The 57,671-nt window shown below is 55.4% G+C and carries 55 protein-coding genes and 1 riboswitch (2 of these 56 running past the window's edge); of the genes, 10 read left to right on the forward strand and 45 right to left on the reverse strand.

Going from position 1 to position 57,671, the window contains the following annotated elements:
• Window positions 1-158, forward strand: partial view of a rubredoxin gene (rd, locus tag MOST_RS18340; RefSeq protein WP_054936811.1) — the final stretch only. The gene continues 532 nt to the left of window position 1, outside the view; the window shows 158 of its 690 coding nt (coding positions 533-690); its start codon lies beyond the left edge, outside the window; it ends in the stop codon at window positions 156-158.
• Between the two features lie 133 nt (window positions 159-291).
• Here the strand turns inward: rd and MOST_RS07765 are convergent, their stop codons facing one another.
• The 7 genes from MOST_RS07765 to MOST_RS07795 all read right to left on the reverse strand — a co-directional run bounded on the left by MOST_RS07765 (window position 292) and on the right by MOST_RS07795 (window position 7,427).
• Entirely contained in the window at window positions 292-1,029 is a 738-nt protein-coding gene (locus tag MOST_RS07765) for a GltB/FmdC/FwdC-like GXGXG domain-containing protein (RefSeq protein WP_054936812.1), read from the reverse strand.
• A 15-nt stretch (window positions 1,030-1,044) separates the two neighbouring features.
• The gene (locus MOST_RS07770; protein WP_054936813.1) at window positions 1,045-2,277 is read right to left on the reverse strand and encodes an NAD(P)/FAD-dependent oxidoreductase; all 1,233 of its coding nucleotides are present in this window, start codon (window positions 2,275-2,277) and stop codon (window positions 1,045-1,047) included.
• Window positions 2,274-2,729 carry a 4Fe-4S dicluster domain-containing protein gene (locus tag MOST_RS07775; RefSeq protein ID WP_054936814.1) on the reverse strand — a complete coding sequence of 152 codons (456 nt, stop codon included), beginning with the start codon at window positions 2,727-2,729 and terminating at the stop codon, window positions 2,274-2,276. Before MOST_RS07775 ends, MOST_RS07770 begins: the two co-directional genes overlap by 4 nt.
• A gap of 17 nt (window positions 2,730-2,746) precedes the next feature.
• Window positions 2,747-4,255, reverse strand: coding sequence for a glutamate synthase-related protein (locus tag MOST_RS07780; RefSeq protein WP_054936815.1), 1,509 nt, complete (start codon window positions 4,253-4,255; stop codon window positions 2,747-2,749).
• A complete protein-coding gene (locus MOST_RS07785) occupies window positions 4,237-5,343 on the reverse strand; it encodes a class II glutamine amidotransferase (protein WP_054936816.1) in 1,107 nt (368 codons plus the stop codon). Before MOST_RS07785 ends, MOST_RS07780 begins: the two co-directional genes overlap by 19 nt.
• A 22-nt stretch (window positions 5,344-5,365) precedes the next feature.
• Complete coding sequence (glnA, locus tag MOST_RS07790) at window positions 5,366-6,700, reverse strand: type I glutamate--ammonia ligase (protein ID WP_054936817.1); 1,335 nt, start codon at window positions 6,698-6,700, stop codon at window positions 5,366-5,368.
• 118 nt (window positions 6,701-6,818) lie between these two features.
• A complete protein-coding gene (locus MOST_RS07795) occupies window positions 6,819-7,427 on the reverse strand; it encodes an ANTAR domain-containing response regulator (protein WP_054936818.1) in 609 nt (202 codons plus the stop codon).
• 256 nt (window positions 7,428-7,683) lie between these two features.
• Between MOST_RS07795 and MOST_RS07800 the strand changes: the two genes are divergently transcribed.
• From MOST_RS07800 to MOST_RS07830, 6 genes are all read left to right on the forward strand, one after another.
• Window positions 7,684-8,826 (forward strand): PRK06851 family protein, encoded by a 1,143-nt coding sequence (locus tag MOST_RS07800; RefSeq protein ID WP_054936819.1) that lies wholly within the window; start codon window positions 7,684-7,686, stop codon window positions 8,824-8,826.
• Between the two features lie 152 nt (window positions 8,827-8,978).
• Complete coding sequence (locus tag MOST_RS07810; RefSeq protein ID WP_485889821.1) at window positions 8,979-10,049, forward strand: glycosyltransferase family 4 protein; 1,071 nt, start codon at window positions 8,979-8,981, stop codon at window positions 10,047-10,049.
• Window positions 10,050-10,070: 21 nt separating this feature from the next.
• On the forward strand, window positions 10,071-10,772 hold the full coding sequence (locus MOST_RS07815) for a glycosyltransferase (protein ID WP_054936822.1): 702 nt from the start codon (window positions 10,071-10,073) through the stop codon (window positions 10,770-10,772).
• A 120-nt stretch (window positions 10,773-10,892) separates the two neighbouring features.
• Window positions 10,893-11,354, forward strand: a complete 462-nt coding sequence (locus MOST_RS07820; RefSeq protein ID WP_054936823.1) for a hypothetical protein — start codon at window positions 10,893-10,895, stop codon at window positions 11,352-11,354.
• A 65-nt stretch (window positions 11,355-11,419) separates the two neighbouring features.
• On the forward strand, window positions 11,420-12,538 hold the full coding sequence (locus tag MOST_RS07825) for a glycosyltransferase family 4 protein (RefSeq protein WP_054936824.1): 1,119 nt from the start codon (window positions 11,420-11,422) through the stop codon (window positions 12,536-12,538).
• Between the two features lie 37 nt (window positions 12,539-12,575).
• Window positions 12,576-13,226, forward strand: coding sequence for a hypothetical protein (locus tag MOST_RS07830; RefSeq protein ID WP_054936825.1), 651 nt, complete (start codon window positions 12,576-12,578; stop codon window positions 13,224-13,226).
• Window positions 13,227-13,276: 50 nt separating this feature from the next.
• Here MOST_RS07830 and glnA (MOST_RS07835) read toward each other — a convergent pair whose 3' ends face one another.
• On the reverse strand, window positions 13,277-14,611 hold the full coding sequence (gene glnA / locus MOST_RS07835) for a type I glutamate--ammonia ligase (RefSeq protein ID WP_054936826.1): 1,335 nt from the start codon (window positions 14,609-14,611) through the stop codon (window positions 13,277-13,279).
• A gap of 261 nt (window positions 14,612-14,872) precedes the next feature.
• Between glnA (MOST_RS07835) and MOST_RS07840 the strand changes: the two genes are divergently transcribed.
• On the forward strand, window positions 14,873-15,517 hold the full coding sequence (locus MOST_RS07840) for a DUF1614 domain-containing protein (RefSeq protein ID WP_054936854.1): 645 nt from the start codon (window positions 14,873-14,875) through the stop codon (window positions 15,515-15,517).
• Between the two features lie 77 nt (window positions 15,518-15,594).
• Here MOST_RS07840 and glnA (MOST_RS07845) read toward each other — a convergent pair whose 3' ends face one another.
• From glnA (MOST_RS07845) to MOST_RS08015, 35 genes are all read right to left on the reverse strand, one after another.
• The gene (gene glnA, locus MOST_RS07845; RefSeq protein ID WP_054936827.1) at window positions 15,595-17,016 is read right to left on the reverse strand and encodes a type I glutamate--ammonia ligase; all 1,422 of its coding nucleotides are present in this window, start codon (window positions 17,014-17,016) and stop codon (window positions 15,595-15,597) included.
• 253 nt (window positions 17,017-17,269) lie between these two features.
• Entirely contained in the window at window positions 17,270-17,608 is a 339-nt protein-coding gene (locus MOST_RS07850; RefSeq protein WP_054936828.1) for a LysM peptidoglycan-binding domain-containing protein, read from the reverse strand.
• Window positions 17,609-17,676: 68 nt separating this feature from the next.
• On the reverse strand, window positions 17,677-18,894 hold the full coding sequence (locus tag MOST_RS07855; protein ID WP_054936829.1) for an aspartate kinase: 1,218 nt from the start codon (window positions 18,892-18,894) through the stop codon (window positions 17,677-17,679).
• A gap of 54 nt (window positions 18,895-18,948) precedes the next feature.
• On the reverse strand, window positions 18,949-19,869 hold the full coding sequence (gene thrB, locus MOST_RS07860) for a homoserine kinase (RefSeq protein ID WP_054936830.1): 921 nt from the start codon (window positions 19,867-19,869) through the stop codon (window positions 18,949-18,951).
• Window positions 19,870-19,944: 75 nt separating this feature from the next.
• Window positions 19,945-20,991, reverse strand: a complete 1,047-nt coding sequence (gene thrC / locus MOST_RS07865) for a threonine synthase (protein WP_054936831.1) — start codon at window positions 20,989-20,991, stop codon at window positions 19,945-19,947.
• Window positions 20,988-22,286: a homoserine dehydrogenase gene (locus MOST_RS07870; RefSeq protein ID WP_054936832.1), complete on the reverse strand. Its 1,299-nt coding sequence runs from the start codon at window positions 22,284-22,286 to the stop codon at window positions 20,988-20,990. The genes thrC and MOST_RS07870 overlap by 4 nt, the downstream gene beginning before the upstream one ends.
• 61 nt (window positions 22,287-22,347) lie before the next feature.
• Window positions 22,348-23,472 carry a homoserine O-acetyltransferase MetX gene (gene metX / locus MOST_RS07875; protein ID WP_054936833.1) on the reverse strand — a complete coding sequence of 375 codons (1,125 nt, stop codon included), beginning with the start codon at window positions 23,470-23,472 and terminating at the stop codon, window positions 22,348-22,350.
• Between the two features lies 1 nt (window position 23,473).
• Window positions 23,474-24,760 carry a homocysteine synthase gene (locus MOST_RS07880; protein ID WP_054936834.1) on the reverse strand — a complete coding sequence of 429 codons (1,287 nt, stop codon included), beginning with the start codon at window positions 24,758-24,760 and terminating at the stop codon, window positions 23,474-23,476.
• 87 nt (window positions 24,761-24,847) lie between these two features.
• A riboswitch (SAM riboswitch) is annotated at window positions 24,848-24,964 on the reverse strand.
• 81 nt (window positions 24,965-25,045) lie between these two features.
• The gene (locus MOST_RS07885; RefSeq protein ID WP_054936835.1) at window positions 25,046-25,789 is read right to left on the reverse strand and encodes a FadR/GntR family transcriptional regulator; all 744 of its coding nucleotides are present in this window, start codon (window positions 25,787-25,789) and stop codon (window positions 25,046-25,048) included.
• A gap of 136 nt (window positions 25,790-25,925) precedes the next feature.
• Window positions 25,926-27,404, reverse strand: coding sequence for a stage IV sporulation protein A (gene spoIVA / locus MOST_RS07890; protein WP_054936836.1), 1,479 nt, complete (start codon window positions 27,402-27,404; stop codon window positions 25,926-25,928).
• Between the two features lie 207 nt (window positions 27,405-27,611).
• Window positions 27,612-28,619, reverse strand: a complete 1,008-nt coding sequence (locus MOST_RS07895) for an NAD(P)H-dependent glycerol-3-phosphate dehydrogenase (protein ID WP_054936837.1) — start codon at window positions 28,617-28,619, stop codon at window positions 27,612-27,614.
• Window positions 28,620-29,204, reverse strand: a complete 585-nt coding sequence (gene plsY / locus MOST_RS07900; RefSeq protein ID WP_054936838.1) for a glycerol-3-phosphate 1-O-acyltransferase PlsY — start codon at window positions 29,202-29,204, stop codon at window positions 28,620-28,622. It abuts the gene before it with no gap.
• 22 nt (window positions 29,205-29,226) lie between these two features.
• The gene (der, locus tag MOST_RS07905; RefSeq protein ID WP_054936839.1) at window positions 29,227-30,543 is read right to left on the reverse strand and encodes a ribosome biogenesis GTPase Der; all 1,317 of its coding nucleotides are present in this window, start codon (window positions 30,541-30,543) and stop codon (window positions 29,227-29,229) included.
• Window positions 30,536-31,888 (reverse strand): DUF512 domain-containing protein, encoded by a 1,353-nt coding sequence (locus MOST_RS07910; protein WP_054936840.1) that lies wholly within the window; start codon window positions 31,886-31,888, stop codon window positions 30,536-30,538. The genes der and MOST_RS07910 overlap by 8 nt, the downstream gene beginning before the upstream one ends.
• A gap of 123 nt (window positions 31,889-32,011) precedes the next feature.
• Complete coding sequence (locus MOST_RS07915; RefSeq protein WP_054936841.1) at window positions 32,012-32,491, reverse strand: DUF3189 family protein; 480 nt, start codon at window positions 32,489-32,491, stop codon at window positions 32,012-32,014.
• A 1-nt stretch (window position 32,492) separates the two neighbouring features.
• Entirely contained in the window at window positions 32,493-32,954 is a 462-nt protein-coding gene (locus MOST_RS07920; protein WP_106007084.1) for a DUF3189 family protein, read from the reverse strand.
• A 1-nt stretch (window position 32,955) separates the two neighbouring features.
• Window positions 32,956-34,236, reverse strand: a complete 1,281-nt coding sequence (spoIIP, locus tag MOST_RS07925) for a stage II sporulation protein P (RefSeq protein ID WP_054936843.1) — start codon at window positions 34,234-34,236, stop codon at window positions 32,956-32,958.
• Entirely contained in the window at window positions 34,229-34,975 is a 747-nt protein-coding gene (locus tag MOST_RS07930; RefSeq protein ID WP_054936844.1) for a DUF1614 domain-containing protein, read from the reverse strand. Before MOST_RS07930 ends, spoIIP begins: the two co-directional genes overlap by 8 nt.
• 173 nt (window positions 34,976-35,148) lie before the next feature.
• Window positions 35,149-36,186, reverse strand: coding sequence for a type 2 isopentenyl-diphosphate Delta-isomerase (gene fni, locus MOST_RS07935; protein ID WP_054936845.1), 1,038 nt, complete (start codon window positions 36,184-36,186; stop codon window positions 35,149-35,151).
• A gap of 18 nt (window positions 36,187-36,204) precedes the next feature.
• Window positions 36,205-38,406, reverse strand: a complete 2,202-nt coding sequence (locus tag MOST_RS07940) for a bifunctional 4-hydroxy-3-methylbut-2-enyl diphosphate reductase/30S ribosomal protein S1 (protein ID WP_054936846.1) — start codon at window positions 38,404-38,406, stop codon at window positions 36,205-36,207.
• A 114-nt stretch (window positions 38,407-38,520) separates the two neighbouring features.
• Window positions 38,521-39,099: a lysophospholipid acyltransferase family protein gene (locus MOST_RS07945; protein WP_054936847.1), complete on the reverse strand. Its 579-nt coding sequence runs from the start codon at window positions 39,097-39,099 to the stop codon at window positions 38,521-38,523.
• Between the two features lie 105 nt (window positions 39,100-39,204).
• The gene (cmk, locus tag MOST_RS07950) at window positions 39,205-39,900 is read right to left on the reverse strand and encodes a (d)CMP kinase (RefSeq protein WP_245909664.1); all 696 of its coding nucleotides are present in this window, start codon (window positions 39,898-39,900) and stop codon (window positions 39,205-39,207) included.
• A gap of 8 nt (window positions 39,901-39,908) precedes the next feature.
• Window positions 39,909-41,219, reverse strand: coding sequence for a 3-phosphoshikimate 1-carboxyvinyltransferase (aroA, locus tag MOST_RS07955; protein ID WP_054938454.1), 1,311 nt, complete (start codon window positions 41,217-41,219; stop codon window positions 39,909-39,911).
• A 59-nt stretch (window positions 41,220-41,278) separates the two neighbouring features.
• The gene (locus MOST_RS07960; protein ID WP_208974897.1) at window positions 41,279-42,454 is read right to left on the reverse strand and encodes a prephenate dehydrogenase; all 1,176 of its coding nucleotides are present in this window, start codon (window positions 42,452-42,454) and stop codon (window positions 41,279-41,281) included.
• The gene (gene pheA, locus MOST_RS07965; RefSeq protein ID WP_054938453.1) at window positions 42,445-43,305 is read right to left on the reverse strand and encodes a prephenate dehydratase; all 861 of its coding nucleotides are present in this window, start codon (window positions 43,303-43,305) and stop codon (window positions 42,445-42,447) included. Before pheA ends, MOST_RS07960 begins: the two co-directional genes overlap by 10 nt.
• Window positions 43,302-44,330, reverse strand: coding sequence for a 3-deoxy-7-phosphoheptulonate synthase (gene aroF / locus MOST_RS07970; RefSeq protein ID WP_054938452.1), 1,029 nt, complete (start codon window positions 44,328-44,330; stop codon window positions 43,302-43,304). The genes pheA and aroF overlap by 4 nt, the downstream gene beginning before the upstream one ends.
• A 182-nt stretch (window positions 44,331-44,512) precedes the next feature.
• Entirely contained in the window at window positions 44,513-45,295 is a 783-nt protein-coding gene (gene trpA / locus MOST_RS07975; RefSeq protein ID WP_054938451.1) for a tryptophan synthase subunit alpha, read from the reverse strand.
• Window positions 45,285-46,490, reverse strand: a complete 1,206-nt coding sequence (gene trpB, locus MOST_RS07980; RefSeq protein WP_054938450.1) for a tryptophan synthase subunit beta — start codon at window positions 46,488-46,490, stop codon at window positions 45,285-45,287. The genes trpA and trpB overlap by 11 nt, the downstream gene beginning before the upstream one ends.
• A 27-nt stretch (window positions 46,491-46,517) precedes the next feature.
• Window positions 46,518-47,177 carry a phosphoribosylanthranilate isomerase gene (locus tag MOST_RS07985; protein WP_054938449.1) on the reverse strand — a complete coding sequence of 220 codons (660 nt, stop codon included), beginning with the start codon at window positions 47,175-47,177 and terminating at the stop codon, window positions 46,518-46,520.
• A gap of 94 nt (window positions 47,178-47,271) precedes the next feature.
• A complete protein-coding gene (gene trpC, locus MOST_RS07990; protein WP_054938448.1) occupies window positions 47,272-48,087 on the reverse strand; it encodes an indole-3-glycerol phosphate synthase TrpC in 816 nt (271 codons plus the stop codon).
• Window positions 48,087-49,106 (reverse strand): anthranilate phosphoribosyltransferase, encoded by a 1,020-nt coding sequence (gene trpD / locus MOST_RS07995; RefSeq protein WP_054938447.1) that lies wholly within the window; start codon window positions 49,104-49,106, stop codon window positions 48,087-48,089. The genes trpC and trpD overlap by 1 nt, the downstream gene beginning before the upstream one ends.
• 29 nt (window positions 49,107-49,135) lie before the next feature.
• Window positions 49,136-49,777, reverse strand: a complete 642-nt coding sequence (pabA, locus tag MOST_RS08000; protein ID WP_244267305.1) for an aminodeoxychorismate/anthranilate synthase component II — start codon at window positions 49,775-49,777, stop codon at window positions 49,136-49,138.
• Entirely contained in the window at window positions 49,758-51,242 is a 1,485-nt protein-coding gene (gene trpE / locus MOST_RS08005) for an anthranilate synthase component I (RefSeq protein WP_054938446.1), read from the reverse strand. The genes pabA and trpE overlap by 20 nt, the downstream gene beginning before the upstream one ends.
• A gap of 185 nt (window positions 51,243-51,427) precedes the next feature.
• Window positions 51,428-51,835 (reverse strand): chorismate mutase, encoded by a 408-nt coding sequence (gene aroH, locus MOST_RS08010; RefSeq protein ID WP_054938445.1) that lies wholly within the window; start codon window positions 51,833-51,835, stop codon window positions 51,428-51,430.
• 55 nt (window positions 51,836-51,890) lie between these two features.
• Complete coding sequence (locus MOST_RS08015) at window positions 51,891-52,301, reverse strand: HutP family protein (RefSeq protein WP_054938456.1); 411 nt, start codon at window positions 52,299-52,301, stop codon at window positions 51,891-51,893.
• 222 nt (window positions 52,302-52,523) lie between these two features.
• On the opposite strand from MOST_RS08015, the gene trkA reads away from it, so the two are divergent.
• Both trkA and MOST_RS08025 read left to right on the forward strand, forming a co-directional pair.
• On the forward strand, window positions 52,524-53,867 hold the full coding sequence (gene trkA, locus MOST_RS08020; protein ID WP_054938444.1) for a Trk system potassium transporter TrkA: 1,344 nt from the start codon (window positions 52,524-52,526) through the stop codon (window positions 53,865-53,867).
• An 8-nt stretch (window positions 53,868-53,875) separates the two neighbouring features.
• Window positions 53,876-55,324, forward strand: coding sequence for a TrkH family potassium uptake protein (locus tag MOST_RS08025; RefSeq protein WP_054938443.1), 1,449 nt, complete (start codon window positions 53,876-53,878; stop codon window positions 55,322-55,324).
• A 118-nt stretch (window positions 55,325-55,442) separates the two neighbouring features.
• Here the strand turns inward: MOST_RS08025 and MOST_RS08030 are convergent, their stop codons facing one another.
• Together MOST_RS08030 and ilvC are read right to left on the reverse strand one after the other, a co-directional pair.
• Window positions 55,443-57,461 (reverse strand): sodium-translocating pyrophosphatase, encoded by a 2,019-nt coding sequence (locus tag MOST_RS08030; protein ID WP_054938442.1) that lies wholly within the window; start codon window positions 57,459-57,461, stop codon window positions 55,443-55,445.
• A 151-nt stretch (window positions 57,462-57,612) separates the two neighbouring features.
• Window positions 57,613-57,671: the end of a ketol-acid reductoisomerase gene (gene ilvC / locus MOST_RS08035; RefSeq protein WP_054938441.1), read on the reverse strand. Its footprint extends 934 nt past the window's final position; 59 of the gene's 993 nt are visible here — the last part of the coding sequence; the start codon falls outside the window, past its right edge; it ends in the stop codon at window positions 57,613-57,615.

Below are 57,671 nucleotides of genomic sequence, written 5' to 3' on the forward strand. Positions count from 1 at the left end.
CTCCCAGGTACCGGTGCACTATCTGCAATTATATATATGACCCGGCCCAAGGCGACCCGGAACACGGCATTGCCCCTGGTACACCCTTTGAAGACCTGCCGGGTGACTGGGCCTGCCCCATCTGCGGCGCCGGCAAAGAAGCCTTCGAGAGAATTTGATAGCTGCACCCTCTGGATCAACAAAAGCCATCTGTCACGCAGATGGCTTTTTGTTAATTTCCCAATTAGTCATCCTCATAGGCCGCCAAAAAATCCTCTCTGGAAATACCAGCTAGGGTGCCAATAGTTCAACTCAATAAGCATACAACGTACCATATGGCCGTTTATTGTAAGGTATCAACTTGGTAAAGGGACGGGCCAGGATCTTTTCGGCCTCCAGGTCAAAGTAACGGGCAAAATCGCCCACAATTTCCCGCAGGCGCTTCTGGTCGGCGGCTGTAGGTGGTACTGCTTTAACTTCTTTACCCAGGTAGAAGGAATCTACCTGGCCGCGGATAAAGATCTCGCCGCCGTGCATCCCGGTGCCTACAAAATTACCCACCATGGCTTCCCCGGGTTGCAAATCCAGGCCCAGCAGGACCAGGGTGCCGCCGGCCATGTACTCGCCGAAAAAGTCCCCGGCCTTGCCGCCGATGACAATCAGGGGGTTTTTATCCCGGAAGGCCTTCATGTGGATACCCACCCGGTAGCCGACACTGCCGCGGATAAAGATGCGGCCGCCGCGCATGGAGTAACCGGTAATATCTGTGGCGTTACCGTGGATAATTACCGTGCCGTCGTTCATGGTGTTGCCCACGCCGTCCTGGGCATTACCAAAAACCTCTATTTCCAGCCCGTCCATCAGGGCCGCCAGGTTGTTGCCCGGCACGCCATAAATCTCCAGCCGGGCCCGGCCCTGGACGCCGGCACCAATGTAACGCTGACCATTTACATTTTTTAAAACCAGTTCCCGGCAGCCGTTATCCAGGATGGTCCTGATAGACTCATTCAGGGCTTGATAAGACAGGCCCCAGGCATTTAAAGTTTCCATAAAATCCCCTTCACCTCACACTGCCAGCTGTTGCTGCCAGATGGTTTCTGGTAAACTCAAGAGACCAAAATCTGGCCGCAGCAATTCATCTTTAAAGGACGTGACCTCAATGCCTTCCTCGAGCAACTGGCGGTAGATGCCGGCCCGGTCGAATTTATTAATCAGCAGCCCGCCTACTAGGCGGTTATCCTTTAAAACCAGCTTGCGGTAGATCAGGGTGGCAGGGTCTACTTCCGTCAGGAGTTCATATTCCTCACCGGTGGCCGCACTGTTACCCATGCTGATAATGTGCAGGCCCAGGAAACCAAGGGCGTTATAGGGCGGTAAGGGTTGATAGATCTCCCCTGCTCCGGCCATATTGCGCCCGGCTATTTTCCCCTGGATGGCCGCATGGGGCAGCAGGGGCGGGTTGCCATCCACCACATCCCCGGCAGCGTAAACGCCGGGTAGGCCGGTGCTCAAGTCCGATCCCACAACGACGCCGCGGTTAATGGTCACCCCGGGTAAACCCTCGAGAAGCTCGACATTGGGCCGCACGCCAATAGCAATCACCAGGATGTCAGCCTTGAGTTCCCGGCCGGATTTAAGCTCCATGAGGAGGCGTCCATCATCCTCCTGGCGGATACTGGTCAGGGTATCGTTTAAATAAAGGTTGACACCCTTATCCTGCAGGAAGCCGGCTATTAAAGCTCCAGCTTCCGGGTCCAGGGCCGGAGCCCAGATGCGGTCGGCCAGTTCAACCAGCGTTACTTTGACGCCCCGCTGCACCAGGCTCTCCATTGCCTTCAGACCCGTCGGCCCAGCCCCCAGGATAACAGCTTCCCGCCCGGGGATGGCAAAAGCCTCCAGGCGGCGAACGTCGTCATAGTTTATAAAGGTAAAATAGTTGGCCGGTGTTAACCCCGCGATGGGCGGCACAAAGGGCCGGCCCCCGGTGGCGAGGAGCAAACGGTCGTAGGGGAGCTTCTCACCGTTATCCAGGTAGACCTGGCAGGCTTCCGGGTCCAGTTTTACGGCCCGGCGTCCCAGGAGGACGTGGACGTTATTTTGAGCATAAAACTCTTGCGGCCGGTAGGGCATATCCTGTTCCTGGACCCGCTTTTCCAGCCAGTAGGAAATAAGGGGCCGGCCATAGGCATAATAGTTTTCCGCCGAGACGATGGTAATGGAGCCTTCCCGGTCATACTCCCGGATTCCTACCACGGCGTTGACGGCAGCTACGGAATTGCCGATAAGGACGTAGTTCATGCCCCTGCCCTCCTTTCCTCAAAAACAAGTGCCCGGTTGGGACAACCGGCCACGCAGGCCGGCTCATCAGCCTCCCGGCAGAGGTCGCATTTCAAAGGCACCGGGCGGCCATTTTTCTCCCCGGGCCGGATGGCGCCATAGGGACAGCTGGCCACACAGGTCCAGCAACCCACGCATTTATCTTCCTGGCAATAGACAATCCCAGTCTCCGGATCTTTGACCATGGCCCCGGAGATGCAGCCGGCCACACAGCGGGGGTCATCGCAGTGACGACACTGGACGGCTACCGAGAGGGGCAAACGCTCTTCGACAAAAACCCGCGCCGCACCCCTTAAATTCTCGCGCTTGTAAGCGCGGAAAAGGTCGCGGCTGCGGGAATGGGCCACAATGCAGTTCACTTCGCAGAGGTGACAGTTCATACAGTAGGCCGGCCGGGCGTATACTTTTTTCACTGGTGTTCCCTCCCCTGCTACATTGCTTCGCCGGCGTGCTTGACACCCAGGAGCTTCAGTTCCACTTCGTTTAAGCCTACGCCCCGCAGGTGCAGGCGGTTGCCGCGCAGGCTTTCAATGGAGTTGATGCCCATGCCGCCCAGCATTTCTTTTATCTCGTGGGACCATCCCCGCAGCAGGTTGTAGAGGCGTTCGGCGCCGATTTCCGGGTTCAGGCGCCGGCTGCGGTAGGGATCCTGGGTGGCGATGCCCCAGCTGCACTTGCCGGTATAGCATTTCTGGCAGAGGTGGCAGCCCAGGGCAATCAAGGCGGCGGTGGCGATGTAGACCGCATCGGCACCCAGGGCTATGGCTTTCACCACATCGGCGCTGCTGCGGAAGCCCCCGGCAGCCACCAGGGATACCCGGTTGCGGATGCCTTCCTCGCGCAAGCGCTGGTCCACGGCGGCAATGGCCAGCTCGATGGGAATACCCACATGGTCGCGGATCATGGTAGGAGCTGCGCCAGTGCCGCCGCGAAAACCGTCAATGGCGATGATATCGGCCCCAGCCCGGGCAATGCCGCTGGCAATGGCCGCCACGTTATGGACGGCCGAAATTTTGACGGAGACCGGTTTCTGGTAACGGGTTGCTTCTTTTAAAGTAAAGATTAATTGCTTCAAGTCTTCAATGGAGTAGATATCATGATGGGGAGCCGGTGACAGGGCGTCGGTACCCTCAGGTATCATCCGCGTCTCTGCCACAGGCGCGGTAATCTTTTCCCCCGGCAGGTGGCCGCCGATGCCCGGCTTGGCACCCTGGCCGATTTTAATTTCGATCACGCGCCCGGCATTCAGGTAACCGGCGTGGACGCCGAAGCGTCCTGAGGCGACCTGGACTACGGCGTGATCGGCATACTCGTAGAGATCCTCGGGCAGGCCGCCTTCGCCGGTATTGAACAGGGTGCCGAATGCTTTTGCCGCCCGGGCCAGGGATTCAAAGGCCTCATGGCTGATGGACCCGTAGGACATGGCGGAAAACATGATGGGGGTCTCTATGGGCACCAGGGGGGTCCTGGTTTTATCCTTGCTTTCCTCCCTGCTTACCGGCTCGGCACGGCTGCCCAGGTAAGTCCGCAGTTCCATGGGTTCCCTTAAGGGATCAATGGAAGGATTGGTCACCTGGCTGGCGTTAAGGAGCAGCCGGTCGAAATAAGGGGGGAAGGGCTGGTCGTTCCCCATGCCGGTGAGGAGCACCCCGCCAGTTTCCGCCTGCTTGACAATGTTGCGCAGGTGGCCCTCCCTCCAGTGGGCATTGGGCCGCATGGGCGGCGGGTTTTTATAAATAGTCAGCGCCCCGGCCGGGCAGATGCTGACGCAACGCTGGCAATTGACGCAGTTGGCATCAATGGCATAGAGACGGTCGTCTTCCGCATCATACTGCTGGGCGTCAAAGCCGCACTGGCGCACGCAGGCCAGGCATTTAATGCATTTGTTATCATCGCGGACGACACTAAATTCAGGTGGCATCAGGCTGAAAGTCGGCATTGGGCTTCCTCCTCCAGGCGGCCGATGACCGGCTCGCCGCCCTGCGGGTACCAGACCCTTTCCACGTCAGGGCAAATTTCCCGGATGGCTGCTTCTTCACTGGCTACATACAGGGTAGCACCTTTAGAACCGGCCACCAGAGGACGCAGCTTGATGCGGTCATTCAGGGCCATGATGCCGCCGCTGAAGCCGACAATGATGGAAAAGGGTCCGTTCATCAGGAGGCTCCCGTAAACTACCCGCAGGCGGGTATAAAGGTCGCGTTCCGCTGCCGGCAGGCGGTCAATTTCCTGCCAGAAGGGGGCCGCCAGGACCCTGGCCGCCAGTTCCAGGGGCAGTTTATGGCGCCGGACCAGTAAATCTATGGCATAGGCCACTACTTCGGTATCTGTCTGCAGGGTCATTTTATAACCGTACATTTCTAAAAAGCGCCGGTTGGCCCCGTAGGAAGATATCTCGCCATTATGAACTACCGACCAGTCCAGCAGGGTAAAGGGATGGGCGCCTCCCCACCAGCCGGGTGTGTTGGTGGGAAAGCGGCCGTGGGCAATCCAGCTGTAGGCCTGGTACTCGTCCAGGCGGAAAAACTCGCCAATATCTTCCGGGTAACCCACTCCTTTAAATGCTCCCATATTTTTACCGCTGGAAACGACATAGGCGCCGTTGACACTATCATTGATGCGCATGACCAGCCTGGTCATGAAGTCGGCCTCTGTCTCCTGGGATTCTTCAATTTTCGACAGCCTCGGGGTTACAAAATAGCGCCATAGTAAGGGCGCTTTGCCAATGGACCGGACATGACGGGTGGGGATACGGTCTTCGGCTTCAATATAAAAATTATCCTTAATCAACTCTTCCACCTGGTTGCGGCTCAGCTTATCCTCAAAGAGCAGGTGCAGGGCATAATAATCTTGATATTCCGGGTAGATGCCATAGGCGGCGAAGCCGCCGCCCAGGCCGTTGGACCGCTCCTGCATCAGGGCGATAGACTGGATGATGGCGCTGCCGTCAACCCGGCGGCCGTCTTTATTGATAAAGCCGCTGATGGCGCATCCCGAAGGTATCCGGTATTCTCCCTCCCTGAGCATCGTTGCTCACTCCCTCCCTCTATTAAAACTTGGTCAAATACTGGTCGATTTCCCACTGGTGCACCCTGGTACGGTACTGTTCACATTCGAGTTTCTGGGCCAGGGTCAGGCGCTCATAGATGTGGGGACCCAGGGCTTCCTTGATAACCTCATCTGCGGCCAGGGCTTCCAGGGCTTCATCCAGGCTCCCCGGCAGGACGCCGATGCCTTCCGCCTGGAGTTCGGCCGGGGTCATGGCAAAGATATTTTTATCCGTCGGCGGCGGCGGGGTCATGCCTTTTTTAATTCCATCCAGCCCGGCCTTCAGCAGTACAGCCAGGGCCAGGTATGGGTTGCAGGAAGGATCCGGGTGCCGCACTTCAATGCGGGTGGAAGAGCCCCGTTTGGCCGGTACCCGGATTAAGGGACTGCGGTTACGTGGCGACCAGGCGATATAGACTGGCGCTTCGTAACCTGGTACCAGGCGTTTATAAGAATTGACCGTCGGGTTGGTTACAGCTGCCAGGGCCCGGGCATGAGTCATGACGCCAGCGATAAACTGGTAGGCAGTCTGGCTTAGACCCAGCTTGTCGCTGGGGTCGTAAAAGGCGTTCTGTCCGTCTTTAGACAAGGAAATATTAACGTGCATACCCGAACCGTTAATGCCGTAAATGGGCTTGGGCATAAAGGTGGCATGGAGGCCGTGACGCTGGGCAATGGTCCGCACTACAAATTTAAACGTGGCAATGCGGTCAGCCGTGGTCAGGGCCTCGGCATATTTAAAGTCAATCTCATGCTGGCCGGGAGCCACCTCGTGATGGGAGGCTTCGATTTCAAAGCCCATTTGCTCCAGGGTCAGGACCATGTCCCGGCGGGCGTCCTCCCCCAGGTCCACCGGGGTAAGATCAAAGTAACCGGCCCGGTCGTGGGTTTCCAGGGTCGGCCGGCCGGAAGCGTCGGTATGGAAAAGGAAGAATTCGGCTTCCGGCCCGGCGTTCATGGTAAAGCCCATGGCGGCTGCTTCGGCCATAACCTTCTTCAGGGTACAGCGAGGACAACCGGCAAAGGGCGTGCCATCGGGGTTATATACGTCGCAAATGAGGCGGGCTACCGTCCCCTCATGGGGCCGCCAGGGAAAAACTACAAAGGTGTCTGGGTCGGGGCGCAGGTACATATCCGACTCCTCAATGCGCACAAAGCCTTCAATGGAAGAGCCGTCAAACATGAGTTCATTATTGAGGGCCTTGGGTAACTGGTCCACCGGAATGGCTACATTTTTCAATACCCCAAAAATATCGGTAAACTGGAGGCGAACAAATTTTACCCCCCATTCCTCGGCCCGGTTTAGGACAGCCGCCCGTTTTTCCTTTTCATCCATCAGCATAAACCTCCTGCTAAATTTATAGAAACTGTCTACGCCAGTTTCTTTATAAAAAGCGTCCTGTAAGAAAAGGGCATAAAAACCCTCTCCTTCAGGACGCCGTTGCCCTAAAGGGTTAGTCCGTCTTTTTGGCCTTATTGCTGCCACCCTGGAGTTCATGGGCGACAATAATGGCTTCGGCAATGCTTTTCATGGGGACACAACGGTCCATACTCTGGCGCTGCATGCGCCGGTAGGCCTCGGCTTCCGTTAACCCCATGGTATCCATGAGAATGCCCTTGGCCCGCTCAATTATTTTCCGGGCGGCCAGGGTCTCCTTCAGCTTGCTGATTTCCTGCTGCAGGCGGCTTATTTTCTGGTAATTGGCCAGGGCTGCTTCTACCGCCGGCAACAGGGTGCTTTCCTGGATCGGTTTAATTAAATAAGCAAAGATCGGAAAATCGCGCGTACGGGTAAGAAGATTGCGATGCCAGGAAGAAGCCAGGAGGATAATCGGTGCTACCCCATCTTCCTCGATAATCCTGGCTACTTCCAGGGCATTGGTACCCTGGAGTTCGCTATCTAGAATTATCAGGCTGGGCTGCAGGGTGCGGATCATCCGCAGGGCCTGGCTGCCGTCCGGGGCTTCCCCGGCAATCAAGTAACCTTCCCGCACCAGCATGTACTTCAAGTTTTGCCGGGTAGATGGGTCGGAACTGGCAATAAAAATTTTGGGCTGCTGCATAAAATTTAATCATTGCCCCCTCGCGCTACACCATTGTAGCTGCTTCAAGGACCCCTTTGCCCTGCGAAATGCTTTTTCATTTTGTATGGCACAATTATAAAGGAAAAACACCAAATTGACAATAGGCAAAACTGATGTATCCAGTATTTCAAAAATTATTTTCGCATAGTGAAAATCATGTTCTTCTTGGACCAGGCAAGTTTTGTGCCTGGGAGCATAAGATTTAAGTAAGTTAATTTTACAGGGAGGTTAAAACATGGGCCAGGGAAAGTTAAGAAGGGTTTTTCCCGGCGGGAATACCTGTGAGGGTTTTTATTCCTTTTATGATTACATTATCGAACCCGATGCCACCCGGATCTTCGTCGTTAAAGGCGGCCCGGGAGTGGGCAAGTCCACCTTCATGCGCAAAATCGGCGAAACTATGCTGGCTAAAGGTTATGATGTGGAATTTCACTGCTGCTCCTCCGATAACAATTCCCTGGATGCCGTGGTCATTCCCGCCATCAAAGTAGCTCTAATCGATGGTACGGCTCCCCATATAGTTGATCCTAAGAACCCCGGTGCTGTAGATGAGATTATTCACCTGGGAGACTACTGGGATGAAAGCAAGATGCGGGCCCATAAAGAGGAAATCCTCAAGGCCAACGCCCGGGTCGGGCGCTTGTTCCGCATAGCCTACAGTGCCCTCCGGGAAGCCAAGGTTATCCGCGATGAGTGGGAAAGCTATATTTCAGAGTGCATGATTGAAAGCCAGGTTAACAGGGCTGTGGCTAACTTGCTCCACACTATTTTCAGCGGTGTAGCACCACGCTATGACCGGCCGGCCAAAGTTCGCCATCTCTTTGCCACTGCTATTACCCCTGATGGCATCATTACCGGCCATGTGGAATCCCTACTCCAGGATGTGCAACAACTTTATACCATCTCCGGCGAACCTGGTTCCGGCGTACCCCAGGTGCTGGCCCGGATCGCTGACCTGGCCCACGAAAAAGGATTGCACACGGAGATTTACCATTGTCCCTTCAATCCCCGGAATATTGACCTGGTAATTATACCGGAAATAAAAGCAGCAGCCATGAACGTCCAGCCGCCCCACACTTACGATCCCTTCTGCCTACCGGAACTCACGGCCATGAAACTTAACCTGTCGGCCTATATCGACCGGGATAAGCTGGGAACTTACGCCCACGAGATCAGCAGCGCCGCCTACCGCTATCAGGCCTGCCTGGACCGGGCCGTGGCCTACATCCGTCAGGCCAAATTAACCCATGATTACATGGAAACCTTCTATATACCGGCCATGAATTTTGAGGCCATTAACGCCAGGCGCCAGGAGGTGCTGCAGCGGATTTTGAACTATGCTGCTGAATTTCCTGAAACCCTGATTAAAGCAAGTTAAAGCTTTAAACCCTTCCTAATCTGCAGTATTAGGAAGGGTTTTTGGTAACTATCCGTGGAACAAAAGCATAAGTTAACATGAGTACAAGAGATGGAAAAGAAACGGGGTGATACTCCCTGGACCGGCAAATAGCCATTTTTACACCCAACCTGCTGGCCTGGAATGGTCAAGAACCGGTAATCGGGGGCCTGGAAAGATACCTCCACGCCCTGGCAGAACTCCTGACAGAGATGGGTTATGAAGTTTCCTTCCATCAGAACGCCCACCGGGATTTTCAAACTACTTTCCGCGGCTGGCCGGTATATGGCTACCAGGCCGATCAGCACCATTTGCACTTAACTGTTAAACGAATGGAGGAGACTGTCCGCGGGAGGGTGCTTTATTCCTCTATTCTCCAGCAAGTCTATTACCGACCCCGTTCTATTTGCATCTCCCATGGCGTCTGGTGGGAACTACCAGGTTACAGTCCGGCCCACGCCCGGGCTGCCTATGAAAACTATGTCGCTGCAGCCCTTATTCAGGCCACTTTAATAATATCTTGCGACTACAACTTTCTTAACGTTGCTCGGGCCATCTACCCTAATCTGGCCGACCAGAAGGTCCGGGTAATCCCAAACTTTGTCGATTTAAAGCAATTTTATCCCCGCGAAAAAGAACAACAGCCCAGGGTACGCGTCTTGTACCCGCGCCGGCTGGCCCCGGAACGGGGCTTTGACCTGTTGAAAGAGGTTATCCCTCCTTTACTGGCTGAGTACCCCGACCTTGAGTTTCTCTTTGCCATTGATACAAATACCCCCAGGTACCTGCAGTTTTTTCATGCCTGGCGGCAAAAAGAGGCCCATAACGGGCGTATCCTTTACTGTCATCCAGACTTTAACGCTATGCCGGAGGTTTATGCCGCTGCCGATATAGTTGTTATTCCCAGTATTTATTCGGAGGGTACCAGCTTTTCATGCCTGGAGGCCATGGCTATGGGTAAGGCTGTTATTGCCACCAATGTTGGCGGACTCACCAACCTGATTATCGATGGCTATAATGGCCTGTTAATCCATCCATCCAGGGAATACCTGACCCAAGCCCTGCGCTTTTTAATTGATCACCCCCGGGAGCGCCTGCGCCTCGGCGCCAATGCCGCTGCTACCGCCCGGGCCTTTGACCGTCGCCTCTGGGAAGCCCGCTGGCGACAGTATATCAGCAGGGTTTATCCTTTGGATAAGCAGTAGTTCGGAGGGAAAGCAAGTTCTATGCCCAAGGTTACGGCCATGATGATCGTCCGTAATGAAGCCAACCGTTATTTGGAGCGCTGCCTTAAAGCTTTGACTAACTATGTTGATGAGCTGGTCATCCTGGACGATGCCTCTACGGATGCTACTCCTGAGATCTGTTTGAGTTTCCCCATGGTTAAACTTTATTGCCGCGATACCTCCTTATTTCTTAAGGATGAAGCCCGGTTGCGCCACGAACTCTGGCACTATACCGTAGCTACCAACCCCGAATGGATACTGGCCCTTGATGCCGATGAATTCCTGGAGACCAGGGTAGAACGGGAACTCCCTTATTTGCTAAAACAGGATCTCTTTCCAGCTATTAGCTTCCGCCTTTTTGATTGCTGGGGCAGTGAAGACTACTACCGCGTCGACGGCCTCTGGAATCCCTGGCTGCGTGGTTTTTCTATCTACCTCGTCAAGTACCAGCCCTGGCTGGATGCCGCCTGGCCCTTACAAAAATTTCACTGCGGCCGCCTGCCTCTAGCCTACCGCCACCTGCCCCACCTGGAAAGCGATCTGAGGATCAAACACCTCGGCTGGGCCAACCCGGCTGATATCCGGGCTAAATACGAGCGCGCCGTTAGCCAGGATCCGACCTTTAATTATATGCCCCGGGAACATTATGAAAGCATCCTCTGGCCAGCGGATAAAATTCAGCTCGAAAAATGGCAGGACTAGATAACTTCTCCGAGCTAAGATGCATATAGTAATACTAATCCAGAAAAAGGAAAGACCCTCTTTGCCAATACCCAAAAGGCATAGGGGGAAAGAGAAAAGGTTGTAAAAGGAGTGATCTGCATGGCTCTAACCGCCAGTGCCACTGTTACTGGCAGTACGGCAGGAACTGCCGATGTAGCTCTAACCTTAAGCCCGACCACGGCCCTTTTTTCCCCGGCCAACCTGGTTCCCGGCCAGTCTGTCGGGTCGCCCCAGCTGCAAGTGTCAAATACCGGTACTGTAGACGAGTATTACTTTATCTTTGCTGACTGGAAGGAAGTAAGCCCTACTACTCCCCGCGAGGCCCAGTTACTTGCCGACCGCTTAAACATTTATATCGAAGCCAGCCCAGCAACAGTGCTCTATAATGGCACTCTTTCCGGTCTATACAACCAGCCTTCTAGTGGCCGCCTGCTGGTTTCGCCTTATGATGACCTGCTGACCTTCGTCGTCAGCCTGCCCAGTACTGCTGGTACCATAGCCCAGAACCTGGACTTGAGCGTCGATCTGGTCTTTACGGCCCAGGCTTCCCCCCTCGCTTAAAGCATAGCCCGGCCCCGGCCGGGCTTAACTTTGTAGAGCTGATTGCAAGAAGGTGATAAAGAGATATGACGACTAAAAAGGTAGCTTTATTAACGACTAACTTTTTTCACCCTACTAACGAAAGAATTATTATGGGCGGTGCGGAGCGTTACCAGGTTGACCTCTGCCGCCTGCTCCGCGATTTAGGTTTTTATGTTGAGGTCTGGCAGATAGGCAGCGGTTGGACCCGGGAATTCGATGGCGTGCGTATCCGCAGCATCCCGGTTTCTAAAAGCGAATACCATACCTTTCCCGATCTCAGTACAGCCTTTTATGAGAATTCCATGGCCTTTGATTACGCCATTTATTTCATCCTTACCCTGGCTTACCCCATAGCCCGAGAAAAAAGCATTGCCATTAGCCACGGGATCTTTTGGGATTGGCCGGGTTTCGACCTCATGGCCGGACGCCTGGAGGAACGTCAGGAATGGTTAAGGCGGCTTGGTATTGCCCTAACAGGGCCACAAAAATTAATCTCTGTAGATACCAACACCATTAACTTCTTCAATGCTACCCTACCCGGCTTTTATCACAAATGGGAGTACATCCCTAATTATGTTGATACCGACCTTTTTCACCCACCTGAGGAGGAAAAAAATAGCACGGATACCATCCGTGTCCTCTTCCCCCGCCGGCTGGTTCCCGTTCGCGGGATTAATGAAACAATGCGGGCAGCAGAAAAATTGACGTCTCGCTATCCCCGGATTGAATTTCATTTTTGTGGACGCGGCCATGATGACAACGCCGAAAGGCTCATGTCCCAGTGGATTGCTACCCAGGAACGTTGTTTTTACTACTGGAAGCCCCTGGAGATGATGCCCGAGGTTTACCGCCAGGCGGATATTGTCATCATCCCTTCACGCTCTACCGAAGGCACGAGTCTGGCCGCCCTGGAGGCCATGGCCAGCGGCCGGCCGGTAATTGCCGGCCTGGCAGGTGGCTTAAGCGACATTGTTTTGCACGGCTACAATGGTTATCTAATTAAACCGACTGTGGAAAATCTGGTGGCGGCCATCGAAGATTTGGCCCGGGATAAAGCTAAAAGGCAGATCATGGGCCAGAGGGCTCGGGAAGTGGCTATGACTTTCAACCGTAAGATATGGGCTGAGCGTTGGGCCAGGGTCCTGGAAACAGTCTTTCGCTAATTGTTTGGTTTTGGACTCACCGGGTGGGTGAAGGTATGTGCCCTTTACAGCTCCTACTGTGGCCAATAAAGGTAACCTCTTCCATGTCGGTCCCAGTCCGATTATCCTGGTAACGGTGCAAGAATGGGTGGTCTTTAATATCGTGCAATCTACTTTGCTGTTAATTCCAACCTGGGGAATACAGCCAGTAAGTCCGCCTGCAAATGCGCTTGCTGCCCATGCCAGCCGGCCTTTATTACATGAGGAACTACAGCCGCGACATATTGAATTAATCACTGCGGAAAGGGTGCTGGATTCGGTTTACCTGGCCACGGAAAACTTATTCCAGTGGTATTATAGTTCCTCCTCACCTACTCCAGGCGTGCCGGTTAAAGTTATTGCCTGCTGTGCTAAAAATATTACCGCCAGGCAGCAACTGGTGCCCATTCCCCCCGGCAGCCATGCCCTGGCGAGGGCTTTCTACAATTATGAAATTCTTGTGACCTATGCCGATGCTGCCGGCCACACCGCTACCATTACCCTGATGTCCGGGCCCCGCTGGCAGCGGGCCTTTGTTTCCCCCGGACCGGGCCGCCTGGAGGTACAGGTCAAGGTTGCCTGTTCACGTATTGAGATTACTACTCCCCCTCCCCCGGAACCCGGGCCGGCCTCGCCGTATAAGCCGGTCCGGGTATGGGTTTGTGTGTAACAACCCGGGCGTGTCCCTGGTCGGGAAATTGGTGGCACCTGATGCTGCTTTCAAAACATGGTCAAGTATTGCTCTACTTCCCACCGGTGGACCTGGACGCGGTACTCGTCCCATTCCTTTTCTTTGGCTTCGACAAAGCGTTCATAGATATGGTCGCCCAGGGCTTCTCTGATTACTTTATCACGGGAAAGCTCGTCCAGGGCTTCCTTGAGGTCCCCCGGCAGGCTGCCGATACCCAGGTCGCGGCGTTCGGCTGCCGTCATTTCGTAGATATTGCGTTCTACAGGTGCAGGGGGCTGGATCTGCTTCTTTATCCCGTCCAGGCCGGCTTTGAGCATGACGGCCAGGGCCAGGTAAGGATTGCAGGCCGGGTCGGGGTTGCGCAATTCTATTCTAGTTGAGGCCCCGCGCTTGGCTGGCACGCGAATCAAGGGGCTGCGATTGCGGGGGGACCAGGCGATATAGACCGGGGCCTCAAAACCTGGTACCAGGCGTTTGTAGGAATTGACCGTCGGGTTGGTAACAGCTGCCATGGCCCGGGCATGGTGCATCAGGCCGCCGATATAGTAATAGGCTGTCTGGCTTAGCTGTAAGGGATCTCCCGGATCATAAAAGGCGTTCTGCCCGTCTTTGAACAGGGACTGGTGGGTATGCATGCCCGAACCGTTAATGCCGGCTATCGGTTTGGGCATAAAGGTGGCATGAAGGCCATGGCGCTGGGCGATGGTGCGGACAACGAATTTAAAGGTGGCGATTTTATCGGCCGTGGCCAGGGCGTTATCGTATTTGAAGTCAATCTCATGCTGGCCCGGGGCAACCTCATGATGGGAAGCCTCGATTTCAAAGCCCATGGCTTCCAGGGCCAGGACCATATCCCGGCGGGCGTCTTCGCCCAGGTCAACCGGTGACAGGTCAAAGTAACCGGCCTGGTCATGGGTTTCCAGGGTGGGCTTACGGCCATCGGTATGGAAGAGGAAGAATTCCGCCTCGGGGCCGGCATACATGGTATAGCCCATGGCTTCCGCCTCAGCCAGGACTTTTTTCAGCGCTCCCCGGGGACAGCCAGCAAAGGGGGTGCCGTCAGGGTTATAAACATCGCAGATTAACCTGGCTACCGCCCCGTCGGCCGGCCGCCAGGGAAAGATGGCAAAGGTAGAGGGGTCGGGTCGCAGGTACATATCGGATTCTTCGATGCGGACGAAACCGTGGATGGAAGAGCCGTCAAACATTAATTCGCCGTCAAGGGCTTTCTCTAATTCCTTGGTAGTAATGGCAACATTCTTTAAAACCCCGAAGATGTCGGTAAACTGCAGGCGGATAAAACGGACGTTAAGTTCCTTTACCCGCTGGAGAATATCCTCCCCGGTTAGTTTTTCATTTACCATCGAAAATCCTCCAGTTAAAATTTTTCCCCAAAAGCATAAAGCCCTCTTAAGCTACTACTTTCCATAGCTTCAGAGGGCTTCTTTACCCCTTTGGGAACGCCATTGCTCCCGCTTAAGCCATTTTGCCGATCACCGACTTTTGCAGTTATTATATCATACTTTATAGAGCCGTCAAGCTTTTTTATGATAGAATATTTACGATGGCCCGGGGATAAAATGGATTAGCAAGGTTAACCGGGTACAAATATCATTGGGGTGATTATAAAAATGTTGTGGTCGCTACTATTCCTTTTTTTATTTATCCCCATGCTGCTGGCTTCCCTTTTCCTCAATTTAGCTGTTTTTTCCTTTGCCCGGCTGGGACTGACACCGGCAGGGGCTTTTACTTTGCTTGCAGCTTCAATCATTGGCGGGCTCATTAATATCCCCATTTCCCGCCGGCGCCTTTATATTGAACAACCCCAGTTCGGGCGCTTCTCCTTCTTTTTCTATTACCCGCCCCAGGTGAGCTACCAGCTCCTGTGCGTTAACGTCGGCGGGGCGGTGATCCCCGTCCTCTTTTCCCTCTACCTCCTGGCCACCCGGGCGCCGTTACTGCCGGCCCTGCAGGCTACGCTTATTGTTACCATTGTGGCCAAGATCCTGGCCCGGGTAGTACCGGGAGTGGGTATTTCCATACCTACCTTTATCCCGCCCATTGTCGCCGCCCTGGCCGCCATTATCGTTTCTCCCCATAATGCCGCCCCGGTGGCCTACATTGCCGGCGCTCTGGGCACCCTCCTGGGAGCCGACATTTTAAACCTCGGCGCCATCCGCAGCTTGCGCTCCCAGGTGGTCAGCATCGGCGGCGCCGGCGTCTTTGACGGCATTTTCCTGGTGGCCCTGGCCGCATCTTTATTAAGTTAAAGTATTGAATTAAAGCTGCCTGTAGGGGACAACAAACCCTGCCCTTACTGGCAGCAGGGCAGGGTGAAGAACTTTGCCTAAATATCGTAGTACAGGACAAACTCATATGGATGGGGCCGGAGTTTGATCTGGCTGATTTCCCTTTTCGTTTTGTATTCAATCCAGCTATTGATGAGGTCCTCGTCAAAGACGCCACCCTGGAGTAAAAACTCGTGGTCTTTTTGCAGGGCGGCAATAGCTTCTTCAAGGGAGCCGGGCAGGGAGCTTATCCTGGCTGCTTCTTCCGGCGGTAAATCGTAGATGTCTTTATCCAGGGGATCACCCGGATGAATCTTGTTTTTAATCCCGTCGATACCGGCCATTAAAAGGGCGGCAAAGGCAAGGTAGGGGTTACAGGAAGGATCGGGCGGCCGGTATTCGATTCTCTTGGAGTTCGGGCTGTTGGAATACATGGGAATACGGATGGCCGCGCTGCGGTTGCGCTGGGAGTAAACCAGGTTCACCGGGGCTTCAAAGCCGGGCACCAGCCGCTTGAAAGAATTGGTGGTGGGGCTGCAGAAGGCCGCCAGGGCCGGGGCGTGCTTTAACAGCCCGCCGATATAATAAAGGGCGAGTTCGCTTAAACCGGCGTAACCACTGGCATCAAAGAATAATGGCTGGCCCTCCTTCCACAGGCTCTGGTGGACGTGCATTCCCGAGCCGTTATCCTGGAACACCGGCTTGGGCATAAAGGTAGCCGTTTTATTATGCTTGATGGCTACGTTTTTTACCACATATTTAAACATCATCAGCTGGTCGGCCATCCGGGTGAGGGGAGCGTACTTCATATCAATCTCACCCTGACCGGCCGTGGCCACCTCATGGTGATGGGCTTCCACGGCGATGCCCATCTCTTTCAGCAATAGCACCATTTCTGTACGCAGGTTTTGCAGGGTATCAGTAGGGGGAACCGGGAAATACCCTTCCTTGTAACGCGGCCGGTAGCCAAGGTTGGGATGGCCGTTCATTTCTGTCCCTGAGTTCCAGAAACCCTCCACGGAGTCGAGGAAGTAATAACCGGCGTACTGGCTTTGATCAAAGCGGACGTGATCGAGGATGAAAAACTCGGCCTCTGGACCCCAGTAACTGGTATCAGCAATACCTGTTTCTTTGAGATAGGACTCCGCCTTCTGGGCTATAAAGCGGGGATCGCGATTGTAGTTCTTATCAGTAACCGGGTCATAGACGTTACAGATCAGGCTCAATGTCGGGATTTCGCAAAATGGATCAATAAAGGCTGTTCCCGGATCGGGAATGAGGATCATGTCGCTCTCATTGATGGTTTTAAAGCCGCGGATACTGGAACCGTCAAAACCTACGCCGCTGGTAAAAACCTCTTCCCCAAACTGTTCTATGGGGACCGTGAAATGCTGCCATGTGCCGGGCAGGTCGATAAATTTCAGGTCAACCATCTGGACATTGTTTTCCCTGGCCATGGCGAGGACTTCTTTTGCCGTCATACTCTTGGAGAAACCCCTTTCATTTTAAGTTATAACTTGGACTACCATTTTCATCCTCCAAGGAACAGGCTATTCCTTCCACCTCCCTCTGCTTCAGCAAAAAGAAAAACGCCCCATTGGGGTTTTACCCCTGGAGCGTCTTTGCTCACTCTGGCATGCATCGCCGTTTGATTTAATAAGTTTAAGGACACCCTTGCCCTTTGCTATTAATATATATCACAATTAAATTTTTTGCAAGCACAAATTCATCATTTTACCCCGGCAGGCAGATCTTCTGGCCGACCTGGAGATTGTAGGGATCGACATGGGGATTTAGTTCCAGCAACTTTTCTACCGTTGTCCCGGTGACCCGGGCAATGCTGTACAGGGTGTCGCCAGGGGCCACCTCCCAGTAAACGCCTGAAGGACAGGGCGGTTCAGGTGGCAGGCAGAGCACCTGGCCAATCTGCAGGTTGTAGGGATCAACACCCCGATTCAAGCGCAGCAGTTCGTCTACCGTGGTTCCAATCCGTAAGGCTATTAGATAAAGGGTATCCCCTGCCTCCACCCGCCAGTAACGGCCGGACGGGCAGGGTACTTGGAATAAGCCCACGCCTAATCACCCCTTGCAGGTTTTCTTCCTGCATCTTATGCGCGGGCTCTGAAAAAAGGTACCGGGGTTTATTCTTTATCCAGGCCGAAACGGCTGTGGAGGGCCTGCATGGCGCGGGTCAGGTATTCCTCGTCGATAATACAGGAAACCTTGATCTCGGAGGTACTGATCATATGAATATTGATCCCTTCCTCCGCCAGGCAGGCAAACATGTCGGCTGCCACGCCGGGATTGGTGATCATGCCGGCACCGACAATGGATACCTTGGCTACCCTATCATTATAAGTTACCTTGCTGGCACCTATCTCGGCCCGCACCCTTTCGGTAACCTCCACGGCCTTGCGTAGATCGTCGCGGCCGACGGTAAAGGCAATATCGTTAATCCCGTCCCGCATGGCGCTCTGAACGATCATATCGACATTAATGCTTTCCCTGGCCAGGGCGACAAAGAGGGCCTTGGCAATCCCCGGCCGGTCGGGAACATCATGGAGGGCTATCCGGGCTACGTTACGGTCACCGGCTACGCCGCTGACAACCATTTTCTTTTCCAATTCCGTCACCTCTTTCACCAGGGTTCCTTCATTGTCGTTAAAGCTGGAACGTACCTCTAAAACCACATGGTTTAGCTTGCCAAACTCCACCGAGCGGGGCTGCAGTACCTGGGCCCCGAGGCTGGCCAGTTCCAGCATTTCGTCGTAAGAGATAACCGGGAGTTTCCTGGCTGCAGGTACGACCCGGGGGTCAGCCGTATAAACGCCGTCCACGTCGGTATAAATCTGGCAAACGTCAGCCTTCAGGGCGGCAGCTACGGCTACGGCCGTCGTATCCGAACCACCCCGGCCGAGGGTGGTGATCTCGTTATCGCAGGTCATGCCCTGGAAACCGGCGACAATGACGATTTTACCTTCCGCCAGTTCCCGGCGCAGGCGGTCACAGCTCACCTCCAGGATACGGGCCTTGGTGTGGACATTGTCGGTTAAAATGCCCACCTGGGGACCCGTCAGGGAAATGACCGGTTCCCCCAGTTCATAAATGGCCATGGCCAGCAAGGCAATGGATGTCTGCTCCCCTGTAGCCAGGAGCATGTCCATTTCCCGGGCCGGTGGGTTGGGACTGATCTCGTGGGCCATGGCGATCAGGTCGTCGGTCATATCTCCCGGGGCCGAGACGATGACCACCACCTCATTGCCTGCCCGGCGGGTGTTAACCACCCGGCGGGCGACATTCTTGACCCGTTCGGGGCCATTAACGGAAGTCCCGCCGTATTTTTGAACTATAAGTGCCATAAAGAACCTCCTTTAATGGAGTTAGAGGTAGGAAGCAGTAAAAGTTTTAAAAAGTTAGCAGCAGGAGTGGGAATTCCCTCTGTTTTCTATGACAATGGCTCCCTGGTAACACGGGGCCAGCTCTTTAATTATGCACGCTACCCCGTGGCGGGCAAAGGCTGCTGCCATGGCCGGTCCTACCTCAGGCTTACGGCCACGGCAAAAGGCAATTACCGACGGCCCGGAACCGCTTAAAGCGACCGCCAGGGCCCCGGCCTCCCGGGCGGCGGCAAAAACCTCCCCCATCCCCGGCACCAGGGGTAAGCGGTAGGGCTGGTGCAGTTTATCCTCCATCATCTTGCCCATTAGCTCCAGGTCACCAGCCTGGACGGCAGCCAGGAGGAGACCCACCCGGCTGAGGTTAAAAACGGCATCACTTAAGGCCACCCTGGCTGGCAGGACACCCCGGGATACCCTTGTTGACAGGGTAAACTGGGGAATGGCTACCACGGTCATTAACCCTGCTGGCGGTTCCAGGCGCCGGCAGTAGACCTTATCCCCGTCCCTGGCGGCTACCACCAGGCCGCCTAAAATGGCCGGGGCTACATTATCGGGGTGCCCTTCCAGATTCGTGGCCAGATTTACCAGTTCGTCCTGGCTTAATGGTTCACCCAGAAGGGCATTGGCCCCTACTAGCCCCCCTACCAGGGCTGCCGCGCTGGAGCCCAGTCCCCGGGCCACCGGGATGCTATTATGCATGGTTATTTTCAAATTAACCGCCGCCCGCCTGGCCCGGGCAAAGACGGCCAGGGCGGCCCGGTAAGCGATATTCTCCGGCCCCCGGGGGATGGTTGCCTCGCCTTCACCGGTCACGGTAATCTCCAGGGCAGGAGCTGCTTCGATTAGTAGTTCATCGTAGAGATCCAGGGCCATCCCCAGGGTGTCAAACCCCGGCCCCAGGTTGGCCGTAGTAGCCGGCACCCGCACCAGTGGCATAAATTATCCTACCTTCATTTCTCCATCTCCAGGGCGGGACCCTTAAGGTACTCTGCCCTTTGTTATGGCTGTTTACTACAATACTATCTCTAATACTTTGGATTCCTCAGGTGGCAGGGATATGGGCTCGGCCACCTGCTTGATGGCGATATTAGGATCCTTCAGACCGTGACCGGTAAGGACGCAGACGACCCGGTCACTGGAATGGAAATAACCCTTTTTAACATACTTGATCACACCGGCTAGGGAAGCGGCCGAAGCCGGTTCGGCAAAGATGCCTTCTGCCGTAGCTAGCAGGCGCTGGGCCGCCAGGATTTCTTCATCGCTGACACAATCAATAAAGCCCCCGGATTCTTTAGCTGCCCGGACGGCCGGCTGCCAGCTAGCCGGGTTACCAATGCGGATAGCCGTGGCCACCGTTTCCGGGTTGGGCACCACTTCGCCTCGCACTATCGGGGCGGCGCCTTCGGCCTGGAAGCCAATCATCTTCGGCAAATAATGGCTGCGGCCGGCCTGGTAATATTCGTTAAAACCTTTCCAATAAGCAGTAATATTGCCGGCGTTACCTACGGGTATGGCCAGGTAATCCGGCGCCTCGCCAAGCCAATCGCAAACCTCAAAGGCGGCCGTTTTCTGGCCTTCAATGCGAAAAGGGTTAATGGAATTGACCAGGGTAATGGGATGTTGAGCCGTGATCCGGCGTACCAGATCCAGGGCGTCGTCAAAATTACCCTGGATGGCAATTACCCTAGCACCATAAAAGAGGGCCTGGGCCAGTTTCCCCAGGGCGATGTTGCCTTCCGGGATAAGAACACTGCACTTTAAGCCACAACGGGCGGCATAGGCAGCAGCCGAAGCCGACGTATTGCCCGTTGAGGCACACATAATAGCCTTCGACCCGCCCTCCATGGCTTTGGCCACCGCCATTACCATGCCCCGGTCTTTAAAGGAACCGGTGGGGTTAAGTCCTTCATACTTGAAATAGATTTTTATACCCAGCTCCCGGGAAAGATTCCCGGCGGCTATCAGGGGGGTGTTGCCCTCCTGTAAAGTAACCAAGGGAGTTGCCTCCGTCACCGGCAGGAACTCCCGGTAAGCGCGAATAACTCCCGGCCAGCTCAACCACCTTCTCCTCCTTCTACCCGCACAACACAGGCTATTTCTTTAACAACCGGCAAACCGGCTAAGACGCCCAGGGCATCCTGCATATTTTGCTCCCGCACACGGTGGGTAATGAGCACCAGTTCGGCCAGTTCCCCCAGCATTCGCTCCTGGATGACCGAAGCCAGGCTGACTTCCCGCTCGCCAAAGACACCGGCAATACTGGCCAGGACCCCCGGCCGGTCGACAACTACCAGTCTTAAGTAATACTTAGTAATAATGGCTCCCATGGGTTTCAGGGGTTTATCATAAAAGCAGGTACAGGATATGCGGCCGCGGGTTTTGTGCTTGATATTGCGGGCCGCTTCCATAATATCGCCCACCACGGCGCTGGCCGTAGGCATGGAACCGGCACCCCGGCCGTAAAACATGGTTTCCCCAACGGCATCGCCTTCCACGAAAATGGCATTAAAAACATCGCTGACTGCCGCCAGGGGGTGGTTTAAGGGTACCAGGGCTGGGTGGACCCGTACCTCTATTCCTTCTTCGTCTTCCCGGGCAATCCCTAAGAGCTTGACGGCATAACCCAGGTCGGCAGCGTAACTGATGTCCTGGGCCGTGAGATTGCTGATGCCTTCCCGGTAAACATCCGGGTAAGTAATGCGGGTACCAAAGGCAATGGAAGCCAGGATGGCCATTTTGCGGGCGGCATCGTCTCCTTCAATGTCGGCAGCAGGATCAGCTTCGGCATAACCCAGGGACTGGGCTTCCCGGAGGACTTCAGCAAAATCCCGCCCTTCCCGGCTCATCTTGGTGAGGATATAATTGGTGGTCCCGTTGACGATGCCCATGACCTGGCGGATACGGTTCCCGGCCAGGCATTCCTTCAATGGATGGATAATGGGAATACCCCCACCCACACTGGCCTCAAAGAAAAGGTCAACACCGCTGGCCTCAGCGGCATCAAAAAGCTCCTTGCCGTAAAGGGCGAGGAGATCCTTGTTGGCCGTAACCACGCTTTTACCCTGGCTGATAGCCTTAAGGATGTATTCCCGGGCCGCGCCGGTGCCGCCCATCACCTCGACTATAATGGGAATATCCGGGTCAGCCAGGATCGTTTCCGGATCGGTAGTAAGCAAGTCGGGACTAACTTCTACCTGGCGGGTTCGATGCCTATCTCGCACCAGGATGCGGCTGATTTTTAAAGGCCGGCCCAGCTTCTGGGAGATGGCAGCGCCGTTCTGCTGCAGGAGCCGGACCACGCCGCTGCCAACGGTCCCCAGGCCCAGGAGGCCAATATTTATTGGTCCTGACACACCTTCACTCTCCTCGTACCTTTCAATTTTACCTTATCCCTCCCTGTTGGGCAATACTTTTTTATCCAGACAGGTCGGGGCGTAACTCAGCCAGGTAAGGTTTAATAATAGCTTCCAGCTGTTTAAATTCAATAAGAAAAGCGTCATGACCATAGGGAGAATTGAGTTCCCGGTACCGGGCGCGGCCACCGCCGGCCTTAATTAACCGGACAATCTCTTTAACCTGGTAGGGAGGGAAAAGAAAGTCGCTGGATATACCTATCCCTAAACAGGAGCAGGGGAAGTCCCGCCATACTTCGGTATAATTTCCCCGGCCCTGACTGACATCATGGAGATCAATAGCTTTAGTCAGGTAGAGATAAGCATTGGCGTCAAAGCGCTGGACCAGCTTTCTCCCCTGGTAAGCCAGGTAGCTTTCCACTTCAAACTGGCCATCAAGCTGGTAGTATTTTCCCGGGTCCACCACGGTCCGGCCGAATTTCATGGTCCAGGAAGGATCGCTCTTATAAGTAATGGTACCGATCCGCCGGGCCAGGGCCAGTCCTCGCCGGGGTCCCGGGGTGCCGTAGTAGTCGCCGCCCTGCCAGTCCGGATCGGCGTAGATGGCTTCCCGCTGGACGTTATGGAAGGCTATCTGCATGGGTGTCGTCCGGCCGCAGGCGGCAATGGGAATAATGGCGCTGACCATTTCCGGGTAAAGGAAGCCCCATTCCAGCACCTGCATGCCGCCCATGGAGCCGCCGATGGCTGCTACCAGGTGCTTGACGCCCAGGTAATCCAGCAGTATTTTCTGGGTTCGCACCATATCGCGGATGGTAATCGTCGGGAAATCCAAGCCATAGGGCCTGCCGGTAGCCGGGTTTATGCTAGCCGGTCCTGTAGTCCCATAACAGCTGCCCAGGACATTGGCGCAGACCACGAAATAACGCCGGGTGTCCAGGGCCCTGCCCGGCCCCACCAGGGGGTCCCACCAGCCGGGCAGCCGATCGTCCGGGGAATGACGGCCGGCAATATGGGCGCTACCGGTAAGGGCATGGAGGACCAGGATGGCGTTATCCCCGGCAACATTCAGCTCGCCATAGGTTTCATAAGCTATGGTAAGGGGGCCCAAACGGGCCCCGCTTTCCAGCAGCAGGCTTCCCGGCCAGTTGTAAAACCGGGTGGTAACAATACCTACATCGCCCATCCTATAACCTGCTCCTGTTCAGGGCCTGGTCCAGGTCGGCAATGAGGTCGTCGACATCCTCCAGGCCGATGGAGAGACGGACCAGGTCCTCAGTGACTCCGGATGCCAGCTGTTCCTCCGCCGTCAACTGCTGGTGGGTAGTACTGGCCGGGTGGATGACCAGGGAACGGGCGTCACCTACATTGGCCAGGAGGGAGAATAGCTCCAGGCTGTTGATAAATTTTTTCCCTGCTTCCCTGCCACCTTTAATGCCAAAGGTCAAGATCGCCCCTGCTCCCCGGGGCAGGTACTTTTGCGCCTTTTCATGGGAAGGATGGGTGGGCAGCCCGGGGTAACTCACCCAGGCTACGGCCGGGTGTCCTGCCAGCCAGCGGGCAACCTGCAGGGCATTCTGGACGTGACGCTCCATACGTAAGGGGAGGGTTTCCAGGCCCTGGAGGAAAAGAAAGGCATTGAACGGGCTCAAAGCCGGTCCCAGGTCACGCAGGAGTTGTACCCGGGCCTTGACGATATAGGCCGCCGGGCCAAAGGCTTTCAGATAACTGAGGCCGTGATAGCTGGGATCCGGCTCCACCAGGCCAGGAAATTTGCCGTTATCCCAGTTGAATTGGCCGGAGTCGACAATAACCCCGCCGATGGAGGTGCCATGGCCGCCGATAAACTTGGTGGCCGAATGGACCACAATATCGGCACCGAAGGCAAAGGGCCGGCATAAATACGGCGTGGCAAAGGTATTATCAACGATTAAGGGTATACCGGCCTCGTGGGCGATGGCCGCGATGGCTTCCAGGTCCGGCACATCCAGTTTGGGGTTACCGATGATCTCGACATACAGGGCCCGGGTCTTATCGTTTATAGCGGTCCGGAAATTTTCCGGGTCCGCACTATCGACGAAGCGGACCTTGATGCCGAATTTAGGCAGGGTGTTGTTAAACAGGGTAAAGGTCCCCCCGTAAAGGCTGGTGGAAGCCACAATTTCCTGCCCGGCGGTTGCAATATTGGCAATGGCAAGGGTTATAGCCGCCTGGCCGGAAGCTGTGGCCAGGGCGCCGACACCACCTTCCAGGGCAGCCATCCTCTTTTCGAAAACATCGGTAGTGGGGTTCATGATGCGGGTGTAAATGTTGCCAGGTTCGCTTAAGGCAAAAAGGGCCGCCGCATGGTCGGCATCCCGGAAAACGTAGGAAGTGGTCTGGTAAATGGGTACGGCACGTGCTCCCGTAGCCGGGTCAGGTTCCTGGCCGGCGTGGATCGCCAGGGTGGCAAAACGATACTGCTGCTTGGACATGGGTAATTCCCCTCTCTTTTTTAATTAGCCGGCTATGGGGGAATAAAAAAGCCTCTCCGATAAGAAGAGGCAGTAGCTTTCTTACCCCCCTTATCTCTCAGGGCAAATGCCCTGCAGGAATTGGCACCTGTCGCCCCCAGTCAAGCCGGGACAGCGGGTTGCCGGGCTTCATCGGGCCAGTCCCTCCACCACTCTTGATAAGAGTTTTTAGTTCCTGTATTAAATTAAGCCAGCTTGATATAAACTATAAACCCTGTTGCAATGGGTGTCAAGCACTTTTTATATTTATCCCTGGCGCCAGGCGGCAACAACCTGCTCCTCAACGTCTTCCAGGTGCCGCAACATGGCTGCCGCAGCCCCCTCGCCATCACGGTTAATTAAAGCCTTAACTATTTCATAGTGTTCATCAACCGACCGTTCGCCGCGGCCGGGAATGGCCAGGCTGCGGGAGCGACTGTCGGCCAGGAGATCGAGCATGCTGTGCATCAAGCGCACCAGGACGGTATTACCGGTGGCCTGAGCCAGACGGTAATGGAAATTGCTGTCGTGCCCGGCCAAGAGGGAAAGGCGGCCGCTGCGCAGGCGTCCCAGCTGTTCCCTGGTGGTGGTCACCATGCTGGCCAGCTCCTGGATATCAGCCTGGCTGGCCCTTTCTGCCACCCAGCGGGCCGCTTGCGGCTCCAGAACTTTACGCACTTCAAAAAGATGCAAAACCGTATCCCTGTTCACCGGCAGGTGACTGGCAAAACGCTTTAAGTATTCATCGGGATCCTGCTCGCTGATAAAGGCCCCCTGGCCGTGACGGATGCTTACCAGGCCCTCGGCAGCCAGCATTTTTAAGGCTTCCCGGACGGAAGTCCGGCTAACCCCAAGCATTTCCGCCAGCTCCCGTTCGGCCGGCAGGCGATCGCCAGGCTTCATCCGCCCTTCAAAAATGCTTTTTTTTATTTCATCTACCACCCGGTGATAGACGCTTTTAGGATTGCGGTAAATAGGTTGGAAAAGTTTTTCCGTTGAACTATCGCTCAATGGTTATCGCTCCTACCCCTGGGACAAGTGGTCTTACCTCTTTATACATTGTACCATAGCCCGGGGTAGCAGTAAATAACCAGTTGCCCCTTAAAAAATAAACCGGGGCAATACCCCGGTTGTCTTGCAGTTGTTCCTAAATTATAATGCAGATCAGCCCACCGCCGCCGTCGTTGACGATGCGTTCTACTGTTTCCTGGAGTTTTACCTGGGCGCTTTCCGGCATGCGGTAGAGTTTACTCTGGATGCCTTCCCGCACCAGTTCGCTTAAGGACTTGCCGAACACATTGGTCTGCCAGATCTTCTGGGGATTATCTTCAAACTCTTCCATGATATATTTGACCAGGTCCTCGCACTGCTTTTCGGTACCGATGAGGGGCGTTACCTCAGTGGTAATGTCGGCGCGGATGAAATGGTAAGATGGGGCTGTGGCCTTCAGCCGCACGCCGGAACGCCCGCCCTGCTTGATAAGTTCCGGCTCGGCCAGTTCCATTTCTTCTTCGGTGGGCGTTACGACGCCGTAGCCGGTGTTGCGGACTTCCTGGATACCATAAGCGATTTTATCCCATTCCTTCTTGATGCCGGCCAGTTCGCGAATCCAGCGCAGGATATCCTGGTCACCGCTGATGTCCAGGCCGCTGACTTCCCGCAGGATCTGGTAGAAGAGCCCTTCCCTCATTACCAGGTCAATATGGGCGGTACCGGTGCCCAGGTCCATGTCCTTCAGGGCTACCCGTAAAACATATTCATTTTCGTTAAGCCTGTCAATAGCGCCATTAATATCCCGCAGGCGCCGGACCTCCCCCACTGCTTCCCGGACGGCATTTTCCAGCTGCTGCCGCAGCCAGTGGTCACCTGCCAGTTCATCCACCCAGCGGGGCAGGTTGACGTTGACCTCGGCCACCGGGAATTCATAGAGGGCCTCTTCCATGATATGAAGGATGTCCTCTTCGCTTAAATGTTGGCAGTCCACCGGGAGGACCGGGACATCATAGGCGGACTCCAGTTCCCCGGCTAGGGTAATTGTTTCCTCGGCCAGGGGATGGACGGAATTGAGCAGGACGACAAAGGGCTTACCTAAATCCTTGAGTTCCCAGATGACCCGTTCCTCGGCATCGACATAATCTTGCCGGGGAATCTCCGTAATACTGCCATCGGTGGTGACAACTATGCCAATGGTGGCGTGGTCGGTAATCACCTTGCGCGTTCCTGTTTCTGCCGCTTCTTGGAAGGGCACCGGCTCTTCAAACCAGGGTGTCCGGACCATCCTGGGCCCCTCGCCGTCCTCATAGCCCAGGGCGCCGGGTACGGTATAGCCGACGCAGTCGACCAGCCGCACGCGCATCTTCAACCCTTCCCGGATGGTAATCTCCACCGCTTCATTGGGAATAAATTTGGGTTCGGTGGTCATGATCATGCGCCCGGCACCGCTCTGGGGCAATTCATCCCTGGCCCGGTCCCGCTCATTGGGATTTTTGATGTTCGGCAATACCAGCTTTTCCATGAATTGAGTGATAAAAGTTGACTTGCCGCTGCGTACCGGCCCCATGACGCCGAGATAAATATCACCGCCGGTACGTTCGGCTATATCCCGGAAAATATCCCGCTTTTCCACCCCGTATTCTCCCTCCCCAGGCCATTTAGTTTACCGTTCAGCCCGACTGGCATGTTTTAACAATACATCTATATGATTTGGTAGCCAGAATATGACCCGAAATCATTTTTAGGGGTCAACCTTTTACAGATCTATGCGCCCGGGGACAAGAAAAGAACCTGCGATGAATAGAAGTTGGAGGAAACTGGCACCAAAACGATACGGGGTTTACCAGATACTTGTTTCAACCTCATGGGTGCGCGGCCGCTCCATGAGGGCCGCCACACACTCCCGCACTGGTTTGCCTTCATAAAGGACCTTATAAATTTCTTCGGTTATAGGCATCCGGATCTGGTGCTGGCGGGCCAGATCTCTAGCGGCCGCCGTAGTCCGCACACCTTCGACCACCATACCCATGCCGGACAGGATTTCGGCCAGGGCCTTACCCTCCCCCAGCTGCATCCCGGCGCGGCGGTTGCGGCTGTACATGCTGGTACAGGTGACAATCAAATCGCCAATACCACTTAAACCGGCAAAAGTCATGGCTTTCCCCCCCAGGGCTACCCCCAGCCGGGCAATTTCAGCCATGCCCCTGGTCATAAGGGCCGCCCGGGCATTATCTCCCAGCCCCAGGCCATCGGCAATCCCTGTGGCCAGGGCAATAATATTTTTTAAAGCGCCGCCAAATTCGACCCCTGCCACGTCGGGATTGGTATAAACCCGGAAAGTTGGATCCATAAAAATATCCTGGACATATTCAGCTATCTGCCGGTTGGCAGCAGCTACGACCACGGTCGTCGGCAGGCCGCGGCCGACTTCTTCGGCATGGCTGGGGCCGGAGAGCACTGCCACCTGCGCCAGGCCTTCTTCGGTAAGGACTTCTGATAAACGTTTTTTAGTGTCCAGCTCCAGCCCTTTCGCAGTATTTACGACTATTATTCCTGGAGGCAAAAAAGGTTTTACCTGCCGGGCTGTTAAACGGACGGCATGGGATGGAACGCTTAGAACCACCAGGCCTGCCTCCCTGGTGGTTAATTCCAGATCGGTCGTTGGCCTGATCCCGACAGGCAATTTAACTCCCGGCAAATATACTTTATTTTCTCTCAGTTCTTCCAGTTCAACTACCAGTTCCCGGCGCCTGGCCCAGAGGTTAACCTGCAAGCCCTTCCGGGCCAGTAAAACGGCCAGGGCCGTCCCCCAGCTGCCGGCACCAATGACGGCAATAGTTCCGGTCAATTAACTTCGCTCCCCCAGTTTATGTTCGGTCCCAGCCAGCAGGCGTTTGATATTGGGCCGGTGGCGGTATATAACCAGTGTTGCCCCGACAAAGGTAAAAAGGATATAGGGCCAGGGCCGGTGAAAAAAGAGCATTAGAAAAGGGGCTAAGGCAGCAGCTAAAATTGACCCCAGGGAGACATAGCGAGTAAAAACTACGATTACCACCCAGAGCAATGCGGCCCAGAAGATGACAGGCGGCGCCATGGCCAGCACTGCACCAGCAGTCGTAGCTACCCCCCTTCCTCCTTGAAAATCCAGGAATATAGACCAGTTATGACCAATAATGGCCACCAGGGCCGTTATGGCTGCCAGCCAGGGACCACCCATGGCCTGGCCCAACCAGACAGCCAGGATGCCTTTCAGGGCATCAACTGCCAGTACCAGCAGGCCTGGAAAAGTACCCATGGTTCTTAAAGCGTTGGTGGCGCCGACATTACCACTGCCCCGTCGCCGGATATCAAAACCGTACACATAACGTCCCACCACGTAAGCCGTGGGAATAGAACCAATAAGATAAGCCAGTACCAGGGCCAGCAGCCACATATTTTCCCCTCCATTTTTTTAATTATTGCCCTTTGCTGCGCCGGAATAATAAACGCAGTGGTGTGCCCTCAAAACCAAAGGCCTGCCGGAGTTGGTTCTCCAAATAACGCTGGTAGGAAAAATGGACATCTTCTGGACGGTTGCAGAAGAAGATAAAGGTCGGCGGTTTGACCTTGACCTGGGTGGTGTAAAAGATTTTAACCGCCTGGCCCTTTACCGCCGGCGGTGGCGTGAGCATGACCGCTTCTCGCACTATGGAATTTAATGTTCCTGTAGCAACACGACGGCTGGCTTCTGCTCCCACAGCATCAATGGCGGGTAAAATCCGGGCAACCCGTTGCCCTGTCAGGGCAGAAATAAAAAGGATAGGAGCATAGGACATAAAACTTAACTCCTGGCGGATCATCTCCTCATAACGGGCCATTGTTTTATCATCCCTGGGCACTAAATCCCACTTGTTTACTATTATTATAGAGGCTTTGCCGTGTTCATGGCCATAGCCAGCAATTTTTTTATCTTGTTCGGTTACGCCTTCGGTACCGTCCAGGACTACCAGGACTACGTCGGCCCGTTCCACCGCCTTCAGGGCCCGCAAAACGCTGTAATGCTCGGTGGAATCGGCGATGCGGCTCTTGCGGCGCATGCCGGCGGTATCAATAAGGATGTACTCCCTTTCGCCCTGGCGAATATATGTATCTATGGCATCCCTGGTAGTGCCCGGCAGGTCGCTGACGATGACCCGTTCTTCGCCCAGGAGGCGGTTGACGATAGAAGACTTACCCACATTGGGCCGCCCCACCACGGCTACTTTTAAGGCCATCCCGTCCTCTTCTACGGCAGCCTCCGGTAAGAGGTCAACTACCCTGTCCAGGAGATCGCCGATATTTAAACCATGAATGGCGGAAACAGGAAAAGGATCTCCCAGGCCCAAGCGATAAAATTCGTGGGTCAGGACAGGATCGCTGAAGTCTTCGACCTTGTTGGCCACCAGGATTACCGGCCGCCCGGAGCGGCGTAATATCTCTGCCACCTCTTCATCGTCGGCGGTCAGGCCGGTCCTGGTATCAACTACAAAGAGGATAACATCAGCTTCCTCCAGGGCCTGTTCGGCCTGGCGTCTTACCTGGGCCACCAGGGGATCATCCGGCCTGGCAGCAATGCCCCCCGTATCTACCAGGGTAAACTGGCGCCCTCGCCATTCGGCGTCGCGGTAAAGGCGGTCCCGGGTTACTCCGGGGGTGTCTTCAACGATAGCCACCCGGGCGCCGGTGAGGCGATTGAAAAGGGTTGACTTGCCGACATTGGGCCGGCCGACAATGGCTACTATCGGTTTAGGCAAAAAGAATACCTCCGCATGGCTTTAATAATCCCTCTACCAGGCCGCGACCTGTGGCCGGAATTACCTGCACTTCTACCCCTAACTCCCTGGCCAGTGCCTCTGGCGTCAGGTCATCCAGGAAAACCGGGGCGTCCTTTTTTAGCATAACGTCGGGTATGAGAATAACTCCTTCTTTTTCCCGGACCCAGGGGGCAGCTTCTTTTAAGCCCCTCAACAGGTCCTGGCCGGTAAGGAGGCCGGCCACCGTCACCTGCGGGCCAAAGAAAAGGTTGGGTACCGGGATTACCCTGGCTTCCAGATTGCCGGCCCTGGCCGTGGCCTCCTGGACGAGTCCTGCCAGGAGGGTAGCCGCCAGGGTACCGGTGGCTATTACCACCCGGCGGTGCTTGATTTCAGGCCGGTTGAGGTTAGCCAGAGCAGCTGCAAAATCATCCAGGAAAAGGCGCGTGAGGCCAACGCCGTTTTCCGTCTGGGGAAAGTCGTCATAGTAAGGAGCCTGGGGTAGCGGGAGATTGGCCAGCAGGTAGAGTTCATCGGCCCCGTAGACCAGGCCACGCTCAAAGCGGTGGCGAAACTCAGCCTGCCAGGCTGTAATCCTGTTCGCTATTGCCGCAGCTTCCTTCGGTGTCACCCGCCGCAAGGGGAATAAATTTTCCCGCCGGGAAGTCAAACCCACCGGCACTACAGCAATAGATTGTACCGCGGGATAAAGGCTGCTGAGGTCCTTTACCGTCCGCTCTAACTCCGGGCCGTCATTGAGCCCCGGGCAGAGGACAATCTGGGTATGCATCTGGATGCCGGCAGCGGCCAGCTTCTTCAGCTGCACCATGATTTCCCCGCCCCGTTGATTGCCTAAAAGCCTGTATCTTAATTGCGGATTGGTGGTATGGACGGAAATATAGAGGGGGCTGAGGTGCCAGCGGAAGATATATTCCCAGTCCCGGGGTTTTAAGTTGGTCAGGGTAATAAAATTGCCGTGGAGAAAGGAATAACGGTAATCGTCATCTTTGATATAAAGACCGGGCCGGAGGCCCCGGGGCATCTGGTCGACAAAGCAAAAAAGGCATTTATTGCTACAACGGCGCAGGCCATCAAATGTCGGTACGGCAAATTCCAGCCCCAGGTCCTCGTCGTAATCCTTTTCAATTTCCACGAGCCATCGTTCGCCGCCGGGCTTTTCAATCTCCACTTCCAGGTTTTCACCGGCGCAAAGGTAACGGTAGACAATCAGGTCGGGCACCGGTTCCCCGTTGATGGCCACCAGCACATCGCCGGGGTTGATTCCCAGCTCGGCAGCTATACTGTCCGGCCGGACGGCAGTTATTACTGCCCTTTGTTTAGACAAGCAGATGTCATCTCCTGACTTCACTGCGCAGGTCCCAGCTGTGGTACACAGGCCTGCGTTTTTTTCGCCTTAATTATCCAATATTTTACCCCGGCCGTCAAGTTTTTACCTTGGGCCGGGGTTTTACGCCTGGCTGCTGGTTTTGGTTGCCGTGTTTAACTCTTGCTGGAGAGCCTTCTTAACCAGGTTAACCAGGACGGAGTAGTCTCGCCCCATGCTCCACTGTAGCAGCAGTCGCCCCAACCAGGCCAGGCGGCGATAGCGCCGGCAAAAAGCGCCCGCCCGCCATAAAAAGGAAACCTGGGGGGAAACGTCTATCCACAGCACCTCACCCTGGTTCCGGCCCAGGGCCACCAGGAAAGTCTCTACGGCCCGCCGGGCTGCCTCGCCGTCATGGCCGACGGTAGCAGTATAGACGGCATGGCCTGCATGCGTGTGGCCCATATAGCGCAGGCCACCCTTCCCTTCGGGGACATCAAAGTGGGGTAATTTTTTTACTTGTTGCCAGCCCGGTAGTTGTTCCGTGCTGAGCCAGTTTAAATGGAGGGCAGCGGCTATTACGGCAGCATGGGTACCGCTAAAACAGGCGTAAATGATAATCACTCTAATGGCCTTCCCATAAAGGGCGGTTCCGGGAGACAAAATCGACCAGTTGGAAAAAGGCGCTCCTGGTGCCCCAGATTACCACCGGACGTCCTGGAGCAGTCAGGCCGATACGGCGCGAAGTAAAACCGCCCAGCCGCATTAATAGATTTACCAGCGGGGACGTATTAAGAAGCAAAATTTCTTGCCGCGGCACCCCCAGGGCGGCGGCCAGGTCATAAAGTAGAGTTTCGAACCTGCTGCCCAGGTTTTTTTTACCAGCGGCGTATACCTTATTACCATAAACATCGGTACCCATAAATTTCAGTTCACCCTCTTCCCCCCGGCTGCGGCCATCAAAATACGGCAGGGCCAGGAGTTCCGCTGCCGTAGGTAACCTGTTGCGGGGCAATAGCCCCAGGTGAATGGCTGCTGCCGTAACCGAAGAATGGGAGCCACCAAAACAATGGTAGATAACTAACATTTTAGTCCTTTTGCCAGTCGGCCCGTTCATCGTTGGGCGTTGACTCCAAAGCAGGTTTCTTGTCCAGCTTCACCATTTCCTTCTGGTTGCCGGGTCTCTGTCCTGCTTCCCTGGTCAACAAAGGCCTCCTTGACCGCCGCCAGCCCAGTAAATTGACCCACTCTATCGAAGTAAACTGCTTAAGTCGGGCCACGGCCTTTTCCCAACTTCCGGTAGAAATAATTAGGAAAGCGCCGCCGCCAAGGGCGAAAGCCAGGATAACAAAGAGGACTCCCTTCCAGTCGGCAGTAGTGCTGGGAGTCCGGGCGGCCGTGGGCCGGGCCGCCACCCCCAGGACAGGAGGCACGACGTCGGCAAAGAGAGTTGCCCCTCGTTCGGCTTCAGCCAGGGTGTTGGTATGGGTACCGACTTCCAGGAGCATGGCCCGGGGTGAAAGGTCCTGGTTATAGCTGCCGGCACCGATGAAAATCCCCCTGATCAATCCCGGGTACCTGGCATCTGCTGCAGCCTTAAGCCGCTTGGCAAAATCCAGGTTGGCACTCATATTCTGATTCTCCCGGCCGACGACCAGACGGATCATACTTACATCCTGGCCATTAATGGTGCGGCGGTAAAAGGTGGGGTCAGGTACGCCGTCCCGGTGCAGGTCAAAGATGGCTGCCGCTCCCTTTTGCAGTAAACCCATGGCTGTACGGCGGGAGCGCCGGTAGGACGCGTCATCATGGGGAGCATGGGAAGTCTGGTCTTCTATTACAGTTAAGCCCAGGCTGCGCAGGCGGTTGGCAAAGACCGTACCAACCTGCAGGATACCGCCGCGGCCGGGTATACTCTCTGTACCCTGGCTGGGTACATAGGATTCATCATCATGGGAATGGTAAACGCCGATTACCTGGCTGCCTCCGGCCTGAACCGGGACAGTTGCCCCGGCCGGAACAGCAACCTCTCCTCCCGCCTGGGAAAGTTGCTCTATACCTATTTCCCGGCAGATAGCCTTGTTGCCTTCAACGCGAATTACCTTATAACGACGATTGTCGGCGGCAATAAACTCATCGTTAATGTAAACCCGGCGGGCCATCATATCCAGGACCCGGCCCTGTTCGTCAACTAAAATGGAATACTGGCCTTCGGTATGAGTTTTGCTTATTAAGTTGGCCAGGCTAAACACCCTGGTGACAGCTCCCCGCCGGTTTTCCTGGAAGGTAAGGGCACCCACCAGGGCTAAGGCAAAGACCAGAAGGATTAATCCACCCCGTAAACTATGGGACCGGCTTAATTTATTCACCCTGTTCACCACCGTTATCCTTTGTATCATGTTTGTTAGCTGTTAAAGGTTTTAATGATGGTCCCTGTAAGCTGGACAGTAAGGAACGGGAATGGCCGGTCGTTTCCGGGCCACCCTGGACCCTTTCCCGCACTTCACCGATTAACTCGGCCAGGAGCACGGCCACAACGGCGGCCATAAAGGTAACATCGATAATGCCAGCCCCACCGAAGGCTACCGTTCCCCTTAACCCCCGGCTCAGGTAGAAAAAGAGGTCGACGACATCCAGCAGCAGCACTCCCAGAATGGCACCAACAAAGGCTGCCCGGCGGGAGCGGCCCACCAGGTAGGCGACTACACCGGCGATGAGGGGATAATAGTAAAGGGGGTCCAGGAGGCTAAGGCCGTAAACATTCCAGGCTTCCCGGCCCCGGGTAACTAGGCTGATGCCAAAAAGTACGGCAGCGGTAATTACTGCCCCCAGCAAAGCTCGCCCTACTTCCCGTGCGGTTCCGGCCCGGTACAAGACGTAGATGGCCAGGCCAAAGGGTATCAGGCCACCCCCGACATTAACAGAAGTAACTACTCGCCCGCTAGATATAGGGATATTGATAAAGCTCCCGACAATCATAGCGACAATGAGGGCCAGAGCAGCCCGGTCGCTTAAATAAAGGCGGTCCAGGACCCTGTGGGCCAAGCCAAAATAGACCAGGCCAAAGACAATGACTAAAAGTAAAACACCAATGGTATATCCCGTCATGATTAATCACCTTCCAGGGTTAGATTTCCCCGTCAGGTAAGAAATATACCGCGACCGGCCGGGAGATAAAAAATCCACCGTCAATAATGGACGGTGGATCTGGTGTTGAATAGGCCCCGCACTGCTCAGAAGGACCACAGAGTGTTTGGTACCCACGAGATAATGCCTGCTCCCTACCGGCGCTGGATACCTTCCAGCCAGGCTTTTGTCCGCCCGGTAATGACCAGTGGTTTAGATGCCAGTTCCGCCGGGGTGGCGCAACCAGTTAAAAGGCAAATGCGTTTTAAATCTTCCTGCCAGCTGAAAATCTCCTGCGCCAGGGCCTCTTCACCCCGCTCCAGGAGAATTTTTAAGAAATGGCCGGCTGCACCAACAATTTTCGCACCCAGGGCCAGGGCCCGGGCGGCATCCAGGGCACTGCGGATACCGCCGGTGGCTACAATCTCCACCGGCAGGCCCAGTTCCTTAACTTCCAGGATACTTACCGCCGTGGGCAGGCCCCACTGGGCCAGGGCCGCAATCTGGCGGTCCCGGCGCTTATTTTCAATAGCGGCAAAATCAGTCCCGCCGCGGCCGCCGACATCCAGGATACGGACACCAGCATGATATAGCTGTAATGCTGCTTCCCGGGACAGGCCAAAGCCCACTTCTTTAGCAATAACGGGTACGTCCAGGGAGTTTACCATGGCCTGGATATTCTCCAGCCAGCCCCGGAAGGAACGGTCGCCCTCCGGCATGACCAGTTCCTGGGCAGCATTGAGGTGTACCTGTAAACCGTCGGCAGCGATCATGGCTACCGCTTCCCGGGCAGCGTCTGGGGAATTACCGGCCCCCAGATTGGCCAGGATTAAGCCTTCCGGATTTTCCCGGCGGGTAATGGCGAAACTTTCTACCCAGGCTTTATTTTCTATGGCTGCCTTCTGGGAGCCTACGGCCAGGGCGATGCCAGTTCGCCGGGCCACCCTGGCCAGGGCGGCATTGATGGTCTTTGTTTCGGGAGGGCCGCCCGTAAGGGCATTAATAATAAAAGGGGCGGCCAGGGTTTTCCCCAGCCACCGGCAGCTAAGATCAATATCCATCCAGTCGAGTTCCGGCAGGGCCTGGTGGATTAAATGGACATCCTCCAGGCCGCTGGTGCCGCTACAGTCTTGCTGGAATAAACGCAGGTGCTCCAGCTTGCGCTGGCCCCTCCCCGCGATAGTCTCTGGCATCCCCTTACGCCTCGCGTTTCATTTTGCCTCTTCAAAAAGCTCCCCAAACAGGTCACCCAGTTTAACACCGCTGTCATCATGGCTTTCCTGGAGTTTTTCCACCTGCCTGGGCTGCTTTTTGGCCTTGTCCCGGAGAGCCTGGCGGAGACTCAGGCTCATGCGATGGGCTTCCTTGTCTACCCCCAGGACTTTAACCGGGATGACCTCTCCTGCGTTCACCACATCCTCAGGTTTTTCCACGTGACGGTCGGCCAGCTGGGAGATATGCACCAGGCCCTCAATACCCGGTTCGACTTCCACAAAGGCGCCAAAGGGGGCCAGGCGCAAAACTTTACCTTCTACAACCGTCCCCACCGGATAACGCTCGGCAGCCGTATCCCACGGATTGGGCAGGAGTTGTTTGCGACCTAGGGAAACTTTGCCTTCTTCCCTATCGATACCCAGGATTTTTACTTCGATTTCCTGGCCTTCCGCCAGGGCATCCCGGGGATGTTCCACCCGGCCCCAGGAAATTTCTGAGACATGGAGGAGGCCATCAACACCGCCCAGGTCGACAAAGGCGCCAAAGTTGGTCAGCCGCCGGACTACGCCTTTACGGACCTGGCCTATCTCCAGGCTGTCCCAGGTAGCCTGGCGTTGTTTTTCATACTCTTCTTCCAGGATGGCCTTCTGGGAAAGGACAACTTTATTCTTGCTGCGGTCCAGTTCGATAACCCGCAGGCGTAAAGTTTTACCCAGGTAGGCGTTTAAATCTTCAACGTAACCCCTTTCTATGAGGGAAGCGGGGATGAAGCCCCTGACGCCTACATCGACCAGTAAGCCGCCTTTAACTACTTCGATAACTTCGCCCTGGAGTTCAGCGCCGCTGGCCAGGTATTCCTCCAGCTTCTCCCAGGCAGCCCGGCGGTCGGCGCGGCGCTTGGATAAAACGGGATGGCCTTCCTCGTTTTCGGGCTTTAAAACCATGACATTGATGGTATCGCCTACGGCTACTACTTCACGGGGGTCGCTTATATTACGGTGCGAGAGTTCATTTAAAGGAATAATCCCCTCGCACTTACCCCCTACATCCACCAGGACCTCATTATCGTTGACCTGGACTACTGTACCTGTGACAATACTGCCCCGACGCAGTTCAGGCATTTTTGCTTCCATTTGTTGCATTTCATTTTTCTGTTCTTCTTGCTGTTCTCCGGGAGCAGCAGGTTCCTCAATTGCCGGTTCTGCCGGGCCGGCTACGGCTCCTGCTGCTACCGCGGTGTCCTCTGCCTCTGCAGTTGGAACGTCAGGACTGGCTTCCGGTTCCACCTCAATCTCGTTATTTTCCCCGGCCGGCGCAAAGTCGGCCCCTTCCGGTGCCTTTACCGGTTCCTTTTCGTCTTCTGGAAACATTACCTTTTCCTCTTCAGCCAGCATTACTACTACCTCCTCAATAATCCACGCTGGGGTCGAAGCGCCACCTGTGACCCCGACCCTCCGGGCATTTATAAACCACTGGCGACACAACTCCCCGGCCCTTTCCACGTGGTAGGTCGGCGTCCCCGTAGCCCGGCAGAGTTCTGCCAGGTGGCGGGTATTGGCGCTCTCCTTACCGCCGACTACCACCATTACGTCTACCTGGCGCGCAAGGTTAACTGCTGCTTCCTGGCGCTGGCGGGTAGCCTGGCAAACGGTATTGTGTACTACCAGAGTATCCGTATTGGAACGTAAAGCAGCGGCAACTTCCTTCAGCTTCTCCTCCGGCTGGGTGGTCTGGGCTAAAACCGCCCGCCGGGGGTGAAATGGCAGGTTTGCTGCTGCTTCTTTATGGGGAACTACTACTGCCCCTGGACCGGCCCAGCCGAGCAACCCTTTAACCTCGGGGTGTCCAGGATCACCTACAATTATTACCTGGTAACCTTCACCAGCCAGTTTCCTGGCCAAGCGCTGGGCCCGGGCTACGTAGGGGCAGGTAGCGTCGATAATCTCCAGGCCCTTTTCCCGGGCCGCGGCTAAAATTTCTGGCGTCACGCCGTGGGAACGAATTAATACCCGGCCGCTATCTACTTCTTCCAGGGAATTTACTGGGTGGACACCTTCCCTGGCCAGCTGTTCCACTACCTGCCGGTTATGGATTAGGGCCCCCAGGGAGGCGACTGGTTTGGGAGCCTCCCTGGCTTGTTTTACGGCCCGCGTGACGCCAAAACAAAAACCTGCATAATCAGCTACAATCACATCCACTAAAGCTCTTCTCCTGGATCAGGGCTAAAATTTAGTTTGCTAATTCCAGCCAAACATTATTTACATTTCGCGAAAAAGGCGCAAAATCCTGCCTGCCATTAAAAAAAGCTGGCCTTAAGCCAGCATTTTGGCTACTGCCTGGTAAGCGGCAACCGTCAGGTCCTGGACCTGCTGGGGTGTACTTGGACCTGCAGTCTCAAATTTTAAAGGCTGGCCGATGATCACTTTAATCCTGCCGCCACGAAAGACTCTATTGGTATTTTTTACGGCCACCGGCAGTAAGGGGGCACCGGTTTTCAAGGCCAGCAGGGCGGCGCCATGCTGGAAAGGGAGCAGCCGGCCGTCCTTGCTGCGGGTGCCTTCGGGAAACATGCCGAGGACCTGGCCGTCATGGAGGACCTCCAGGGCTGCTTTTAAAGCCGCCCGGTCGGAACGCCCCCGGCGGACGGGGAAGGCGTGCAGCCCCGTGATAATCCAGTTAACTATGGGAATATGGAAAAGTTCTTCCTTGGCCATAAAGCGCACCGTCCGGGGGGCAGCCACGCCGACTGCCACCGGGTCCAGGTAGGAAATATGATTAGCAATGACAATAACCGGTCCCTCAAGGGGGAAGTTTTCCCGTCCCTGAACTTCCCAGCGGCAGAAGAAGCGCAAGAAGAGATAACAGACAAATTTAGCGAACTGGTAAAACACTTGGAGGACTCCCCTGAAAATGTAACTTTGTTGCTTCGCCTGGGCCGCTTAAACCGCTCCGTAGAAACTCGCTCGTCCAAACAAAAGCCAGCCTTATTCCTTTTTTCATGGTTTGCTTGCGGGGGCATTAACCCCATGAGGGACCTGGATTAGATCCAGCATTTTAGCCACTACTTCTGTAACTTTCATATTAGTGGTATCAATGATCACGGCGTCGGGCGCTGGCTGCAAGGGGTCAACTTCACGCTGGCTATCCTGGGCATCCCGCCGGCGGATTTCTTCCTTTATGGTTTCCAGGTCTACCGGCCGGCCAGAAGCTATGAGTTCCTGGTAACGCCGCCGCGCCCTCTCTTCCAGGGAAGCCGTCAGGAAAAACTTGTAAGGCGCTTCCGGCAAAACATTGGTCCCGATATCGCGGCCGTCCATGACCACCCGGTTGGAGGTGGCCATCTGCCGCTGTAGCTCCACCAGCCGCCGCCGCACCCCTGGGACCCGGGCGACGGTAGACACATGGTGGGAAACAGTTTCCTGCCGGATGGCCGCGGTAATTTCCTCGCTATCGCAGTAAACCTTCACTGTGCCAGCAGCCGTATTTTCCAGCCTGATAGTAGTTGCCTCTGCCAGGGCAACCAGTTGCCGGTCGTCGGCCAGGTCTATCCCCTGGTGCAGGGCCTTCCAGGTCAGGGCCCGGTACATGGCCCCGGTGTCGATGTATAGATAACCCAGTTTTTGCGCCAGGAGCCTGGCTACTGTGCTTTTACCGGCCCCGGCCGGGCCGTCGATGGCTACGTTACCGTGCAATTTATTCCTCACTCTTCTTCCCTGACTTCTACCCCCAGCCGGGCCAGGTCGGCGACAAAATGGGGGTAAGAAATGGCCATACATTCAGCGCCCTTGATTACCGTTGGCCCTTCGGCCACCAGGGCGGCTACTGCCAGGGCCATTCCCAGGCGGTGATCGCCGTGACTGTCCACCACCGTTCCCTGGAGGCGGCCCCCTTTAACCCCTTTAATCAGGAAACCATCGGGCCGTGCCTGGATATTGGCGCCCATCCTGTCCAGCTCGCGGGCCACCATAGTGATGCGGTCGCTCTCCTTCACCTTCAGTTCTGCTGCGTCGCGGATTACCGTTTCCCCTTCGGCCAGGGCGGCCGCCACTGCCAGGACTGGTATTTCATCAATGAGGCGGGGAATGAGTTCGCCGCCCATCTCCACACCCCGGAGGCCGCTGGAGGTTGCCTGGATATCACCGACCGGCTCGCCGCCGCTCTCGCCCCGGGGCATTACCGATATTTGCGCCCCCATGGACAGCAGTACATCCAGGATGCCGGTGCGGGTGGGGTTTAAATTTACATTTTCCAGGGTGATACTGGCCCGGGGATGGATACACCCGGCTACCAGGAAAAAAGCCGCTGCCGAAATATCCCCTGGAACGCTGATGGTTAATGGCTTAAGGGGCTTCTGGCCTGCGATCCTGACAGCCAGCCCTTCGACCTTGATAGCAGCCCCGGCTGCTTTGAGCAGGCGCTCACTGTGATCCCGTGAGCGGCAGGGTTCAATAATAACCGTCTCCCCGGGGGCAAAAAGGCCGGCCAGGAGCAGGGCCGATTTTACCTGGGCACTGGCCACCGGCAGGGTATAGGTAAGGGGTTGCAGGTTACCACCCTGGATACTTAAGGGGGCCAGTTCCCCGCCCTGGCGTCCCCAGATCCTGGCCCCCATGGCCGCAAGGGGCCGGGTCACCCGGCCCATGGGCCGCCGGCGCAGGGAGGCGTCGCCAGTAATCACGCTATAAAAGGGCTGCCCGGCCAGCACCCCCAGGAGGAGGCGCATGGTGGTACCCGAATTGCCGGCATCGAGGATCGCTTCCGGCTCTTGCAAGGAAGCCATCCCATCACCCCGGACAACTACCCGGCCTTCGTGGGGGCCATCGATATCTACTCCCAGGGCCCTGAGACATTTTAAAGTGCTGAGGCAGTCGGCTCCCTCCAGGAAACCCTCGATAATTGTTGTCCCTGCGGCCAGGGCCCCGATGATGGCCGCCCGGTGGGAAATGGATTTATCCCCCGGCGGTCTTAAACTTCCCGCCAGGGATGGCGGCGGCTTGATAATAAGCTGCATTCTTTTCCTCCTGATTCCCCTTCCAAACTACCAGGAATATCTACCGGTGTCAAGCCGTTTTACAACACCCGGGCATTAATCCCTTTGCTTTGTAATATTTCCAGGGCTTTTGAGGCAGCGGCGGCTGTGGTAAAGCCCAGGCGGATGCTGCCTCCTTCCCCCTCCCGCACCCGGAGGATTTCGATGTCAATAATATTAATACCGGCATTGCCCAGGACCGAAGCCATACCGCCAATAACCCCCGGCTGGTCGGGGACGGTAACCACCAGTTCATGGAGGGCGGGCAGCAGGCCTTTTTGCCGCACCGGCACCTGGGCCCTTAAAGAGCGGGCCTGTTGTAATGCAGCCTCCAGGTCCTCGCCATCACCACGGACAATCATCCCCTCCAGGGCTTCCACCTGGCGGCGCCAGCATTTTAACAAAGTAAGAATAGCCTGGCGGTTGTGGAGAAAAATATCCCGCCACATGACCGGGTCCCCCGCAGCGATGCGGGTTGTATCCCGGAACCCCCCGGCAGCCAACATCAGGGCCAGGGGATGCTCCCGGGAAAGAATGCCAGCAGTTTGCATCAGGCTGACGGCTAAGAGATGGGGTAAATGGCTGATCCCGGCCACCACCAGGTCGTGCTCCTCCGGATCCAGGGTCATAACCCTTGAGCCCATCACCTGAAACAACTCTTCCAGGCGTTGCAAGGCCCCGGCATCGGTGGCCGGGGTCGGCGTTAATACATAGACGGCATTTTCCAGGAGATAGCGGTCGGCGGCCTTGATGCCGGCCCGCTCGGATCCGGCCATGGGATGGCCGCCGACATAAAAGGCCCGGGGCTGAAGAATACTTTCCAGTTCCCGGACAACGGCTCCTTTGACGCTGCCGGTGTCGGTAACAATGGTCCCAGGCGCCAAGGCCGGGGCGATGGCCCCGGCCACCTGGCTTAAGGCCCCTACCGGTACGGCCAGAATTACTACCTCAGCCCCAGCGACGGCTTCCTCCGGGCAGGTAGCCTGGTGGTTGATGGCACCAAGTTGCATGGCTGCCTGGATGGCCTCAACCTCGCGGTCATATCCCGCCACTTCCCGGGCCAGGCCTCCCTGCAGCAGGGCCAGGCCCAGGGAACCCCCCATGAGGCCCAGGCCGATAATGGCCACTCTTTCAACCAGAGGACCGGCTCGTTTGTTACTATTTATTTCCTTTGCTGGCGGTGGGGCAACCGGAACCGGACCCGGAACTAGCTGCAACTGGTTTCCCCCCTGTCCTGGGAGTAAGATCCCAGGATTTTTAATAAACCCGTCCTGGATTTCAGGCCTGCCAGCACTTCTTTTAATGGTGGTGCCGTGGCTTTGCCCTCGCAGTCAATAAAGAAAAGGTATTCCCCCAGTTCCTTTTTGGTCGGACGGGATTCAATACGCGTCAAATTAATGCCGGCTTCAGCAAAATCCTTTAAAATAGCATAAAGACTTCCCGGGCGGTTGGCCAGGGCAGTCACCACCAGGGAGGTCTTGTAAGGACCGGGGAGGGACGGTGCCTCCCGGCCCAGGACCCAGAAGCGCGTCTTATTTTCCTGGTAATCCTGGATGTTTGTTGCCAGTACCGGTAGCTGGTAAAGCCTGGCGGCAAAGGCCGAAGCGATGGCCGCCAGTTCCGGCCTCTGGCGGGCCTCCCTGGCAGCCTCAGCCGTACTGGTAACCGCCTTAAGTTTTGCTTCACGGAGGTTAGTGGCCAGGTAATGGCGGCACTGGGCCAGGGCCTGGGGGTGGGACCAGACTTCCCGGATTGCTTTCATATCCTCTGCCTGGCCCAAAAGGCAGTGGCAGACCGGCAATACTACTTCGCCGATTACCTGTAGCCCTTCTTCCTCCAGGACCAGGTCCAGGGTAAGGTTCACCGCTCCTTCGATGGAGTTTTCTACCGGTAAAATGCCTGCTCCTGCCTGGTGGTTTTGGACTGCGGCCATGACTTCCGGGAGGCTCAGGCAGGCCAGGAAAGTATCCGCCCCTGCCTGCCAGTTGCGATCTACCCGCCGTGCCCAGGCAACTGCAGCCTCATGGGAAAAAGTCCCGGGGGGCCCCAGGTAAGCTATTGCCTTCATGATACCAGATGCCCCAGTTCCCGCTCGCCGGCAGCGATAATGGGCCGGATTTCCTGTACCAGGCGGGCAAATTGCTCCGGTGTCAGGGACTGGGGGCCATCGGAGAGGGCTTCCTGGGGGTTGGGGTGAACCTCGATCATTAAGCCGTCAGCGCCAGCAGCCAGGGCGGCCCTGGCCATGGGAGCGACCATAAACTTGCGCCCGGTCCCGTGGCTGGGATCGACAATGACCGGTAGGTGGGATAAATGCTTTACTGCCGGTACGGCACTCAGATCCAGGGTATTACGGGTGTACGTCTCAAAAGTACGGATGCCCCGTTCGCATAAGATAACCTGGCTATTACCTTCAGTGAGGATGTATTCGGCGGCCAAGAGCCATTCCTCAATGGTCGCCGACAGGCCGCGCTTCAATAGCACCGGCTTTTGGGTGCGGCCCACGGCCTGGAGCAGGGCAAAGTTTTGCATGTTTCGGGAACCTATTTGCAGTACATCGGCAACCTGCGCGACTGCGGTGACCAGGGCCGGGTCCATGATCTCCGTCACCACGGGCAAACCGGTAAGTTCCCGGGCTTCGGCCAGGAATTCCAGGCCTTTGGCGGCCAGGCCCTGGAAGGAGTAAGGTGAGCTGCGGGGTTTATAGGCGCCCCCCCGCAGCATGGTCGCCCCGGCCTCGCGTACGGCCATGGCGGTTTCCAGGAGCTGCTCCCGGCTCTCCACCGCGCAGGGCCCGGCGATTATGTGCACCTGGCGGCCGCCGACGGTCAAATCCCCTACAGGTACCACGGTGTCCTCGGGGTGAAAGTCCCGGCCGGCCAGCTTGTAGGGCTGTAAAATGGGCACCACCTTTTCCACCCCGGGCAGGGCGGCCAGGGTTTCAGACTTCAGACGTGTCTTATCACCAATAGCACCGATTATTGTCCGTTCTACTCCCCGGGAAAGGTGCACCTTAAAACCCTCCCGTTCCAGGCGCGCTATCACCGCCTGCTGTTCCTCTAAAGTTGCTCCAGGCTCCATGATAATGATCATTTGTAACCCTCCTGTAAAAGCAAAACGTCACCCACGCCAGGAGTGACGTTTTTTCAAGTGCCATCTCTCCTGCCGTACTGCCATCCTGCCATTTTAAGTAACCCTGCAGTGTTACCCTACCATACTACAATTTAGACTATAGCACAGTGCCCCCCTCCTGGCAAGGGGCCTTTTTATCATTTTTATATAGCTTGGCGTAAGCTTTGGACAACTTCCACGGCTGCCGACAGGCCTCCTTCATGGAGGGCCTGGACGACAGCGCTGCCGACGATGATGCCGTCGCAAAGGGGAGCCAGGAGCCTGGCTTGCTCAGGATGGCTGATTCCGAATCCTACCCCCAGGGGGAGGTCCGTTGTCTCCCGCACCCTGGCGAGATACGCCGCAATCCCGGGGGGCAGGCTTTCCCTGGCCCCGGTTACCCCGGTCAGGGAAACGCAGTAGATAAAGCCCTGCGCTGCCGCGGCAATTTGCTGCAGGCGTTCTGCCGGCGTAGTCGGCGCCACCAGGGGAATGGCCGCTAGTTTTACCGCTTCTAATTTTTCCCGTAAAGGGGCGCTTTCTTCCAGGGGCAGGTCGGGAACGATCAGGCCGTCTACCCCGGCAGCGGCCAGGTCGGCAGCCAGCGCTGCCAGGCCGTACTGGAGGAGGGGGTTGTAGTAGCTCATGAGGACCAGGGGCAGGCTCACCCGGGAACGCAAATCCTTGACCAGGTCCAGGATCTTCCTTAAATTCGTCCCGCCGGCCAGGGCGCGGGTGCTGGCGGCCTGGATGACCGGGCCATCGGCCACGGGATCGGAGAAGGGTACCCCCAGCTCAATGATATCAACCCCGGTTGCCGCCAGTTCCTCAACGGCCGCCGCCGTCACCTCCAGGGAAGGATCCCCGGCACAGAGGTAGACGATTAAGGCCTTGCGTCCTTCCTTTTCCCGGGCGGCAAAGGTCGCGCCGATCCTTTCAACACCCATGGTTTTTTCCTCCCTCCTGGAGCACAGCCTCCACCTGCTGGACGTCCTTATCGCCGCGGCCGGAAAGATTAACGACGATAATTTCTTTCTGTGATAACCCGGGGGCCACTTTCATGGCCAGGGCCACGGCATGGGCGCTTTCCAGGGCCGGGATGATGCCTTCCGAACGGCTCAGCAGTTGAAAAGCCTCCAGGGCCTCGGCATCGGTAATGGCCATATAGGTGGCCCGGCCGCTGTCTTTAAGGTAGCTATGCTCCGGTCCTACGCCGGGATAATCGAGGCCGGCTGAAAGCGAGTATACCGGCTTGATCTGGCCGTTTTCGTCCTGGATGATATAGCTGTAAGCTCCCTGGAAGACGCCTGGCTTACCGGCAGTTAACGAGGCTGCATGCCGGCCGGTATTTAACCCACGGCCAGCCGCCTCGGCGCCCCACAGCTTGACACCGGTGTCCTGGATAAAGGGATAAAAGAGGCCCATGGCGTTGCTGCCCCCCCCTACACAGGCAATGAGGTGGTCTGGCAGGCGGCCTGAAGCCTCCAGGACCTGCTGCCGCGTTTCTTCACCGATGACGGCCTGGAAGTCCCGGACCATCATGGGGTAGGGGTGGGGACCAACAACTGAACCGATTAGATAATAGGTGGTCCTGACATTGGTAACCCAGTCCCGCAGGGCTTCATTAACTGCATCCTTTAAAGTTCGGCTACCGGCTGCCACGGGGATTACCCTGGCCCCCAGGAGTTCCATGCGGAAGACATTCAAGGCCTGGCGGCAGGTATCTTCTTCCCCCATGTAAATTTCGCATTCCATTCCCAGGAGGGCGGCCACGGTGGCTGTGGCCACCCCGTGCTGGCCGGCACCGGTTTCGGCAATAAGGCGTTTTTTGCCCATGCGCCGGGCGAGCAAAGCCTGGCCCAGGGCGTTATTCAGCTTGTGGGAACCGGTATGGTTAAGATCCTCGCGCTTCAGGTAAATCCGGGCCCCGCCCAGGTGCCTGGTGAGATTGGCTGCGAAATATAGAGGTGTCGGCCGGCCGGCGTACTGCTCAAGGTAATATTTTAATTCCCTTTGAAAGGAGGGATCCTCCCTGGCCTCCCGGTATGCCTTTTCGATTTCGCTCAGGGCCGGCATGAGGGTTTCGGGTACGAAGCGCCCGCCGTAGGGACCAAAATGCCCCCGGCTGTCTGGTAATGCCATATTGCTTTTACCTCCGTATCAGTATTTTCACCTCTTCGCTAGGGGTGATGCGGTGGCTGGACGGCTGACCTGCTCTTCAGCTTCCCTCACAGCCCGGAGAAAAGAAACTATTTTGACCGGATCCTTGCGGCCGTTTGTTTCCACACCGCTGGCCACATCGACAGCATAGGGCCGCACGGTACGGATGGCGGTGCCAACGTTCTCGGGTGTCAGGCCCCCGGCCAGGATGATAGGCCGGCCCCGGGCCACAGCATCTTTGGCCAGTTCCCAGTTAAAGGTCCGGCCGCTGCCGCCGGCAACCCCCGGGACGTAAGCATCCAGGAGGAAGCCCTGTACCTCCGGGTAAGAGTCCATGGCCTGGATAAAGCTGGCATCCCGTACCCGGAAGGCTTTAATGACCCGCTGGGAAAGCCCGCGGCAGTATTCCGGCGGCTCATCACCATGGAGCTGGAGGACATCCAGGCGGCAGAAGGTAGCTATTTCCATAAGGCTGTAGCGGGGCTCATTCACGAAAACGCCTACCGTCGTGGTAAAGGGCGGCAGCTTCATTATTATCTCCCGGGCGGTTTCCGGGTTTACTTGCCGGGGACTCCTGGCAAAGACAAAACCCAGGGTATCGACGCCGGCGTCCAGGACCAGCCGGGCTTCTTCATAGCTCTGGATGCCGCAAATTTTTACCCTGACCATCACGTCACTCCTGCTGTTATTCTACACTAAAAATAACTTCGCTCCAGGCCGGCATTGTTTTTGCTCGCTCCAAACAAATGCCAGCCCGTTATTTTCATCCTTCTGATGTTACCACGATAGCGGCATAAGGTTCTTGAGATAGACATAGCTCCGCAGCTTTGGCCCTGACATCCCCCGCCGTCATCAGGGCTTCCCCCACCAGGATGGCATCAACGCCAGCCTCAGCTACCAGGGCCGCATCGGCCCGGCTCATGATTCCGCTTTCGCTGACCACCACTGGCCCCGGGGGAATCAGTGGTCGTAAAGCAAGGGTAGTATGCAGGTCGACTTTAAAGGTCCGTAAATCCCGGTTATTGATGCCGATAATCCCGGCGCCGGCCTGGAGGGCTACTTCAACTTCTGCCTCCGTATGGACTTCTACCAGGGCTCCCAGCTTAAGCCTATCTGCCAGGGCCAGGTATTCCTGCAGTTCTGCCGGCTCCAGGGCAGCAACAATTAGCAGAACAGCATCAGCCCCTAAAGCCCGGGCTTCATAAATCTGGTAGGGGTCAACAATAAAATCCTTGCGGAGTAGAGGCAGGGAGGTTACCTGCCGCACCCGGGACAGGTACTCCGGCTTACCCTTAAAGAAACGCCAGTCTGTTAATACGGAAATGGCTGCCGCCCCGGCAGCTGTATAAAGTCGGGCCTGTTCCTCCAGGTCAAAGGCGGCCCGGATCAGGCCCCGGGAAGGCGAAGCCTGCTTTAATTCTGCAATGAGGTTCAGGCCGGCTCCCTGGCGCCGCAGGGCGGCGCTAAAATCCCCGGTCAAGGGTAAATTTTTTACCTCCCTTTCCAGGCGGGCCAGGGGCCGTTGCTCCCTGGTAACCGCCACTTCCCGGCGTTTATGGGCCAAAATCTCCACCAGCATCAGGCAGCCCAGCTTTCTATCCAGGCCGTCATATCCTGTAGTTTGGCCATGGCGGCGCCGGAATCGATACTCGTTGCAGCTGTAGCCAGGGCTGCCGGGAGGGAATTTTCTACACCCGCGGCCAGGAGGCCAAAGGCGGCATTGAGGAGAACTACGTCCCGGGCCGGGCCCTTTTCGCCCTTCAGTACGGAACGGGTAATGGCAGCATTATCGGCTGCCGTCCCCCCGGCCAGGTCTTCTAAGCCGGCCCGGGGCAGGCCGGCATCCTCGGGATAAAAGGTATAAGTGCTGAGGCTGCCGTGATCCAGGCAGGTTATTTTCGTAGATCCGGTGGTGGTGACTTCGTCCAGGCCGTCGCTGCCGTGGACCACGTAGGCCCGGCGGCTCCCCAGCCGCCCCAGGACAGCGGCTACTGTTTCCGTTAAAGAAGGATCATAGACGCCCACCAGCTGACAGGGGGCACCGGCCGGGTTGGTCAGGGGACCAAGGAGGTTAAAGACGGTGCGGATGCCGATTTCCCGGCGCGGGCCGGCGGCATACTTCATGGCACCGTGAAATACCGGGGCAAAGAGGAAGGCCATGCCCACCTCATCCAGGCAGCGGGCCACGGCTGCCGGCGGCAGGTCAACCTTGATACCGAGGGCTTCCAGAACATCGGCGCTGCCGCAACGGCTGGATACGGAACGATTGCCGTGTTTAGCTACGGCCACCCCGGCGCCGGCAATAACGAAGGCAGCCGTGGTGGAAATGTTAAAAGTATGGCGACCGTCACCGCCGGTCCCGCAGGTGTCAATAAAAACCTGGTGGCGGGTGGTGAGGCCGGCTGCCCGGCGGCGCATGCTCCGGGCAAAGCCAGTGATTTCTTCTACCGTTTCACCCTTCAAGCGCAGGGCAGTAAGGAAGGCAGCTATCTGGGCCGGGGTGGCCTCGCCTGTCATGATGCTATCCATTGCTTGCTCAGCTTCGGTCTCACTTAAATCCTGGCCAGCTACTACCTGGCCAATTAGGGACTTTAACACTCTACTCATCTCCCCTCGCAAAGGATAGTTTAGCTGGCTTTATATTCGTTTGTTCCACTTAAGCCTTGAGGCGGAAGGGTGCCAGCTTCCATGAAAGCTTGCTTAGCATATACTTCTAAAAAATTTTGCAGCAATTCCTTGCCCACCGCCGTCAGGATGGATTCCGGGTGGAACTGGACCCCTTCCACCGCCAGGTGGCGGTGGCGCAAGCCCATTAATTCACCGGTTTCGCTGCGGGCTGTGACTTCCAGGCAGCCCGGCAGGGTCTCTTCTTCAACTATCAGGGAATGATAACGGGTGGCAGTGAAGGGGTTGGGTAGGTTACGATAAATAGTTTTGCCGTCGTGGGTAATAGTTGAGGTCTTGCCGTGCATTAGCCTCCCGGCCCGCACTACCCGGCCGCCAAAGGCCTGGGCTATGCTCTGGTGTCCCAGGCAAACCCCCAGGATGGGGATTTTCCCGGCAAAGGCGGTTATGGCCGCCAGGGAGATACCCGCTTCATTGGGCGTGCAGGGACCGGGAGAAAGGACCAGGTAATCAGGCTGCAGGGCAGCAATTTCTTCCAGGGTAATGGCGTCATTACGCCGTACCACCACCTCCTGTCCCAGTTCCAGGAAATACTGGACCAGGTTATAGGTAAAGGAGTCGTAGTTATCGATCATTAGCAGCATAATTCTCTTCCCCCCTGGTATTCAGCACCTGAAGCAAAGCCCGGGCTTTATTCAAGGTTTCTTCATATTCACCCGCCGGGTCGGAATCGGCAACTATACCGGCACCGGCCTGAACAAAGGCCTGCCCCCGGGTAAAAGTAATGGTCCGGATGGCAATGCAGGTATCAAGGTTACCGTGGAGGCCGAGATACCCCACGGCACCGGCATAAGGTCCCCGCGCCGTTGGCTCCAGTTCGGCAATGATCTCCATGGCCCGCACCTTCGGGGCCCCGGTTACCGTACCCGCCGGGAAACAGGCGAGTAAAGCGTCCAGGGCGTCCTTGCCCGGCGCCAGGCGGGCAGTAATACTAGAAACCAGGTGCATGACGTGGGAATAATATTCAACTACCATTTGCCGGGGTACCTGGAGACTTCCGGGAGCTGCCACCCGGCCGATGTCGTTGCGACCCAGGTCCAGGAGCATTAGATGTTCGGCCCGCTCCTTTTCACTGGCCAGGAGCTCCCGGGTTAACTCCTGGTCCTCCCGGGGAGTCCGGCCCCGGGGCCGGGTACCGGCAATGGGACTGTAGTCAATCTTCCCACCTTCTACCCTGACCAGCATTTCCGGGGAGGCCCCCACCAGTTTTACTTCCGGTAAGTTCAGGTAAAACATATAGGGGGAAGGATTAAGGGTGCGCAGGCGCCGGTAAACTGCCAGGGTATCACCGGCAAAGGGCAGGCTTAAGCGCTGGGAAAGGACGACCTGGAAGATATCCCCAGCAGCGATATATTCTTTGGCTTTTTTTACTCCCTGGATAAATTCCCGCCGGGTTACATTGGCCTGCCAGGGTCCGGCAGTAAAGGGGGGGGTACCGTCCTGCCGGCACGATCTTGCAGGCCTATCAAAAGCCTGCAAGAGGCGCCGGACTGCGGCTACGGCTTCTTCATAACCTGCTGCCGCTTCTTCCCCGCCCCGGCCAAGGCAAGCCACCCGTACTGTCCGCAAGACGTGGTCATAGATGAGAAATACCCGGTGGAGGGTTAGATAAGTATCCGGCAGTTGCAGGTCATCCACGGCGTGGCCGGGTAAGCTCTCTATTTCCCGGGCCAGTTCGTAACCCAGGTAACCTACCAATCCCCCGCAGAAACGAGGCCCAACAACCGGCGGTAGGGATAATTGCGTAATTAACCGGCGTAAAGCCGCCACCGGCTTTTCTAGGAGGAGCTCAGTTTGTCCCCGGGCAGTTAAATATGCCTTCCCGGCCCGGATTGTAAAAGTCAGAATGGGATCAAAGCCGATCAGGGAGTAGCGACCCAGCCTCTCCCCGCCCTCAACACTTTCCAGCAAAAAGCTGTCCGGTTTGTTGGCCAATCTTAAGTACAGGGAAATGGGGGTTTCGGTATCGGCCAGGACTTCGGCCCAGACGGGAACATAGGGGACCCTTCGGGCCAGTTCCAGGTAGGTTTGCCGGTCAGGCTGGATCACCAGTCTCTCCTCCCCTTTTAGACAAAATAAAAACCAGCGCTCAAGCGAGCCCTGGTCTGGTATACTCTCCTTCATTATACTCCAGGCTCAACTCCAACTCCACTCAGCTCAACTCAGCTATATTCATTTTGTTGCTAACAGCATACCATGGATAGTAAATGGCTGTCAATAGTTTTGTTTTCGCTTCAACGTAAATCCGGGCGTAATTGTGCTGCCCGGCCCAGATAAACGTGGACCGGTTCCCGGTCGCTATAAGCATGGATTAAAACGCGGACAATCCCCGGCAGCCCCCCCGGTACCGGTATTTCGGTAGCACACAACAAGGCTGCTTCCTGCCAGCCCAGGCGCCGGGCAGCCTCGGCCGGGAAGGCCGCGTTGAGATCCGGCGTCACCGTAAAAATGGCGCTGATAATATCTTCTACTGCCAGCCTGTTCCGGGCTATTATTTCGCGGAGCAAACCTTCCGTAGCCGTAAGAATGGCGGATGCCGTATTCTCCGGCACGTCAACGGCCCCGCGTAAGCCCCGTACTTTTGTCCCCCCGGTTTCCTGTTTGCCTCCGGCTCCGGGTAAACCGTGAATTTTTTCTTCCATAGTTCTCCCCTACCATCCTGCGATTTTTATACCAGACTGCCTGCCATCCTGCCCCTCAGACGGCCCGGTGACCCAGGCCAATACCTACTTCATCCAGGTGCAGCAGGCCGATGCCAAAGAAAATGGCCACACTCAAGTGATCATGCCAGCGGGCAATGCCAATTTTACCCCCCACGTTTAAACCCAGGGCCTTGGGCATGATCTGGGACAGGGCTTCCCGGGTTGCCCCGGCAACGGCACCTTCCTCGGGGTGGGTTTCTTTAATGACCCCTTCCCTTTTGGCCGCCACTACTGCTCTTTCAACGATTTTTTGCACGGAATTGATAAATTCACCGCCGTAATCAACGGCTGCCGCCCGGATACCATCGCCAGCAAATTCTTTCTTTAGCCGACCTTCTTCTTCCCGGTTTTCAGCAAGGGCCATCTTTATGGCCACCGCCGCCACCTTTTTACTTCCGTATTCCATTTTTTCACCACCTGATTTTCCCATATACCGATTATAATACATCCCTTTGGACCCTGCAAGAAGATGAAACGGGCTGGAGCAAGCCGGGTTTTAGACTTTCTCTCCGGGTAACATAGCAGGAAACTTGAGGTTCGTTATCGAATATTGAGGTTCGTTATCGAATATATAGGCTCATTCTTGCCAACGGGTCCCTTTTAACACTTTTCAAAAGAGGTGCTAATCTTGCGCATAACTATAATCGGTGCTGGCAAAGTAGGTTTTAAGCTGGCTGAAATGCTATCATATAGCAACCATGATGTTTTAGTTATTGAGCAAGATGCAGAGAGAATCAGGGCTGTTGAAGAAAGACTGGATGTCCAAACTGTGTGCGCCAATGGTGCTAACCCTACCGTTCTTAAAGAAAACGGTATAGCAGATACGGATTTATTAGTGGCAGTGACTGAAAATGATGAGGTCAATATTGTTGCCAGCCTGTTTGGCAAAAAGCTAGGAGCAAAGAAAACTGTAGCCAGGATACGTAATCCTGAATACCTGTTAAATAATCAAATTGGTTTTGATAAAGACCTGGGTATTGATTTTGTTATCAATCCCGATTATGTAACAGCTAACGCTATTGCTGAATTAGTCGAAGCTCCTGAGGCCATTGAATCTGAATATTATGCAGGTGGTAAAATTCAAATGCTAGAACTCATTCTACCACCTGGTGCCCAGGCAGTAAATAAAATGTTGAAGGATTTACCTTCGCCTAACCCTTATTTGATTGTAGCCATTCAGCGAGGCGAAGAGATGTTAATTCCCAGGGGTGAAGATCGCCTCCTTAGTGGTGATAAAGTATTTGTCCTGGCTCCGGCCAAGCAAATGGAACCCGTCGAGGACCTCCTGGGACAGAAACGTACCCGCGCCCAGCGGCTCGTCATTTTAGGCGGTACCAGGACGGCTTACTATTTGGCCCAAAAGCTGTTGGGTAAAAAGATTGAAATCAAGATTATTGAAAAGGACCGCCATATTTGTGAAAGTTTAAGCCACAAGCTACCCCATGTTACCATCATCCATGGCGATGGCAGCGACTTGGGGCTTCTGCAAGAAGAAGATATTGGCCAGGCGGACGTTTTTGCTGCCGTTACCGGTGACGATAAAGTAAATTTGCTTGTATCCCTGTTAGCTAAACATCTTGGCGCCAAAAAAACTGTTGTTAAAGTCGGGCGTTCGGATTATGCCAGCCTGATGGAAAAGGTTGGAATTGATGTGGTAATTAGCCCGCGTCTCCTTACGGCAGCGACCATCTTAAAATTTGTCCGCCGCGGTCAAATTGTATCGATCAGCTTATTGGGCCAGGATAAAGCAGAGATGATCGAATTTATCGTTCCCCAGAATTGCCGTCAGGCCAATAAGCCGATACAGCAAATCAACTTTCCCCGCCATGCTATCATCGGCGCCATTGCCAGGGGAGACGAGATAATAATTCCCGGAGGTAACGATTATATAGCACCAGGTGATCATGTAATTGTTTTTGCCCTTCCTAAGGCTGTAACTGCCGTCCAAAATTTTTTTGGCACTAACAGGTGAAGTGAAAAATGCGCTGCAGAGTGGTCCTCCAGCTTTTGGGGAAAGTTATAATTTTAATTGGGTTGGCTTTGCTGATTCCCCTGGTATTAGCCCTTTATTTCCGGGAAAAGGATTGGTTGGCCTTTACTTACAGTGCCGCGATAACCCTGGCCGTAGGCATCCCTTTAAGTTACTGGCCCTGTCATAATGGCGAGATCCGTCGCCGTGAGGGTTATGCGGTAGTTGCCTTAAGTTGGGTGGCAGCTGCAATCTTTGGTAGTTTGCCTTACATTTTTGCCGGTACCTTTCCTAATTTTGCCGATGCCATCTTTGAAACAATTTCCGGGTTTACTACTACCGGCGCTAGTGTGATGACCGACATTGAAGCCCATTCCCGCTCTATTCTTTTCTGGCGTAGTCTTACCCACTGGCTCGGTGGCATGGGAATAGTGGTCCTTTTTGTTGCCCTTCTTTCCCAGTTAGGTTCCGGAGGATTACAAATGATCCAGGCCGAAGCTCCCGGTCCGGTTACAGAGAAAATAAAGCCACGTATCCAGGAAACGGCGATAATCCTCTGGCTGACCTATATTATCCTTTCCGCCCTGGAAATTTTACTCCTCTTATTCTCAGGTATGCCTTTATACGAAGCCGTTGTCCATACTTTCGGGACCATGGCTACAGGGGGCTTTTCCACCAAAAATGCCAGTATTGGCTATTATAACAGTCCCCTTATACAGTGGATTATTATTATCTTTATGTTTTTGGCCGGTGTTAATTTTGCCCTTTATTACCAGGCCGTGAAGCTCAGGAATCCCTTTTATTTCTGGCTTAACCCGGAGTTTAAATTATATAGTGCTATAATTTTGGCAGCCTTTATCATTATTGTTGTTGATCTATCCCTGGCAGGTTTTAAGCCGGGAGAAAATCTCTTGCGCATGGCTGCCTTCCAGGTAGTTTCTATCGTTACTACCACGGGCTATGCTACGGTGGACTTTAATCAATGGCCTAACCTATCACGTACCCTGCTCTTTTTGTTAATGTTTGTGGGAGGCTGCACCGGTTCAACAGGCGGTTCAATTAAAGTAGGGCGTCTGATGGTGTTATTAAAAAATGGTATCGCAGAACTATTTCGTGCCGTTCATCCCCACGCCGTAGTACCAGTTCGTTTTAGCAATGTAGGCATAGTAAAGGAGCCTTTAGTGTTAAATATCCTCCAATTTATAGGGTTCTATCTGCTGTTGTTTGCCCTGGGTACCTTACTCATGTCTTTAACACCTCTTAAATTAGAAGAAGCAGCCAGTGCAGTGGCAGCTACTTTGGGGAACGTTGGCCCCGGCCTGGGCGCTGTTGGCCCGGCCCAGAACTATGCCCATTTACCTGCAGCAGCCAAGTATTTACTATCATGGTTGATGCTTGTTGGCCGTTTAGAAATATATACGATCCTGGTTCTATTTTTACGAACAACGTGGCGGGGGTAAGGGTTTTGGGAGAATGGTGCTTGATAATTTTTCCCTAGAAAAAAGCCCTTGTCCCCACGTGGGATAAGGGCTTTTAAGCGCTGATGTCGCTTACGATTCTTACCGGTTAGCACAACCCTTATAGTTGCATAAACAAAGGCGCAAACACCAGGGAAACAATGGTCATAAGCTTAATTAAAATGTTCATGGCCGGCCCTGATGTATCTTTAAATGGATCGCCTACAGTATCCCCATTGACGGCCGCTGCATGGGCCGGCGAACCTTTACCGCCGAAGTTCCCGCCTTCAATATACTTCTTAGCGTTATCCCAGGCCCCGCCAGCATTAGCCATCATTACTGCCAGTAAAAAGCCTGTTACCGTAGCTCCGGCAAGCAGGCCGCCCAGGGCTTCTTTACCAAGGCCCGGGATCAATCCTACTGCCAGAGGAACCACAACGGCCAGTAATCCAGGGATAATCATTTCTTTCAAGGCTGCTCCGGTACTGATGGCTACACAACGGGCATAATCCGGCCGGGCTTTACCTTCCATTAAACCCGGAATGGATTTAAACTGCCGGCGCACCTCTTCAATCATATGGAAGGCAGCCCGCCCCACTGCCTTCATTGTCAAGGCACCAAAGAGAAAAGGGAGCATGCCGCCGATAAAGAGGCCGCTCACCACTTTAGGATCAGTAAGGTCAATAGTCGTAATCCTGGCAGCAGCCGTGTAGGCAGAAAACAGGGCCAGAGCTGTTAACGCTGCCGAGCCAATGGCAAAACCTTTACCAATGGCAGCAGTAGTATTGCCAACTGAATCCAGGGCATCGGTAATCTTGCGTACTTTAGGATCCAGTTCCGCCATTTCGGCAATGCCGCCAGCATTATCGGCAATAGGTCCATAGGCATCCACTGCTACCGTGGTTCCGGTGGTAGACAGCATCCCTACTGCCGCCAGGGCAATGCCGTAGAGGCCAGCAAAATGGTAGGCAGCAAGGATAGCAATGATAATTACCAGAATGGGTAAAACGGTACTCAGCATACCGGTACTCAGACCTTCAATAATATTGGTGGCAGTACCCGTTTGGGAAGCTTTGGCAATTTCTTTCACCGGTTCATAATCGCCGGAAGTATAATATTCGGTAATGCGGCCAATGAGAACTCCGGCAATAAGACCGGCTATGGTGGCTATAAATACCCCCAGGGAAGTATAGGTAGCAGAACCGACAACAAATTGAGAAGGTAACAGGCGGGTAGCCAGGAATGTACCTATAATCGCCAGGATACTCGCTACCATGGTGCCGGTATTTAAAGCCTGCTGGGCATTGGCCCCCTCGCTGGTCCGGACAAAGAAGGCGCCGATAATGGAAGATAAAATGCCGGCAGCGGCAATCATCAGGGGTACCAGGGTACCATTGGGGATATTTAAAGTTGCCGCCAGGGCAATACCGGAGATAACTGAACCAACGTACGATTCAAAAAGATCCGCTCCCATACCGGCTACGTCGCCAACATTATCGCCGACGTTATCGGCAATCACAGCAGGGTTACGAGGGTCATCTTCCGGTATACCAGCTTCAACTTTACCTACCAGGTCCGCGCCAACGTCAGCCGCCTTGGTGTAAATACCACCTCCCACCCGGGCAAAAAGGGCAATGGAGCTGGCCCCCAGGGCGAAGCCATTGACGATACTGGGATTTTTAAAAATGAGATTAACAATACCAAGGCCTAAAAGGCCAAGACCCACTACAGCCATACCCATGACTGAACCGCCGGAAAAGGCTATCTCCAGGGCAGCGTTGGAACTGTGGCGGGCAGCATTGGCCGTCCGGACGTTGGCCCTGGTAGCAACCTGCATACCAATATAGCCGGCGCCAATAGAGCAAAGGGTTCCGGCCACATAAGCAACGGCCGTTACCGGCTGCATGCTTTCAGCGCCCTGGGTAACAAGGCCGGTAATTACGATTAGAGCCGCCATACCCAGAACAAAAAAGAACAACGTACGGTATTCCCTCATTAAAAAAGCCATGGCCCCTTCGTGGATGGCTGCCGCTATTTCCTGCATGCGCGCGTTCCCTGGATCGGCCCTGTTAATCTTGTTGGTGAGGTAAAAAGCAAACACAAGTGCCAGTATCCCTGCTACAGGTGCTATGAGTTCCACAAAACTTCCTCCCCTTCGAAAAATTTTACTTTAGCCGCTTTTATTATTACCAAATTATTCCTTAGCCACTCCTTTCACCAAGGAAAATTAATGATTAAAGCCCCGGGAAATTCCCAGGGCTTCCCAGACCCCGTTTGCTTCCCTGACTGCTTTACTTCTTCAGCCAGGGCATCATTTCCCGTAAGGTATCGCCGACCTGTTCGATGAGGT

The sequence above is a fragment of the Neomoorella stamsii genome, assembly GCF_002995805.1.
In the GTDB taxonomy this organism is placed as follows: domain Bacteria; phylum Bacillota; class DSM-521; order Neomoorellales; family Neomoorellaceae; genus Neomoorella; species Neomoorella stamsii.

Excerpts from the sequence above, each read along its gene's own strand:
- MOST_RS07985 (WP_054938449.1), bottom strand. The coding sequence starts at position 47,177 with ATGGTCAGGGTAAAAATTTGCGGCATCCAGAGCTATGAAGAAGCCCGG.
- fni (WP_054936845.1), bottom strand. The coding sequence starts at position 36,186 with ATGCCAGAGACTATCGCGGGGAGGGGCCAGCGCAAGCTGGAGCACCTG.
- pabA (WP_244267305.1), bottom strand. The coding sequence starts at position 49,777 with ATGCTGCTAATGATCGATAACTACGACTCCTTTACCTATAACCTGGTC.
- MOST_RS08025 (WP_054938443.1), top strand. The coding sequence starts at position 53,876 with ATGCGCTGCAGAGTGGTCCTCCAGCTTTTGGGGAAAGTTATAATTTTA.
- trpA (WP_054938451.1), bottom strand. The coding sequence starts at position 45,295 with ATGGGTGTTGAAAGGATCGGCGCGACCTTTGCCGCCCGGGAAAAGGAA.
- pheA (WP_054938453.1), bottom strand. The coding sequence starts at position 43,305 with ATGAAGGCAATAGCTTACCTGGGGCCCCCCGGGACTTTTTCCCATGAG.
- MOST_RS07815 (WP_054936822.1), top strand. The coding sequence starts at position 10,071 with ATGCCCAAGGTTACGGCCATGATGATCGTCCGTAATGAAGCCAACCGT.
- metX (WP_054936833.1), bottom strand. The coding sequence starts at position 23,472 with ATGGGCGATGTAGGTATTGTTACCACCCGGTTTTACAACTGGCCGGGA.
- MOST_RS07920 (WP_106007084.1), bottom strand. The coding sequence starts at position 32,954 with ATGTTAGTTATCTACCATTGTTTTGGTGGCTCCCATTCTTCGGTTACG.
- MOST_RS07780 (WP_054936815.1), bottom strand. The coding sequence starts at position 4,255 with ATGCCGACTTTCAGCCTGATGCCACCTGAATTTAGTGTCGTCCGCGAT.
- MOST_RS07785 (WP_054936816.1), bottom strand. The coding sequence starts at position 5,343 with ATGCTCAGGGAGGGAGAATACCGGATACCTTCGGGATGCGCCATCAGC.
- MOST_RS07825 (WP_054936824.1), top strand. The coding sequence starts at position 11,420 with ATGACGACTAAAAAGGTAGCTTTATTAACGACTAACTTTTTTCACCCT.
- plsY (WP_054936838.1), bottom strand. The coding sequence starts at position 29,204 with ATGTGGCTGCTGGCCCTGGTACTGGCTTATCTTATTGGTTCTATTCCC.
- glnA (WP_054936827.1), bottom strand. The coding sequence starts at position 17,016 with ATGACGGCAAAAGAAGTCCTCGCCATGGCCAGGGAAAACAATGTCCAG.
- trpC (WP_054938448.1), bottom strand. The coding sequence starts at position 48,087 with ATGCTGGTGGAGATTTTGGCCCATAAACGCCGGGAAGTGGCGGTTACC.
- MOST_RS07770 (WP_054936813.1), bottom strand. The coding sequence starts at position 2,277 with ATGAACTACGTCCTTATCGGCAATTCCGTAGCTGCCGTCAACGCCGTG.
- MOST_RS07800 (WP_054936819.1), top strand. The coding sequence starts at position 7,684 with ATGGGCCAGGGAAAGTTAAGAAGGGTTTTTCCCGGCGGGAATACCTGT.
- aroF (WP_054938452.1), bottom strand. The coding sequence starts at position 44,330 with ATGATCATTATCATGGAGCCTGGAGCAACTTTAGAGGAACAGCAGGCG.
- MOST_RS07765 (WP_054936812.1), bottom strand. The coding sequence starts at position 1,029 with ATGGAAACTTTAAATGCCTGGGGCCTGTCTTATCAAGCCCTGAATGAG.
- trpB (WP_054938450.1), bottom strand. The coding sequence starts at position 46,490 with ATGGCATTACCAGACAGCCGGGGGCATTTTGGTCCCTACGGCGGGCGC.
- MOST_RS07930 (WP_054936844.1), bottom strand. The coding sequence starts at position 34,975 with ATGACGGGATATACCATTGGTGTTTTACTTTTAGTCATTGTCTTTGGC.
- aroA (WP_054938454.1), bottom strand. The coding sequence starts at position 41,219 with ATGCAGCTTATTATCAAGCCGCCGCCATCCCTGGCGGGAAGTTTAAGA.
- MOST_RS07820 (WP_054936823.1), top strand. The coding sequence starts at position 10,893 with ATGGCTCTAACCGCCAGTGCCACTGTTACTGGCAGTACGGCAGGAACT.
- MOST_RS07855 (WP_054936829.1), bottom strand. The coding sequence starts at position 18,894 with ATGGCACTTATAGTTCAAAAATACGGCGGGACTTCCGTTAATGGCCCC.
- MOST_RS07795 (WP_054936818.1), bottom strand. The coding sequence starts at position 7,427 with ATGCAGCAGCCCAAAATTTTTATTGCCAGTTCCGACCCATCTACCCGG.
- MOST_RS08015 (WP_054938456.1), bottom strand. The coding sequence starts at position 52,301 with ATGGAATACGGAAGTAAAAAGGTGGCGGCGGTGGCCATAAAGATGGCC.
- glnA (WP_054936826.1), bottom strand. The coding sequence starts at position 14,611 with ATGGTAAATGAAAAACTAACCGGGGAGGATATTCTCCAGCGGGTAAAG.
- MOST_RS07880 (WP_054936834.1), bottom strand. The coding sequence starts at position 24,760 with ATGTCCAAGCAGCAGTATCGTTTTGCCACCCTGGCGATCCACGCCGGC.
- aroH (WP_054938445.1), bottom strand. The coding sequence starts at position 51,835 with ATGGAAGAAAAAATTCACGGTTTACCCGGAGCCGGAGGCAAACAGGAA.
- glnA (WP_054936817.1), bottom strand. The coding sequence starts at position 6,700 with ATGGATGAAAAGGAAAAACGGGCGGCTGTCCTAAACCGGGCCGAGGAA.
- thrB (WP_054936830.1), bottom strand. The coding sequence starts at position 19,869 with ATGCCACTGGTGCGGGTGCCGGCTACTACGGCCAACCTGGGGCCGGGG.